The organism is Streptomyces sp. NPDC051020, from assembly GCF_040683105.1.
Lineage (GTDB): Bacteria > Actinomycetota > Actinomycetes > Streptomycetales > Streptomycetaceae > Streptomyces.
Genome location: NZ_JBFBCG010000006.1, coordinates 1 through 57,671 on the forward strand (window position 1 = coordinate 1; position 57,671 = coordinate 57,671).

Consider the following 57,671-nt stretch of genomic DNA (forward strand, 5'->3'; position numbering starts at 1 on the left):
GCGGCCGCGCGCCCCCGCCCCCCCCGCGCGCGGGGCGCCCGCCCCCCCCGCCCCCCCCCCCGGCGGCGGGGCGCCCGCCCCCCCAGCCGCCGCGGCCGCCGCTTCCAGCTCGGCCGGCCGACGCCACCCGTGCTCGCCGCGCGCCCTCAGCCAGGCCGTCGTCTCCTGCGGCGGCATCGCGGCAGCCACCAGCCATCCCTGCACCGCGTCGCAGCGCAGGTCCCGCAGCCGCTCCCACGTCTCGTCGTCCTCGACGCCCTCGGCGACGACCAGCAGGCCCAGCGAGTGGGCCAGATCGATCGTGCAGCGGACGATCTCCGCGTCCTCGTGGTCGACGGCCAGCCGGGCCACGAACGACCGGTCGATCTTCAGCTCGCTGACCGGCAGCCGGCGCAGGTGGACCAACGAGGAGTACCCCGTACCGAAGTCGTCGAGCGACATCTTCACGCCGTGCCCGGTCAGCCCGGCCAGCGTGTCCGCGGCGCGCTGCGGGTCCTCGAGCAGTACGTGTTCCGTGATTTCCAGCTGCAGGGAGCCGGGAGGAACGCCGTGCCGGGCGAGCCGGGCCGCGACGCCGCCCGCGAAGCCGGGGGTGTGGACGTCGCGCGGGGAGACGTTGACCGCGACGGGGACGAACAGCCCCTGTGCCCGCCACCGGGCGACCTGTGCCAGCGCCGTCTCCAGCACGTACTCGGTGAGATGCGGCATCAGACCCGACGACTCGGCGATGGCGATGAACTCGTCCGGAGGGACCCGCCCGCGCTCCGGATGCACCCAGCGCACCAGTGCCTCGAGTCCGGCCACCTGCCCGTCGAAGCGGACCTTCGGCTGGTAGTGGAGCTCCACCTCTCCGGCGTCCAGGGCACGCCGCAGGTCACCGAGGAGACCGAGCCGGTCCGGGGTGTTGCTGTCCCGCTTCGACTCGTACACCTCGACGCCCGTACGGTCCCGCTTGGCCTGGTACATCGCCACATCGGCGCGCCTGAGCAGCCCATCCGCGTCCAGTGCGTGCTCGGGGTAGACGGCGACACCGGCACTGGCCTCCAGCACCAGGGTGAGTCCGTCGAGGTCCAGCGGTGAGGAGAGCTCGGCGACCAGATGGCGGGCGACGCGCTGGGCGCTGGTGGTGGAGTCCGCGGTCGGGAGCAGTACGGCGAACTCGTCGCCGCCGAGCCGCGCGGCCTCCGCTCCGCGCGGCAGGGCCAGCCGGAGCCGTTCCGCTATCTGCAGCAGCAGCCGGTCCCCCGCCAGATGACCGAGGGTGTCGTTGACGGCCCGGAACCGGTCGAGGTCGATCAGGACGAGGGCGGATCTGGCGCCGGTGCTCTCGGCGTCCTCCAGAGCCGTCCAGGTGCGCTCCAGCATCCACTGCCGGTTGGGCAGTCCGGTCAGCGGGTCCCGCAGCTGCTCCTCGGCTCTGGCCCGGGCGATCCAGAGGGTGGAGTCCAGGGCGATCAGCGGGACTGCGAAGAGCGGCAGCAGAACGGGGGTGGTCATCGCGACGACACAGATCAGCGGGGCGATGCCGAACAGGGCGACCACGACGAGTCCCTGCCGCAGCAGGGCCGTGCGCGCGATGGTCGGCAGCCCGCCGCCCTGAGTTGCCCGCGCGTACCACAGGAGGACCCGGGTGACGAGGAGATAGGTGGCGGCGGAGAGGAGGACTTCCGGGACTGCGTGAATGCCCCAGTCGAGTGGCTGCCAGGGCGACTCGACGGTCTGCACCTCACCGAACGCGGCGAGGACCAGCGCCGCCGCCCCTATCCCCAGGATGTCCACCGCCCCGTGCAGCAGCCCCTGCGACCAGCGGTGTCTTCGTGCGACGCCGACGAGGACGACGACGACCATGCTGACGAGTCCGGCGGACACCCAGCCGTAGAGCAGCAGGACGGCCAGGGTGAGGGCGGCGCCTGATCCGGTCCCGCCCCACCAGCGGTCGCGCCCGAGGGCCACCAGATGGCCGACGATGATTCCGGTGAGGACGGCGAGCGACCAGCCGGCCTCGCCGTCCGGGAAGAGCGCGTGCCCGTCGCTCACGCTCTGGTAGAAACCGGTCCCGAGCTGGACAGTGGCGATCGCCATGACGACGGCACCCACTTTGGGGGCGAGGCCGACGAAACCTTGCAGCCGCGACACCGGTGCGGCGCTCTCGGTCGGTTTCATTCCGTCCCTCTCACAGCCGGCGGTGCCGATGTCACCTGTTGTCCCGCTCCCATGCCACCACGGCCCCACGACGGTCATGCAGCCGGGGCACGGCAGGCGCACCTCTCAACAGTAGGCCGCGAAACCCCCTACGGGCAGCGCTCTACAGCTCTTGCCCGAATGCGATCCGACCATCCGTCAGCGCCGGTTATGCGCCGAACGGGTGAACCCTGACGTCCCGACCGCGCCTCTTGCCCGGACGGGCCCGTTCCATATCACGTCCGGGCCCGTCCCGAACACCGTCCGGCGCCACCGCGGCCCGCTACTCCTCAACCGGTTCGGCGACAGGTACAGCCGCCGCGCGCGCCGCTTCCGGCCCCTCTTCGAGCAGCACGGCGAAGCCCGCCCCGTCCAGAACCGGAACCTTCAGCTGCATGGCCTTGTCGTATTTCGAGCCCGGGTTGTCGCCGACCACAACGAAGGAGGTCTTCTTGGAAACCGAACCGGTGACCTTGGCTCCTCGGCTCTGCAGGGCGTCTTTCGCACCGTCCCTGGTGTGGTCGGCCAACGTGCCGGTGACGACGACGGTGAGGCCTTCGAGCGGCCGGGGCCCCTCGTCCCCGCCCGCGGCCTCATCCGCCATCCGGACCCCGGCCTCCCGCCACTTGCGCAGGATCTCCCGGTGCCAGTCCTCCGCGAACCACTGGGTGACCGAGGCGGCGATGATGGGTCCGACCCCGTCGGCGTCGGCCAGTTCCTGCTCGGTGGCCGCCTCGATGCGCTCCATCGAACGGAACTGACGGGCCAGCTCCGCGGCCGCGACCGGGCCCACATGACGGATCGACAGACCGGTGAGAATCCGGGCCAGGGGAGCCTCCTTGGCGGCAGCGACGGATTCCAGCATCGCCACGGCGTTCTTCTTCGGCTCGCCGTGCTGATTGGCGAAGACCAGGGCGGTCTTCTCCTCGCCGGTCCTCGGGTCGCGCTTGGGCAGTCCGCTGTCCATGTCGAGCACATAGGCCCGGATCGGCAGCAGCTGCTCGATGGTCAGTCCGAAAAGATCGCCCTCGTCGCTCATCGGCGGTTCCACAGGCTCCAGCGGCCTGGTCAGAGCGGCCGCGGCAACGTAGCCGAAGTGATCGATGTCCAGGCACTTGCGGCTCGCGAGGTAGGCGACGCGCTCCCGCAACTGGGCCGGGCAGGAGCGCGCGTTGGGACAGCGGACGTCGATGTCGGCCTCCTTCATGGGCCGCAGCTCCGTCCCGCACTCGGGGCAGTGGGTCGGCATCACGAACGCCCGCTCGGTGCCATTGCGCAGATCGACGACCGGGCCGAGGATCTCCGGGATCACATCGCCCGCTTTGCGGATCACCACCGTGTCGCCGATGAGGACGCCCTTTTCCTTCACCACGTTCTGGTTGTGCAGCGTGGCGAACTCGACCTCGGAGCCCGCCACCTCGACCGGCTCGACCTGCGCATACGGAGTGACCCGGCCGGTGCGTCCGACGCCGACCCGGATGTTCACCAGCTTGGTGTTCACCTCCTCCGGCGGGTACTTCCAGGCGATCGCCCAGCGCGGGGCGCGCGAGGTGGAGCCCAGCCGGCCCTGGAGCGCGATCTCGTCGACCTTGACGACGACGCCGTCGATCTCGTGCTCCACGGAGTGCCGGTTCTCGCCGAAGTGCGCGATGAACTCCCGTACACCGTCGAGGGAGTCGACGACCTTGTTGTGTCCGGCAGTGGGCAGGCCCCACTCGTGCAACAGCTCGTAGGCGTGTGAGAGACGGTCGATCCCGAAGCCCTCACGGGCACCGATGCCGTGCACCACCATGTGCAGCGGGCGGCCCGCGGTCACCTTCGGGTCCTTCTGGCGCAGCGAACCCGCCGCCGCGTTGCGCGGGTTGGCGAACGGCTTGTCGTCGGCCGCCACCAGCCGGGCGTTCAGCGCCTCGAATGCCTCCATCGGGAAGAAGACCTCGCCGCGGATCTCGACCAGCTCCGGGATCCGGTCGCCCTTCAGCCGGTGCGGGATCTCGGCGATCGTGCGGACGTTGGGGGTGATGTCCTCTCCGGTGCGGCCGTCCCCACGGGTCGCCGCGCGGGTCAGCACCCCTCGTTCGTAGGTGAGGTTGACCGCGAGGCCGTCCACCTTGAGCTCGCACAGGAAGTGGTAGCCGGTCGTGCCGATGTCCTTGGCGACGCGCTCGGCCCAGACCGCCAGCCCCTCGTCGTCGAAGGCGTTGTCCAGGGAGAGCATCCGCTCGCGGTGCTCGACCGAGGTGAACTCCGTCCGGTACGGCCCCGCGACCTTCTGGGTCGGCGACTCGGGCGTACGCAGCTGCGGATACTCGTCCTCCAGCTCCTGCAGCGAGCGCATCAGCCGGTCGAACCCGGCGTCGCTGACGACCGGCTGGTCATTCACGTAGTAGCGGAAGCGGTGCTCCTCGATCTGCTCGGCGAGGAGCGCATGCCGCCCCTGTACCTCCGCGGGCACTTCCGAATGCTGTCCGCCGGCCATCGTCTCGTCCTCCCGTTACCCGATACCCGTTACTCAGGGTTGTCTGCGAGCGATCTCGCGGCCCGGGCGCAATGGGCGAGCGCGGCGCGCGCGTACGCGGGCGACGCACCCGCGAGGCCGCACGACGGGGTGATCACCAACGACTCGGCGAGAGTCCCCGGATTCAGTCCCAGCCTGCGCCACAGCGTCCTGACACCCATGACGCTACCGCCCGGGTCCGACAATGCGTCCGAAGCCGGGTCGGCGCCGGGCACCACACCGAGGAAGAGCTGGGTCCCGCCCTCGACCGCTTCCCCGATCGCCTCCTCCTCACGCTCGGTGAGCAAGGAGAAGTCGAACGAGATGCCGTCGGCCCCGGCGCGCCGGAGCAGCGCGAACGGTACGTCGGGCGCGCAGGTATGGACGACCGTGGCGCCGTCCCCGTTCGCCGCCAGCACCTCGCGGAGCGTGCCCTCCACCACCTGCCGGTCCACGGTCCGGTAGGTGCGGTATCCGCTCGCCGTCCGGATCTGTCCGCGGAGCACACCGGTCAGGGACGGCTCGTCGAGCTGCAGGATCACCTGCGCGCCGGGCACCCTGCGCCGTACGTCGGCGAGGTGGTTCCGCAGCCCCTCCGTCAGGGAGCCCGCCAGATCGCGGCAGGCGCCCGGGTCGCCGAGCGCTGCCTCGCCGCCCCGGCGCTCCAGCGCGGCGGCCAGCGTCCAGGGGCCGACGGCCTGGACCTTGAGCGGTCCTTCGTACCCCTGGGTGAACTCCTCCAGGGCGTCGAGGTCCTCGCCGAGCCAGGAGCGGGCCCGGCGGGTGTCGCGGCCCGGCCGGTCACTGATCCGCCAGCCACTCGGCTCGACGTGGCCGTACATGTCGACGAGCAGCCCGATGGTCCGCCCGATCATGTCCGCGCCGGGCCCGCGTGCGGGCAGTTCCGGCAGATACGGCAGCCCCTCGCCGTCCCCGAAGGACCCGGTGACGGTCTTCGCCGCCTCCCGCGCGTCTCCCCCGGGCATCGACCCGATCCCGGTGGCGCGGCATCCGCTGAACTTGCTTTTCTCGCTCACGCGGGAAGCCTACGGTCCCGGTCGCCGGGCCCGTCGCGGGGCGGGCCCGGCAGAGCGCTTGCCCGGCCCCTGCCCGGGTCCCGGTCCGGCCGCGATCCTGGTCCCGGTCAGCGCCCAGGGCGGACTGTCAGGTCATTGACCTCGGCGTCCCGCGGCAGATCGAGTGCCATAAGCAGCGTGGTGGCCACGGACTCCGGGTCGATGAACCGGGAGGCGTCGTACTCCTTGCCCTCCTGCCGGTGGACCTTGGCCTGCATGGGGCTGGCGGTGCGCCCGGGGTAGACGGAGGTCACCCGTACCCCGTTCTCGTGCTCCTCGTGGCGCAGCGAGTCGGCGAGCGCCTTCAGGCCGTGCTTGCTCGCGGCGTACGCACCCCACTCCGCGTGCGCGCTGAGCCCGGCGCCCGAGTTCACGAAGACGACATGGCCCTGGGCGACCCGCAGCTGCGGCAGGAAGAGCCGGGTCAGCTCGGCGGGGGCGACCAGGTTGGCGTTGAGCTGGAAGTGCCATGCCTTGGGCGTGAGATCGCCGACCCGGCCGAGCTCCACGACGCCGGCGATGTGCAGCAGCGAGTCGAGCCGCTCCGGCAGCGACTGCTGGGCGAACGCCCAGGAGAGCCGGTCCGGGTTGCCGAGGTCGCCGACGAGCGTGCGGGCGCCGGGGTGCAGCGCGGCAAGCTCCTTGGCGCGACCGGCGTCCCGGGCCAGCAGCACGAGCTCGTCGCCCCGCTCCAGAAGACGGCGTGCGACGGCCGCGCCGATGCCGGAGCCTGCGCCGGTGATGAGATGAGTGGACATGGCCCCATGGTCGCATCCGCCGATGGGCCTACCGCAGGCCGGACCACTCCTCCAGGTACGCCAGGGCCCCGACCCCGTCCTTCGCGAAGAACACCAGATCGGCGAGCGGAATCGGCAGGAAGCCCTCGTCCTCCATGCGCTGGAACTGCTGGCGCAGCCCGTCGTAGAAGCCCGCCGTGTTGAGCAGGACCACCGGCTTGTCGTGCTTTCCGTGCTTCTTCAGCTCCAGGATCTCGGTCGCCTCGTCGAGCGTCCCGGTACCTCCCACCATGATCACAATCGCGTCTGCCTTCTCCAGAAGCAGCGCCTTGCGCTCGGCGAGATCGCGCGCGATCACCATCTCGTCGGCGTTGGTACGCGCCTTCGCGGCCAGGAAGTCGACCGACACCCCGACCAGCCGTCCGCCCGATTCCTGCACGCCGTCGGCGACGACCTTCATCAGCCCGCTCTCCGACCCTCCCCAGACCAGTGTGTGCCCGCCCTTGCCGAGCAGTTCGGCGAATTCGCGGGCGGGCTGGGTGTAGCGGTCGTCGAGGTCGGCGGCGGAGAGGAAGACGCAGATGTTCATGGATGCACCGTATGCGACGCCACTGACACTCCACGGAGCCGGGGAAGAAAACGGCGGACGGAGCGGCTGCACCTGACATGACTTCCACTCCAGGACACCGCATCACCGTCGAGCCAGGCACCGAGCACGTGCGCGTGGTGCGCGACGGACAGCTGCTCGCCGAGAGCCGCCGTCCGCTCGTACTGCGCGAGACGGGCTGTCCGGTGCGCTACTACCTGCCGCCGGCCGACGTCCGTACGGAACTGCTGACGGCGTCGGACACCCACACCCACTGTCCGTTCAAGGGAGATGCCTCCTACTGGTCACTGCCGGACGCGGCCGATCTCGTCTGGGCCTATCCGGACCCGAAGCCCGAAGTCGCCGCGATCAAGGACCACTTCTGCTTCTACGACACCGAGACGGTATCCGACTGACCGTCAGGCGCTGCTCTCACGTGCCGAATTGAAAATTCCCACACGTTCCCGGCCGGAGAGATGAGTTCGGCGATGCTGCGGAGTCACTCCCGCGCGTGTTCGCCAGGGGTCAGCCCTGGCCGACCGCTGCTTCGGTGCGCCGCACCGTCGTCGCGATCGTCGCCGAGCCGACCACCCGCGTCCCGTCGTACAGCACCACCGCCTGGCCCGGGGCCACGCCCCGTACCGCCTCGGCGAAGGTGACGTTCAGTGTGCCGTCCACGAGCTCGGCGGTCACCTCGGTCTCACCTCCGTGGGCGCGGAGCTGGGCGGTGTAGGTGCCGGGGCCGACCGGGGCGGTGCCGCACCAGCGGGGCTTGATGGCGGTCAGCGCGGTGACGTCGAGCGCCTCGACCGGGCCGACCGTCACCGTGTTGTTCACCGGGGAGATGTCCAGGACGTAGCGCGGCTTGCCGTCGGGGGCCGGGTGGCCGATGCGCAGGCCCTTGCGCTGGCCGATGGTGAAGCCGAAGGCGCCCTCGTGGGTGCCGACCTTCGTACCCGACTCGTCGACGATGTCGCCCTCGGCCGTGCCGAGCCGGCTCGCCAGGAAGCCCTGGGTGTCGCCGTCGGCGATGAAGCAGATGTCGTGACTGTCGGGCTTCTTCGCGACGGCCAGGCCGCGGGCCTCCGCCTCGGCGCGGATCTCCTCCTTGGTGGTGAGGGTGTCGCCGAGCGGGAACATGGCGTGGGCGAGCTGCTTCTCGTCCAGGACGCCGAGGACGTACGACTGGTCCTTGGCCATGTCCGAGGCGCGGTGGAGCTCACGGCTGCCGTCCGCGTTCAGCACGACCGTGGCGTAGTGGCCGGTGCAGACGGCGTCGAAGCCGAGGGCGAGCGCCTTGTCGAGCAGCGCCGCGAACTTGATCTTCTCGTTGCAGCGCAGGCACGGGTTGGGGGTGCGGCCCGCCTCGTACTCGGCGATGAAGTCCTCGACCACGTCCTCGCGGAAGCGTTCCGCCAGGTCCCAGACGTAGAACGGGATGCCGATGACGTCCGCGGCGCGGCGGGCATCGCGGGAGTCCTCGATGGTGCAACAGCCGCGCGCTCCGGTACGGAACGACTGCGGGTTCGCGGAGAGGGCGAGGTGCACACCGGTCACGTCGTGGCCCGCCTCGGCGGCGCGGGCCGCTGCGACGGCGGAGTCGACACCGCCCGACATGGCGGCGAGCACCCGGAGGGGGCGCGGGGAAGTCTGATTCATAGCTCCTCCAGGGTACGGGTCGCCGGGAACCGAACGCTCGCGGATATGCGTTGTCGATCACATGGGGACCAAGGGGACGGCGGGTGCCAAGGGCTCCGCAGGGGCGACGTCGGGGCACGGCATCAGCCGGCGCGGGCTGCTGATCGGCGCTGCCGTCACGGCCGTGGGCACGGCGGCGCTGGCGCGGACGAAGCTGGAGCACGCCTGGTGGCGACTGCCGGGAGTCGACAAACCCCGGAAGCCGGGTGAGCTGGATTACGCCCGGGCGGAGTGGATAGCGGCCTCCCCGGCGAACTGGCGGCGGGCAGACCGCCCCGCCGACTACGACATCGACCGGGTCGTCATCCATGTCACTCAGGGCAGCTACCGCAGCGCGGTCAAGGTCTTCCAGAGCCCGGACCACGGGGCGGCGGCGCACTACGTGGTGCGCCGGGACGGCCATGTGGCGCAGATGATCCGCGAGCTGGATGTGGCGTTCCACGCCGGGAACAGGTCGTACAACGAGCGCAGTGTCGGCATCGAGCACGAGGGGTTCGTGGACCGGCCGCAGGACTTCACGGCGGCGATGTACGCGTCGTCGGCGCGGCTGACGGCCGCGATATGCGGGCGGTACGGGATTCCGGTGGACCGCGAGCACATCATCGGGCATGTGGAGGTGCCGGGCACGGACCACACCGATCCCGGTCCGCACTGGGACTGGGACCGGTATCTCAAGCTGGTACGGGCAGCGGCTGCCGGCCCGACGAGGGGCCCCGGGGGCCCGAGACCCCAGAAGGTGTCCGGCGGATGAGGGCCCGACAGCCCTTACGGCCTCCCCCACGACAGGGAGTGGATCAGCGAGCGGCGTCGCGCGGCTTCGACGGCAAGGCGGAGGACGGAGCCGACGCGAAGGGGGCCCCTCCCATGCCCTTGAGGCCATGGGGGAGTCGGCGACCGACGACAACGCCGCAAGCACAGTCGCAGGGCGTCCGGGGCCCACACCTTGTCGCGGCGGAGGCCGTCAGCTGAGCCCCGCCGTCCTGGCGCGCTCGACCGCCGGCCCGATCGCCCGTGCCACGTCCTCGACGTCCTGCTTGGTCGACGTGTGACCGAGCGAGAACCGCAGCGTGCCGCGGGCCAGGTCCGGATCCGTGCCGGTGGCCAGCAGCACATGGCTGGGCTGGGCGATGCCCGCCGTGCAGGCGGAGCCGGTGGAGCATTCGATGCCCTGGGCGTCCAGCAGCAGCAGGAGGGAGTCGCCCTCGCAGCCGGGGAAGGTGAAGTGGGCGTTGGCCGGGAGCCGGCCGCCGGGGGCGGGGTCGCCGCCGAGGATGGCGTCGGGGACTGCGGCCAGCACGGCCGCGACCAGTTCGTCACGGAGCCCGCCGATCTCGCGGGCGAACTCCTCGCGCCGTTCGGCGGCGAGCCGTCCGGCCACCGCGAACGCGGCGACGGCGGGCACGTCGAGGGTCCCGGAGCGCACATGCCGCTCCTGGCCGCCGCCGTGCAGCACGGGTACGGGGGTGTGTTCGCGGCCGAGCAGCAGCGCGCCGATGCCGAACGGGCCGCCGATCTTGTGCGCACTGACGGTCATCGCGGCCAGCCCCGAGCCGGCGAAGTCGACGTCCAGCTGGCCGAAGGCCTGGACCGCGTCGGCATGCATCGGCACGTCGAACTCGTCGGCCACGGCCGCCAGTTCACGTACCGGCATGATGGTGCCGATCTCGTTGTTGGCCCACATCACGGTGACCAGCGCGACATCGTCGGGATTGCGCACGATCGCCTCGCGCAGTGCGTCCGGGTGGACGCGCCCGTACGTGTCGACGGGGAGGTATTCGACGGTCGCGCCCTCGTGTTCGGCGAGCCAGTCGACGGCGTCCAGCACCGCGTGGTGCTCGACCGGGCTGGCCAGCACCCGGGTGCGGCGGGGGTCGGCGTCGCGGCGGGCCCAGTACAGGCCCTTCACGGCGAGGTTGTCGGCCTCGGTGCCTCCGGAGGTGAAGACCACCTCGCTGGGGCGTGCGCCGAGGGCATCGGCGAGGGTCTCTCTCGACTCCTCGACGGTACGGCGGGCCCGGCGCCCGGCGGCGTGCAGTGAGGACGCGTTGCCGGTGACGGCGAGCTGGGCGGTCATCGCCTCGATCGCTTCCGGAAGCATCGGCGTGGTCGCGGCGTGGTCGAGGTAAGCCATGGTGGGCTCGATTCTACGAGCCCGCGGCGGGGCGTACGGCGGGCGCATCGTGCCCCGGCACCCGCGCACGGCCGGGTGCGATCTTCCTCGCCCCGTTCCCGGGCCCGTCCGGGCAGGGAGGGCGTCGGGCTCCGCGCCCGGTTCAGCCGGCGAAGTCCCGGGCGACGAGGCCGTTGCCGGTGCCGAGGAGGGGCCGCTCGGCCCCGGTGACTCCGCCGGTACGCGCGGTGGGGCGCGCCGTGTCGTTTTGGCGACATGTCGCAAGCACGGCACGGAAAAGGCTGGTGCGGCCGATCAGTGGGGCCCCAGTCTTGGGCCGCACCGCGTGTCCATTTCCTTGCCTCCTGGAAAGGTTCCGATGCACAGACGGTATCGCTCTGCCGCCGTACTGGCGGCAGGAGTCCTCATCGCCACCCTGGCCCCCACCTCCTCCGGCGCGAGCGCCGCCCCGGCGCCCGCCTCCGTCGGCGCGAACTCCGCCGGCCGCCCCCAGGTCAGCTCCGTCACGCTCGTGACCGGTGACCGGGTGCGGCTGGAGACCTTCCCCGGCGGCCGGAAGGCCATCTCCGTCGAGCCGGCCTCGGGCGCTTCGCAGGCCGACTTCACCCAGCTGGAGATCGACAAGCAGCTGTACGTGCTGCCCCGCGCCGCGCTCCCGTACATCGCCTCCGGCAAACTGGACCGGCAGCTGTTCAACATCACCTCCCTGGTCAAGCAGGGGTACGACGACGCCCACACTTCCGCCATCCCGCTGATCGCCCGCTACACCGGCGGCACGAACCCCACGTCCAAGGGGGCGCCCACCGGTTCGCGCAAGGGCCTGGTCATCAAGAGCCTGCGCGGCTCGGCGCTGAAGGCGGACAAGAGGCAGGCCGGGCGCTTCTGGAAGGCCATCGACGACGACGCGCTCGCCAAGAGCGGCGCCGAGGGCGGCGCGAAGAACGCTTCCGAGAACTCTTCTTTCAAGAACGCGGCCTTCGAGGGCGGCGTCGAGAAGCTGTGGCTGGACGCGAAGGTCCACGCCTCCCTCGATCGCAGCACCGCGCAGATCGGTGCGCCCGAGGCGTGGAAGGCCGGCTACGACGGACACGGCGCGACCGTCGCCGTCCTGGACACCGGCGTCGACGCCACCCACCCCGACCTGGCCGGGAAACTCGGCGAAGTACGCAACTTCACCGACGAACCCACCGCGAACGACGGCCACGGCCACGGCACCCACGTCGCCTCCACCATCGCCGGCAGCGGCACCGCCTCGGGCGGCTCGCGCAAGGGCGTGGCACCGGGGGCACGGCTGCTGATCGGCAAGGTGCTCGACGACAACGGCTCCGGCTCGTACTCCGCCATCATGGGCGGCATGGACTGGGCCGCCCACTCAGGCGCCGACATCGTCAGCATGAGCCTGGGCGGCCAGCCCACCGACGGCACGGACGTACTCAGCCTCGTCCTCGACGGCCTCAGCGAGGAGACCGGCACCCTCTTCGTCGTCGCGGCGGGCAACGCGGGCTCCGACTACTCGGTGGGCTCCCCGGGCGCCGCGGCGAGCGCGCTGACCGTGGGCGCCGTCGACCGCGACGACAAGCTGGCCCCCTTCTCCAGCCGCGGCCCGCGCGTCGGGGACAACGGCGTCAAGCCCGACCTCACCGCCCCCGGCGTCGGCATCGTCGCCGCCCGCGCGGCCGGCACGTCCATGGGCAACCCGGTGGACGCGGCCTACACCGCCGCATCGGGTACGTCCATGGCGACCCCGCACGTGGCGGGCGCGGCAGCGATCCTGGCCGGGCGTCACCCCGACTGGAGCGCCCAGCAGCTCAAGGACGCGTTGATGAGCACGACGCGTACCGCCCCCGACCAGACGGTCTACGAGCAGGGCACCGGCCGGGTGGACGTGGCCCGCTCGGTGCGCCAGCAGGTGCGCGCCACCGGCACCACCACCTTCGGCGCCCTGGCACCGGACTCGGGCCCGCGGCAGGTGAGCGTCACCTACACCAACGACGGCGACGCGCCCGTGTCGCTCACCCTGGGAACCACCTTCGACAAGCTCTACGGCTCCCCGGCCCCGGCAGGCGCCATAGGCACCCCCGCGCAGGTCACCGTGCCCGCCCACGGCACCACCGACGTGACCGTGACCCTCGACGCACCCGCGCTGCCGGAGGGCGTCTACAGCGGTCGCCTCACCGCCACCTCGGCCGACGGTCAGGCCGTCACGCACACCGTTCTCTCCGCGGTGAAGGACCCGGTCACGCACAAGGTCACCGTGCGCGGCATCGACCGCGCCGGGCAGCCGGCGACCATCTTCCCGCTGATCCTGCTGGGCCCCACGGGCCGCTTCGATGTCGTCGAGCAGGTGCCGGCGGGGAAGAGCCTGACGGTGGACATGCCCGAGGGCATGTACTACCTGCACGGCGTCATCTCGCAGTACTCGGAGGACAACGTCACCAACAGCCTGGTGGTCAACCCCCACCTGCGGGTGAGCGGCGCCACGGACCTGGTGCTCGACGCACGCAAGGCGGTCCCCGTGGAGATCCGGACCCCCAAGCGGGCCGAACAGCGGGGCCCGCTGGTCTTCTCCACCCACTGGAAGACCGGCGACCGGGAGTTCGCCAGCTTCTTCACCAGCGGACACAGCGGCGGACAGCTCCTCTACGTCACGCCCACCGAGGAATTCACCGAGGGATCCTTCGAGTTCTCCTCCCGCTGGCAGCTGACCGCACCGATGCTCAGCGCACGCGCGGTCTCCGCCACCGCCGCGGCCGGTGTCCCCGTCCGTCTGCTCCACAACTCCCCCGCTGTGGAAGGCGTGCGGCGCCTGCGGGTGGTGGACGCCGGTCACGGACGCCCCGAGGACTACGCGGCGCTGCGCGCACGGGGCATAGACGTCCGCGGAGCGGCGGTGCTCGTGGAACTGGAGGGGGTGGAGTACGACGAGGCGGTGACCTCGGCCGCCCGAGCCGGAGCCGCGGCCGCCGTCACCACCGCCGGCGGCAACAGGTACGCGTCCGCGACCTGGCAGCCGGTGAGCCGGCGGCTGCCCGCGATCGGGCTGTACGCCTCCCACGCTGCCGCGCAGCGGCTGCGCGCGCCGGGCACCGTGCTGGAGTTGAAGGGGACCCCGGAAAGCCCCTACCTCTATGACGTCGTGCAGCTCTCCGAACAGCGCGTCCCCGAGCACGTGGTCCACAAGGTCGGGCCGGAGAACACGGCCACCGTGGTCTCGCGCTACCCGGACAGGGGCGGGGCACGCTACGTCGCGGAGGACCGGCTGTCCTGGCGTCCGTGGGAGGGGGAAGAGGTGTTCCTCCCCTTCCGCTCCCGGTATGTCCGCACCGGGCAGGCGCGGACGGAGTACCTGAGCGGTCCCGCCGACACCCGGTGGCTGCACTGGGTCAACCCCCGCAACACCTGGGCGATCCAGGCAGCGGGGACCGGCATGTTCGGCCCCCTGCGCACCTACCGGCCCGGTGAGCACGCCACGGAAAGCTGGTACGCCCCCGTGGTGCGCCCGGCGATCCCCCGAGGTGTCGAAGGGCTCGCCCAGCGCAAGGGCGACCGGCTGACCATTGGGATCCCCGAGTTCGCCGACACCGCCTCCGACCACTACGGCTTCGCCCTGCGCCGCCAGGACGCCGACACCCCCTACCCCGACGAGACCCGGGCCGTACTGCGTCGCGACGGCGAGATCCTCGCCGAAGGCCCCCGGGCGTGGGGCGTCTTCCCCGCAGGCGGGGACGACGGCCGCTACCGGTTGGACCTGGACGTGAAGCGCACCGGCCCCGAGGGCACCCTCTCGCGGGCCACCAGCACCCGCTGGTCGTTCACGGCCCCTCGCCCGGCCGAGGGCAAGGAGTCCCTGCTTCCCCTCCTCCAGCTCGACTACGACGTGGCCACCGACCTCCAGGGCTCCGCCCCTGACTCCGGGTCCTTCGCCTTCGGAGTGAGCGCCCGCCACCAGGACGGTCTGACGGGCCGTTCCGTGAAGGGCATGGAGGTGTCCGTCTCGTACGACGACGGCGGGCACTGGCAGGCGGCGAGGGCTTCCGCCCGGGGCGACGGCGCCTACCGTGTCCAGGTCACCCACCCCTCGACTGCCCGCGCCGGCGGGTACGTCACGCTGCGGGTCCGCGCCTGGGACGACGCGGGCAACGAGGTGACGCAGGAGATCGAGCGGGCGTACGCGCTGAGGTAGTACGCGAGATCCGGAAGCCGCGACCGGCCCCGGTCGCGGCTTCCGTGCGTCCTACAACAGCCAGTCGCGCCGCGCCGCCTGCCACACCAGCTGCGTACGCGTCGTCGCGCCCGCCCGCTGCATCAGCGCGGTGATCCGGCGCTGCACCGTGCGGTGGCTGACACCCAGCTGGGTGGCGATCGCCTTGTCCGCGACGCCCGCGACAACCAGGGAGAGCAGATAGCGCTCGTCGTCGGCGAGACTGCCGCCCGGTCCCATTCCGCCGACGAAGTCGGCCAGCTCACCCGCCTCCGTGACGTGCAGCGGGGTCCCCGCCGCCCACTGGATGTCGAACAGGGCGACGAGCGCGTCCAGGAGACTGCTGCTGCGGATGATCGCGGCGGTCGGCTCGCCGCGGGCGCTGGTCGCGTTGCCCGGCACCAGCGGGCAGACGGCGACAGAGCTGTCGACGATGACCATGCGCACGGGGAGTGTGCTGGTGGCACGGGCCACTTCACCGGCGCGGATGCCCTGGGCGACGTTGTCGACCATGCCGGGCTGCTCCAGGCAGGCCCGTTCGTAGATCGCCTCGTAGCGGATGCCCTGAGCGAGCAGCTCGAACTCCTCGTCGTTGTCCTGGGCGCGCAGCGCCACGGGATCGGCCTTGCAGAACCACCGCAGGTCACTGCGGGCCCCGTAGGCGAGTTGGCGCAGCTGCTGACGGATGGCGCCGGCCCCGGTGATCACCTCGACCAGTTGCCCGGCGTCATGGCGCCGGCCGCCCGCCCGGTACTCCTCGGCCAGCTGCTCCACTCCACGCCGCGCCCACTCCAGCGCTTCTTGGCCGCGCGCCAGCAGAGGCTGCAGCGCCACGTCCGGCGGGACGGGTACGTACCGCATGCCGCCACCGCCCGGCAGCCGCCCGACCAGGCCTTTGTCATGCAGGGAGGACAGAAGCGACGCCGCCTCGCGTTCCCGGATGTGGAGCCGTTGGACGATCTCGTCCACGTCCGCACCTCGTACCTCCACCAGGTGGCGGTAGACCCGCTCCTCCGCCGCCCCGATCCCCGCTATCTCCAGCACGCGCCCTCTCCCTCGCCGCAGCCCACCCCGGACGGACGCCCACTGTGCCATCCATGATCGAAATCGAACAGGATGCGGGCGGCCCTGCCGAACGATCAGAAGAGACCGCAGTTTCCGCAAGCCCGAGGCGGGGCGTACGGCGGGCGCGTGGTGTCCCGGGGCCCGGGCACCGCGGCGGCGGGGTCCGCTCCGCCCGGTTCAGCCGCCGAAGTTCCAGGCGACGACGCCGTTTCCGGTGACGAGGAAGGCGAGGACCACGAGGTCGGCGATGGGACGGCCTCGTGCAGTTCGGCCACATCGACGGTCGGCCGCGGGCCGCTCATCCAGCGCACCGGGTCGACCAGGATCCGCCTGCTGGTCAGTTCGGCGGCGGGCCGGTGCGGTTCGGGCAGGGCGGCCATCACCTTGCGCAGCGCGGAGCCGAGCGCCTCGTCGAGGCCGAGCACGGCATGGGCGCCCTCGGCGGCGAGGACGAAGAGGGCGCGCGCCTCGTCGGCAATGAGCCCGGTGACATCGGTACGGAACCCGGGCAGCAGCGCGATGCCGCCGTGCCGCCCGCGCTCGGCGTAGACCGGGACGCCGGAGGCGGAGAGCGCCTCGATGTCCCGGTAGATGGTGCGTACGGAGACTTCGAGGCGCTCGGCGAGCTCGGTGGCGGTCACCAGGCCGCGGGTCTGGAGCAGCAGGAGGATCGAGAGCAGCCGGTCGGATTTCACCTCACCGGCTTCTCCCGTCCGCCACCCCTCCCCGGACGCCGCCAGCCGTCAGGAGCGCGGTGCGCGCGCCAGCTGGCGGGACTGGGCCACCAGGCGGTCGGCGCTGTCCCAGACGTCTGCGTCCTCCTCCAGGAAGCCGCCCGCGAGGTTGCGGGTGGTGATGGAGACGCGCAGCGGGCCGGGGGCGGGGCGGCAGCGGATGTGGGTGGTGAGCTCGATGGTCGGCGTCCAGCCCTTGAGTCCCAGCTCGAACGAGGTCGGCGGCAGCGCGTCGACGGTGAGCAGCAGGGAGTACGGGTCGGCGTCGCGGCCGTCCGCAAGGCTGAACCAGCCGCGCATCTCGCCCTTGCCGGACGGGGCGCCGACGGCCCAGCCCACGGTCGACGGGTCGAGCTTGATGCTGAGCCGCTCGGTGATCGCGGAGCTTCCGGGGATGGGCGCCGGGCCGTCGTCCGGGCCGAAGCACTGCTCGATCGGCGCCATGGCCGGCGGCTTCGCCGACGTACGGATGTCGTCGGAGAGGGAGTCCAGGTCGCCATAAGTGCCGAGGACCCGGATGCGCTCGACCTCGGTGCCGTCCTCCGCGTACTGGAAGAGGGACGCCTGGCCGGTGGAGAGGGTCCGGCCGGTGCGGACAACCTGCGTACGGATCACCGCGGGGCCGGGGACGGACGCGGTGAGGTAGTGCGCGGAGACCGAGAAGGGATCGGAGTGGGGCAGGGCCTCGCCGAGCGCGCGGCCGAGCATGGCCAGCAGATACCCGCCATTGACGGCGCGGATGATCGTCCAGCCCGCGGAGAGCTCGGCGTCGTAGACGCCTTCTTCGCGAAGGGTGACGGCGGTGTCCCTGTCGAACTCGCTGTCACCGATGAGTGCCTGAGCTGCCTGTGCCATGAGATGCACCGTACACCGAACGCATTACTGAGCGGTAGCTTTCCTTGAGTCGCTGATGTGCCGGCCCATCGCGACCAGGGGATGTCCGGTCAGGTGGCCGCGGAGCTCTCCTCCGCCGTGGCCGAGGAACGGTTGTAGGCGCGGGGCGCCCGCCAGTGGAAGCGCATCGCCAGCAGCCGCAGAACAAAAGTGACGATCGCGGCGGTGCCGCTGGTGAAGGCGTTCAGCGCGTCGAAGCGGATACACAGCACGATCATGGTGGCGCCGACGATCGCGGGCACGGCATACAGATCGCGGTCCCAGCGCAGCAACGACGGCGTCTCGTTGGCGAGTACGTCACGCAGCACACCGCCGCCGACCGCGGTGGCCAGGCCCAGGGCAGCCGATGCGGTGAGACCGAGGCCGTAGTCGTATGCCTTGACGGTGCCGGCGACACAGAACAGCCCGAGGCCCGCCGCGTCGAAGACGTTGACGGCGACCTGGATCCGCTCGACGTGCGGATGCAGGAAGAAGACCAGGCCGGCGGCGAGCAGTGGGGTGAGGAAGTAGCCGAGATCGGTGAAGGCGGCGGGCGGGACCGCTCCGATGATCACGTCACGGAACAGCCCCCCGCCCAGCGCTGTCACCTCGGCGAGTACCGCGATGCCGAAGACATCGAAGTTCTTGCGTACGGCGAGCAGTGCGCCGGAGATCGCGAAGACAAAGATTCCGACGATGTCGAGCGCATGCTGGACAGAGGGCGTGAACAGTTCGTTGAGCACCGGGCAATTGTGCCGGTCCTACCCCTTCGGGGTGTCCCCCGCATCCCCGGAGTCCGCCGCGTCCTCCGAATCCGCCGCCTCTTCGGGCTCCTGGGAGACCTTGGTGATCTTGGCCGGGGTCTCCGGTGCAGCAGGCTCCGGCTCCTTCTTCAGCGCCACGATCTCCACCGCGTCCCGCGCCGATTCCAGCACGGTGTCGCCCGGCATCTGGTCCGGCGCGTTCTCCGGGTGATGGCAGGCCACCTGGTGACCGGTCTTCAGGGTCAGCAGCGGAGGGTCCTGCGTCTTGCAGATCTCCGTCGCCTTCCAGCACCGGGTGTGGAAGCGGCAGCCACTCGGCGGTGAGATCGGCGACGGGACGTCGCCCTTGAGCAGGATGCGCTCGCTCTTCGCGCCGCGCCGCCGCGGGTCCGGGACCGGCACCGCCGACAGCAGTGCCCTGGTGTACGGGTGCATCGGCGACTCGTACAGCGAGCTGCGGTCCGCCAGTTCGACGATCTTGCCGAGGTACATCACCGCGATCCGGTCCGAGACATGCCGGATGACCGACAGGTCGTGCGCGATGATCACGTAGGTGAGGCCGAGCTCCTTCTGGAGGTCGTCCATCAGGTTGACCACCTGGGCCTGGACCGAGACGTCCAGCGCGGAGACCGGCTCGTCCGCGACGACCAGCTTCGGCTTGAGCGCGAGCGCACGCGCGATGCCGATGCGCTGGCGCTGGCCGCCGGAGAACTCGTGCGGGTAGCGGTTGTAGTGCTCGGGGTTGAGGCCGACCAACCCCAGCAGCCGCTGGACCTCCTTCTTCACTCCGCCCTCGGGCGCCACGCCCTGGAGCTTGAAGGGGGCGGAGACGATCGAGCCGACCGTGTGCCGTGGGTTCAGCGAGCCGTACGGGTCCTGGAAGATCATCTGCACATCGCGTCGCAGCGGGCGCATGCCCGAGACACCGAGGTGCGTGATGTCCTTGCCCTCGAACTCGACCTTGCCACCGGTCGGTTCGAGCAGCCGGGTGATCAGCCGGCCCATGGTCGACTTGCCGCAGCCGGACTCGCCGACGACGCCGAGAGTCTCCCCGGGCAGTACCTCGAAGTCGATGCCGTCGACGGCCTTGACGGCGCCGGTCTGCCGCTGCAGCAGCCCCTTCTTGATGGGGAAATGCTTGACCAGGCCGGTGACCTTGAGCAGCGGTTCGGGCGAAGAGGTGGCCTGCTCCGGGATCGTCCCCTCTTTATCGAGCACAGTGGGATCCTTCGTCTCGCTCACAGCTTCGGCGCAATCTCTTCGGTCCAGATCCGGGTCCGCTCCTCCTGCGACATGTGGCAGGCCGAGTAGTGGCGGCCGGGTCCGTCCCCGCTCAGCAGCTTCAGTTCCGGACGCTGCGTGCGGGTGATGTTGCCCTTGGGCACATCCGCGTACGAGCAGCGCGGGTGGAAGGCACAGCCGCTGGGGACGTTGATGAGGCTGGGCGGGGAGCCCTTGACCGGGATCAGGCGGTCGGTCTGCTCACGGTCGATGCGGGGCATGGAGCCCAACAGACCCCAGGTGTACGGGTGCTGGGGCTCATAGAAGACCTGCTCGGCGGGACCGCGCTCGATGCAGCGGCCGCCGTACATCACCAGGATGTCGTCGGCCAGCTCGGCGACCACACCCAGGTCGTGGGTGATGATGATGACCGCGGAGCCGAACTCCTTCTGCAGATCCCGGATCAGGTCGAGGATCTGCGCCTGGACGGTCACGTCCAGTGCGGTCGTCGGCTCGTCCGCGATGAGCAGCTCGGGGTTGTTGACCAGCGCCATCGCGATCATCGCGCGCTGGCGCATACCGCCGGAGAACTCGTGCGGGTAGTTGTCGACGCGCTTGCCCGGCTCGGGGATGCCGACCCGGTCGAGGAGCTCGACCGCGCGCTTGCGGGCGGTCTTCTTGTCCACGTCGTTGTGGACCCGGTAGGCCTCCACGATCTGGTGGCCGACCGTGTAGTACGGATGCATCGCGGACAGCGGATCCTGGAAGATCATCGCCATGTCGCGGCCGCGCAGCTTGCGCACGGTGTCCGGGTCGGCGGACAGCAGCTCCTGGCCGTTCAGCCAGATCTCGCCGGATATCCGCGCCTTCTGCCGACCGTACTGACCGACCGTGTGCAGACCCATGATGCCCAGCGAGGTGACCGACTTGCCGGAACCGGACTCGCCCACGATACCGAGGGTTTTGCCCTTCTCCAGCTGGAAGGTCAGGCCGTCGACGGACTTGACCAGACCGTCGTCCGTCGGAAAGTGGATCTTCAGGTCGCGTACGTCGAGGAAGACGTCCGAGTCCGAAGCGCCGGAGACGACGGGTTCGTTGACCGCCCCGGTCTGCTTGATGTCCGTCATGCCAGCCTCACTCGGGGGTCGATCACGGCGTACAGGAGGTCAACGACGAGGTTGGCGAGCACGACAGCGGCCGCGGTGATGAGGGTGACGGAGAGGATCTCCGGGAGGTCGCGGGTGCTGATGGCCTGGAAGGCGAGGTTGCCGAGGCCGGGCAGGTTGAACGCGGTCTCGGTGAGAACGGCGCCGCCCACAAGGGCACCGAGGTCCATGCCGAAGATGGTGAGGATCGGCGTCATGGTGGAGCGCATGGCGTGCTTGCTGAGCACGACCGGCTCCGTCAGGCCCTTGGCCCGGGCGGTACGGATGTAGTCCTCGCCCAGGACCTCCAGCATGGTGGCGCGGGTGAGCCGCGCGTACATCGCCGCGTAGAGGAAGGCCAGGGTGACCCAGGGCAGCACCAACCCGGAGAACCAGTCGCCGAAGCTGTCCGAGATGGGGACGTACTCCCCGTGGATCCAGCCGAGCTGGGTACGGAACACCAGTAGCGCCAGCATGGCGGTGAAGTAGATCGGGAGGGACACACCCGCGAGCGCGGTCATCATCGCGGCGCGGTCGACGACCGTACCCCGCCTCAGAGCCGAGACCACACCGGTGCTCACACCCATGATCAGCCAGAGCGCGGCGGCACCGATGACCATGGAGAGCGTCACGGGCAGCCGGTCGAGCAGGATCGGCCAGATCTCCTGCTCGTTGCGGAAGGAGTAGCCGAAGCAAGGCGCGTTGCAGTGAATGGTGTCGCCACCGCCCACATAGTCGCGGCCGACGAAGATGCCCGAGACGAAGTGCCAGAACTGCACCAGGATCGGGTCACCCAGGCCCAGCTTCTGCCGGATGCCCTCGATCGAGGCCGGGTCCGCCTGCTTGCCGACGAACATCGCGGCAGGGTCACTGCCGGTCAGCTTGGGGATGAGGAAGAAGATGCCGAACGTCACCAGAGTGACGACGAGCAGCATCACGACGACGGCGGTCAGCCGCCTGATGAGATATGCAAGCATGCAGTCGGCCCGGCGGTGGCCGGGGAACCTCGGAAGGTTCCCCGGCCAGCGCGCACGGCCATCACCTGCCCTTCGAGCCTAGCGGCGGGTGCGCCGGTGTAGCTGACAGACGGTCACTTGACTACGCCGAGGGAGGCGTAGTCGTAGCGGCCGTTGTAGGCGTCGGCCGTGTACACGTTCGTCAGGCGCGAGCCGCGCCAGACGATGTTCTTCTCGTGGGTGAAGGGCAGGTAGACCGCGGCCTCCGTGACCTTCGTGTTGATCTGCTTGTAGAGCTCGCCGGCCTTGACCGGGTCGGTTTCCAGCAGCGCCTGGTCGAACAGACCGTTGATGGCCTTGTCGTTCAGCTGCGAGAAGTTGTTGTTACCGCTCTGCAGGATGAAGCGGCCGTCGACCAGCGGCTGCAGGAAGCCCTGACCGGACGGGAAGTCGGCACCCCAGCCCATGATGATGATGCCGTAGCCCTTGTCCTTGACGACCTTGGGCGAGCCGATGATGCCGGAGGACTGCGCACCGTCGTACTGGTCGATCTGCGCGGTGATGCCGACCTTGGCGAGCGACTGCTGGAGCGACTCGGCCGTGGCGATCTCGATCGGCTTGTTGTTGCGGACCGCGATGGTGGTCTTGAAGCCGTTCGGCTGGCCACACTTCTTCAGCGCTTCCTTGGCCTTGACCTCGTCCGGCTTGCCGGAGAGCTTGCCGTACGGGTCGGCCTTCGGGTCAGAGCCCTTGATGGCCGGCGGCAGCATGTTGGTGGCGATGTCACCACCGGCCTGCGGGCCGCCACGGGCGGTCTGCAGGGACTTGGAGTCGGCCGCATAGATGAGGGCCTTGCGGCACTCGATATTGTCGAGCGGCTTGACCGTCTGCGGGAACACCGCGTAGCGGATGAAGCCCGTCTGCGGGTTGTCCGCGTTCTCCTTGTGCTGCTGGAGCACCTTGGCGCGGGCGGCCTGGCCGATACCGGTGGCGTTGAGGTCGAGGTCGTACTCGCCCTCGATCAGCCGGTTGTCCATGTCGTCGGAGTTGGTGGACAGCTTGACCGTGATCTTGTCCGGCAGGGCCTTGCGGATGGTGTCCGTCGCCGTGTCCCAGTTCTCGTTGCGGACGAGGGTGATGGACTTGTTCGGCGTGTACTCCTGCCACTTGTACGGGCCCATGGAGGCGGGCTTCAGACCGTACTTGGCCTTGGTGTCCAGGTCCGCGCGGACCGGAGTGGCCGAGGGCATGGCCAGCATCTGCAGGAAGTCACTGTTGGGCTTCGGCAGCTTGAAGATGATGGTCTGGTCGTCGGGCGTCTCGATGGCCTTCAGACCGAGCTTGTCCGCGGACTTGTCCTTGTAGGGACCCTTGTACTCACCCTTGGGGTCGAGCACCTGCTGGAGGTAGATCGGGCCGCCGGAGATGACGTCCTGCGCCCAGATGCGCTCGATGCCGTACTTCAGGTCCTTGGAGGTGACGGGCTTGCCGTCCTCCCACTTCAGACCCTGCTTCAGCTTGAAGGTGTAGGTCTTGCCGTCGGGCGAGACCTGACCGGCGTCGGTGGCCATGTCCGGCACCAGCTCGGTGCTGGCGGCGCCCGGCTCGGCCTTGAAGGAGATCAGCTGGCGGGTGTAGTAGCGGGCGAAGTCCCACATGAAGCCGTAGTAACCGCGCTGCGGGTCCCACGAGTCGGCGTCCTGGGTGCCGATGAACTTCAGCTCGCCACCCTTCTTGTTGGACGCGTTGGCGACCTTGTTGACCGCGGCGTTGAAGCCCGCGGCCCCGGCCTTGCCTCCGCCGCCGTTGTCGTCCTTGCCTCCGCCACCGCAGGCCGCAGTGCCGAGCAGAGCCGCGACGACGAGGGCCGAGCCCGCGACGAGCCTGCGCCTCGATGAACTGATGGGTGTCACGATCTCGCAACCTCCGTGATTGTGGCGGTCCTTGACGAGGAGTCGCCGGCTTTCGATGGTTTCCTGGCTGATCGGCAGGGGAGGGGTCTTGCAGGTCTTACGGGCGGCCCAAGGCCGGATCAGCGGGCCCCCTTCGGATCGAGCGCGTCCCGCACGCCGTCGCCGAAGAGGTTGAAGGCAAGCACGGTGATGAAGATGGCCAGACCCGGTATCACCATGAACATGGGGTCGGACTCATATGTGTTGACGGCCTTCGAGAGCATCTGGCCCCACGAGGCGGTGGGCGGCTTCACGCCGGCACCGAGGAAGCTGAGCGCGGCCTCCGTGAGGATGTTCGTCGGGATCATCAGGGTGGCGTACACGGTGATCGGCGCGACCAGGTTGGGCAGCAGTTCGCGCCACAGGATGTAGAAGCGTCCGGCGCCCAGGCTGCGGGCCGCCTCCACGTACTCGCGCTCCCTGAGCGAGAGGGCCTGGCCGCGGACGATTCGGCCGACGTACGGCCAGCCGAAGAAGCCGATCACCAGAACCAGCGCTCCGATGCGGACGCTCGAACCCTCCAGGCCGAAAAGCTCGTTGGGGAGCACGGAGACCAGGGCGATGGTGAAGAGCAGCTGCGGGAAGGCGAGCATCACGTCCATGACCCGGCTGATCGCCGCGTCGACCCAGCCGCCGAAGTAGCCCGCGACGATGCCGATGACCGTGCCGAGAGCGACGGCGACCATGGCGGAGAGGAAGGCCACGAGCAGCGAGATGCGTGCGCCGTAGACGATGCGGCTGAACACGTCACGGCCGTTGACGGGCTCGACTCCCAGCAGGAAGTCGGAGCTGATGCCGCCCCAGGAGCCGATCGGGGTGCCGAAGAGCGCGTCGATCTTGTCCTCATGGAACTCGTTCGGCGGATGCCCGAAAGCGCTCACGATCACCGGCGCGAGGAGTGCGACGGCAATGAGGAAGAGCACCACGAATCCACCGGTCAGCGCGAGCTTGTCACGCTTGAGCCGGGTCCAGGCGATCTTCCACGGGGACCGGCCCTCGATTGCCTTCTCGGGGACATCCGCGGCAACATCAACGGCCGCGGTCTCAGCGGCCGTCGTGTCATGCAGTGGTGCCGTCATCGTTGTGGGGACCCCTCTCGGCTCGACCGACTGTGGCCGGCCCGCGCCTGCCGCTGTAGCGGCTTGTTCACATCACAGGTGCAAGTCGCACGAATTGGTGCTGGTGGTACGGAAGTTTGCAGGTGGTGCGAGTGGAACAGTTCAACTGGTCCAAGCAGAAGCTGCAGGTCGCACAGGGCGCCGAACGCTTCTTGTTCCGGGGAGTCTTCAACGCGTCGCGGATCACCCGCCAGCCCTGGTGGGGAATGGATGCGCAACCGTGATGTGACCAGCTAGCTTCCGTTATCCGGACGCCGTGATCGTCCCAGCGAACCAAGTCGGCACTCTTCGCCCAGATCGGACAGGTGCCGCAACAGGGTTCATCCCGGCGCCAATTGGCAGGCGCCCGGGCCGGTCAGCCGTGGACCGGGGGGTAGCCGTAACCAACGGCGGGAGCGGGCGCGACGTGCGCCTCGCGGTCGTAGAACGGGCGGGAGTTGGCGCGGAGCCACATCGCGACCGGGTCGTACTCGTCGGACATCGCGACGGTGGAAACGGGCAGCCCGTCCGGGACCGCGCCGATCGACTGCTGCATCATCGCGCGCACCGCGTCGACGGAGGTCTGGCCCGTGTCGTAGAGATCGAGACCGATGGCGAGGTACGGCACCCCGAGCGCGGGCTGCACCCAGGCCCGGCGCAGCGAGCGGATCGCGGGGGTGTGATGGGCGTTCCGCGAGAGCAGGGCGTAGAACTGCGGGATCTCGATGGCCGGCTCCGTGAGCCGAAGCGGTCCCGCGGGCATCCGGTCGAGGCCGGTGGCGATACGGCGCAGATCCAGCCACGGGATGCCGACGCCGCCACCAGGGGCGTGTGGGTTGAGCCAGATGCCCCAGCGGTCCGGGAAGAGAGCGCGGGCGATGTCGAGTCCGGTGACCACTTCATGGTCCCGGTTCCAGCCGCTGGCCGAGAGCTCCTGGGCAGAGGTCACACAGGGCGCGTAGCCCAGCCCGTCCACCTCGATGTTCCCGTACTGGGCGTCGGGCGAGCCCGCCCGGCCGTGCCAGAGCAGCATCCAGATCCGGTCGCCGGCGAGCGCCCGGAGCAGTGCCTCGTACGCGTCGTAGCGCCCGGGCGTCACTTGGCGCAGCATGTGCTCGACCTGCCCGGCCGCCGCGGTGCCTGACGCACTCACCCTGGGTCCCGCCCCTCTTCGATCCACTGTGTCGGCCTGCCGCTCCCGGGGCACACGGGTGCGGCCAGGTGGCCGAGGCACTAGCCATCAAACCAGCTTATGCGGCGCCCCTGACACCGACTTGACGCCACAGGCCGACGGTGTCGCGCCCGCAATCCCCGGAGTCGGGGACTCCGCGCTCAGTGCCCCTCCCGGCAGGCTCAGCCCCGTCGCGCCGCCCGGCACGGCCGCTCGCTGTGCGTCGGCCACATGCCCTGGCAGCCCCTTCCCCGAGCTCTCAGCTTCGTTCGAGCAGGGAAGACCCCACCCCAGGACCTCCGGCCGCCTTGCGATCGCACGCACCGGACGCCGCCCGGCCCGCCCTACGGGCGGACGACGCTCCTCACGGGGCAAACATCGCCGGTCACGGCACTAGTGCCCCTCGCGCTGGTAGAAGGGCCGGATCCTGGCCCGCATCCAGTCGGCGACCGGGTCCTGCGCCACATCGAGCAGGACCAGATTGACCGGCCAGGGCACCTCGACACGGCCCAGTGCGCGCCCCAGGGCGTCCATCGGGGCGTTGCGCCCCGCGCCGTCCCAGGTGGAGAACTCGACGCCTATGAAGAGAACGGGATCGCCGCCCTCGATGCTGGCCAGCGTCCGGCGGGCGGTGCGTACGACGCCGCTCTCCTCGAATTCCCCGGCCGCGGCCGCGAGGAAGTCGACGGGCTCCTCCTGCCAGTCCGGCTCGTACAGCCGGACCCGCCCGCCGGTGGCCGGCCCGTCCAGCGAGGTGCGTCCGGCGCGGCAGAGCTCGGCGACGGCGGGCGGCGGCAGCGGCATGCCGACGGCGCCGCCCGGGTTGACCGCGATGCCGAGCTGCGGGGGCAGCCCGCGGGCGAATTCGACGGCGGGGGCCACGGTGAAGGACATATGGGTGCCGACGCACTGCAGGAACTGATGTTCGGAGCTGAAGACGGGGACGTACGGAGCGCCCTCGATCTCCACCGTCGGCAGATCGAGCGACGGGGCATCGGGGCCCCCGCCGTTGGGAAGCGGCACCCAGACCTGACTGCGGCCGAGCACTTCGACGAGCCGGCCGCCCGCCTCCGGGCTGCCGAGCGAGGCAACCAGCACCTCTTCGAGCTCATTGGCCGGCCATCCGCTCTGCGGATGGCTCTGGACCGGTGCCGGAATGTCCACTGCGCTGCTTCCCCTTCTCACCCGAGCCTTGCCGCAGAACAGTAACTCCGGCGCGCCCCTCCGCGCTGACGGACGACCGGGTACCGGCGCCTCTCCTGCGCGGATCATGCCGGGCGGGCAGGTCCTGTTCGGAAAAGAAGGACCCTCAGGGCTGTCCCGTCATCCCCTGGGCGTCGGCGAACGTGATCCGCGCCAGCATCCCGGCCGCCTCCCGGTCCAGCAGCACCGCCGAGGAGCAGCCGAGCGGCAGGTCGCCCGCCTCGGTGTCCCGCAGCAGCCGGCCGACCGCCCTGCGGTGCCGGGCGAAGGCGTATCCGGAGACTCCGCGCCCACGCTCGCGCTGGCCCTCCCTGGCCTCCTGAGGGGTGACGTCGAGCAGCACGAGATGCAGCGTGCGGCCGCGGCGTCGTGCGTGCCGGGCCAGCCAGCCCCGCACCCATGTCTGGGTCCCGCAATCGTGGACGACGACGGACTCACCGGAGCACAGCGCCCGCCACAGCCCGCAGTAATGGGCCATGCGGACCAGCGGGCGGTAGAGGGCGTACGGGAGTAAGCGGGGCACCCGCTTACTCCAGCGGTCCCGGGTGTCCTGGGAGTCGATGGCCCTTACGGCCACCGCCCGCCGGATCAGTGTCGACTTTCCGCCTCCGGGCAGCCCGGAGACCACCACCACATCGCCTGCCAGGAAATGGAGCCCGCGCGGGCTGCGCCCGGAGCGCTCACGCAGGTCCCGCACGACGGGCGCATGCGTGCCCGGCAATTCCCGGGCGCGTGCTCCCGGCTGCGCGGGCATCGCGCCGTGCGCGACCCCCGCGGTCGTCGCGTACCGCTGCAACGTCATCGCCCTCCCCCTGTCGGTTCACCCACACCTGCCCAAGAAGTGTAAAGAAAAGGTAATGCGAGACAACGGTCCCACTACTCGTTGCGTGCATCGGGTACCGACGCCCCACTCTTCCGCAATGCGTGCGATGATGACCCGGCCAACTGCATAAAGGCCGCTTGAATCCGCGCGGGAGAGTTCCGGCCACAGTGTGTGCCGGGCGCCGAAGGAGCAAGATCCTCCCTTGAATCTCTCAGGCCCCGTACCGCGTGGATGAGGCAGATCTGAAAAGCGAGTCGCCCCGCGGCTCCACCCAAGGTGCAAGCCGAACCCTCCCCGGGGGCCTCTCGGCGAACCTCTCAGGTTCCGATGACAGATGGGGAGGGGATCGTCCTCGTCGTCATGCCCTGGGAGCCACACCTATGAGCAACGCCCCCCGTCTCACCGCCCTCGACGCCCTGCATCGCTCGCTGGGCGCGACCATGACCGACTTCGCCGGCTGGGACATGCCGCTGCGCTACGCCAGTGAGCGCGACGAGCACAACGCGGTGCGCACCAAGGCGGGTCTCTTCGACCTGTCGCACATGGGTGAGATCACCGTCACCGGCCCGCAGGCCGCGGCGTTCCTGAACTTCGCACTGGTCGGCAACATCGGCACCGTAGCCGTCGGCCGCGCCCGCTACACGATGATCTGCGCCGAGGACGGTGGCATCCTGGACGACCTGATCGTCTACCGGCTGGGCGAGACCGAGTACATGGTCGTCGCCAACGCCGGGAACGCCCAGATCGTGCTGGACGCGCTGACCGCCCGCGCCGACGGGTTCGACGCCGAGGTGCGCGACGACCGCGACGCGTACGCGCTGCTCGCCGTCCAGGGCCCCGAGTCCCCCGCCATCCTGGCCTCGGTCACCGACGCCGACCTGGACGGTCTGAAGTACTACGCGGGCCTCCCCGGCACCGTCGCCGGTGTGCCCGCGCTGATCGCCCGTACCGGTTACACCGGCGAGGACGGCTTCGAGCTGTTCGTCGCCCCCGAGCACGCAGAGCAGCTCTGGCAGGCCCTCACGGCGGCGGGCGCCTCCCGTGGCCTGATCCCGTGCGGTCTGTCCTGCCGCGACACGCTCCGCCTGGAGGCGGGCATGCCGCTGTACGGGCACGAGCTGACCACCGAGCTGACCCCGTTCGACGCCGGTCTCGGCCGGGTCGTGAAGTTCGAGAAGGAGGGCGACTTCGTCGGCCGCAAGGCCCTGGAGGCCGCCGCCGAGCGCGCCGAGACCGCCCCGCCGCGCAAGCTCGTCGGTCTGATCGCCGAGGGCCGCCGGGTGCCGCGCGCCGGCTACCCCGTTGTCGCCGAGGGCCAGGTCATCGGCGAGGTCACCTCCGGCGCCCCGTCGCCGACGCTCGGCAAGCCGATCGCCATCGCCTACGTGGACGCCGCGCACGCCGCGCCCGGGACCACGGGCGTCGGAGTGGACATCCGTGGCAGCCACGAACCGTACGAGGTCGTCGCCCTGCCGTTCTACAAGCGCCAGAAGTGACGCAGTCGCGTCTCACACCGTAAGACCGTCGTTCATCAGCACTCCCCCGCGTACAGGAGAATTCAGGTCATGAGCAACCCCCAGCAGCTGCGTTACAGCAAGGAGCACGAGTGGCTGTCGGCCCTCGAGGACGGTGTGGCCACGGTCGGCATCACCGAGTTCGCGGCCAACGCGCTCGGTGACGTCGTCTACGCCCAGCTCCCGGAGGTCGGTGACACGGTGACCGCGGGCGAGACCTGCGGCGAGCTCGAGTCGACCAAGTCCGTCAGTGACCTGTACTCGCCGGTGACCGGCGAGGTCACCGCCTCCAACCAGGACGTCGTGGACGACCCGTCGCTGGTGAACTCCGCTCCCTTCGAGGGCGGCTGGCTGTTCAAGGTACGCGTCGCCGAGGAGCCGAAGGACCTGCTCTCCGCCGACGAGTACACCGAGTTCTCCGGCAACTAAAGACCCCAAGGGACCACCTGATGTCGCTTCTCAACTCCTCCCTCCACGAGCTGGACCCGGACGTCGCCGCCGCCGTCGACGCCGAGCTCCACCGTCAGCAGTCCACCCTCGAAATGATCGCCTCGGAGAACTTCGCTCCGGTCGCGGTCATGGAAGCTCAGGGCTCCGTCCTCACCAACAAGTACGCCGAGGGCTACCCGGGCCGCCGCTACTACGGCGGCTGCGAGCACGTCGACGTGGTCGAGCAGATCGCCATCGACCGGATCAAGGCGCTGTTCGGCGCCGAGGCCGCCAACGTCCAGCCCCACTCGGGTGCGCAGGCCAACGCCGCCGCGATGTTCGCGCTGCTGAAGCCGGGCGACACGATCATGGGTCTGAACCTGGCCCACGGCGGTCACCTGACCCACGGCATGAAGATCAACTTCTCCGGCAAGCTCTACAACGTGGTCCCCTACCACGTCGACGACACCGGCATCGTGGACATGGCCGAGGTCGAGCGCCTGGCCAAGGAGTCCAAGCCGAAGCTCATCGTCGCCGGCTGGTCCGCCTACCCCCGTCAGCTGGACTTCGCCGCCTTCCGCCGCATCGCGGACGAGGTCGGCGCGTACCTGATGGTCGACATGGCGCACTTCGCGGGCCTGGTGGCCGCGGGTCTGCACCCGAACCCGGTGCCGCACGCCCACGTCGTCACGACGACCACGCACAAGACCCTCGGCGGTCCGCGCGGTGGCGTCATCCTGTCGACGCAGGAGCTCGCCAAGAAGATCAACTCTGCCGTCTTCCCCGGTCAGCAGGGTGGTCCGCTGGAGCACGTGATCGCGGCCAAGGCGGTCTCGTTCAAGGTCGCGGCGACCGACGAGTTCAAGGAGCGCCAGCAGCGCACCCTGGACGGCGCCCGCATCCTCGCCGAGCGTCTGGTGCAGCCGGACGTCACCGAGGTCGGCGTCTCCGTCCTCTCCGGCGGTACGGACGTGCACCTGGTCCTCGTCGACCTGCGCAACTCGGAGCTGGACGGCCAGCAGGCCGAGGACCGGCTCCACGAGCTCGGCATCACGGTCAACCGGAACGCCATCCCGAACGACCCGCGGCCGCCGATGGTCACCTCGGGTCTGCGGATCGGCACGCCGGCCCTGGCCACCCGCGGCTTCCAGGCCGAGGACTTCACCGAGGTCGCCGAGATCATCGCGTCGGCACTCAAGCCGACGTACGACGCCGACGACCTCAAGGCCCGCGTGATCGCGCTGGCCGAGAAGTTCCCGCTGTACCCCGGTCTGAAGTAGTCCGGGTCACTTTTCGTACGTTTGGGGCGGGGCACCACGCACACTGGACAGTGAGCGCGGTGCCCCCACCCTTGTCCCGCCGCTCTTCGGACCGACCGGTCCGTACCGCACCGCCCGGCAGACAACGGCGTCTACCAACCCCTTAGGAGTCACACCGTGGCCATCTCGGTCTTCGACCTGTTCTCGATCGGCATCGGCCCGTCCAGCTCCCATACGGTCGGCCCGATGCGCGCGGCCCACATGTTCGCGCGCCGCCTGAAGAACGAGGGCCTGCTCGCCCACACCGTTTCCATAAGCGCCGAGCTGTTCGGCTCGCTCGGCGCCACCGGCCACGGCCACGGCACGCCCAAGGCCGTCCTGCTCGGCCTGGAGGGCGAGTCCCCCCGTACCGTCGACGTGGAGTCCGCCGACGACCGGGTGGACGCGATCCGCTCGTCGGGCCGGATCAACCTGCTGGGCATGCACGAGATCGACTTCGACGCAGACGAGCAGCTGGTCCTGCACCGCCGCAAGGCGCTCCCTTACCACGCCAACGGCATGACGATCTTCGCGTTCGACCGCGACGGCGCCCCGCTGCTGGAGAAGACCTACTACTCCGTCGGCGGCGGCTTCGTCGTCGACGAGGACGCCGTGGGCGAGGACCGGATCGTCCTCGACGACACCGTCCTGAAGTACCCCTTCCGCACCGGCGACGAACTGCTGCGGCTCTCCCGCGACACCGGCCTGTCGATCTCCTCCCTCATGCTGGAGAACGAGCGGGCCTGGCGGACGGAGGAGGAGATCCGCTCCGGTCTGCTGGACATCTGGCGGGTCATGCAGGCATGCGTATCGCGCGGCATGGCCCGCGAAGGCATCCTCCCCGGTGGCCTGAAGGTCCGCCGCCGCGCCGCGAACACCGCACGCCAGCTGCGCGCCGAGGGCGACCCGCAGGCCCACGCGATGGAGTGGATCACCCTCTACGCGATGGCGGTCAACGAGGAGAACGCCGCGGGCGGCCGCGTCGTCACCGCCCCGACCAACGGCGCAGCCGGCATCATCCCGGCCGTGCTGCACTACTACATGAACTTCGCCGCGGGTGGCGCCACCGAGGCCGAGAAGGAGGACAGCGTCGTCCGCTTCCTCCTCGCGGCCGGTGCCATCGGCATGCTGTTCAAGGAGAACGCCTCGATCTCCGGCGCCGAGGTCGGCTGCCAGGGCGAGGTCGGTTCCGCCTGCTCGATGGCCGCGGGAGCGCTCGCCGAGGTCCTCGGCGGCTCCGCCGAACAGGTGGAGAACGCCGCCGAGATCGGCATGGAGCACAACCTGGGCCTGACCTGCGACCCGGTCGGCGGTCTTGTCCAGATCCCCTGCATCGAGCGCAACGGCATGGCAGCGGTCAAGGCGGTCACGGCGGCGAAGATGGCGCTGCGCGGTGACGGCAACCACAAGGTCTCTCTCGACAAGGTCATCAAGACCATGAAGGAGACGGGCGCGGACATGAGCGTCAAGTACAAGGAGACGGCGCGGGGCGGGCTCGCGGTGAACATCATCGAGTGCTGAGCGGATGGGCCCTGATCAGCGCGTTCGCATCCTTCGGCGCCGATCAGGGCCTTCCCCTCCTGCGCAACCGGCGCCGGGAGGATCCGGGCCGAACGTCCCACCGGCGGCGGGACGTTCCCTCACAACCGTGTCGTGGCGCCCGACTCCTTCACCGAGGACATCAGGGTCCCGCACCGCGCCGACCGGTTGCTGATCCACTGCGCCCACATGGTTCACAGCGCCACCGGCTACTGGGGCCGGACTCTCGAAGAGAAGCGAATGACGGCGGTCTTCTTCTGGATGGCCGGCTGAACCCGCCCCACGCCGTCCGCCCCCCTCGCGGCGCCGGCCGGTGGCGCGGGACAAGGCGGCTGTCACCTGGACAGCTTGGTGACTCCAGGCAGGGAGGCGGCAAGGGCACACCGAGCGTCGGGCGGACGAGCCGGTTCTCGCTCGGCAGCCGGTGACGCTTGCGCACACGGGGGGAAGGGCAGGGCTGTTTCAAAGTCGCATGATCTTGTGGCGGTGCTGGTCCCAGGCATGACCGGAGAGGAACGTGTCCCCACCTGCCCCGGCAGGCTCGCCGACCTGTTGGGAGCGGAACCGGCTGGGGCAGACGCACTGGCCGTGGATGGCAAGAGCGCCCGCGGCTCGCGTACCGGCGACAGCCCGGCCGCGCATCTGCTGGCCGCGATGACCGCAGACGGAATGGCCGTCACTCAGCTGCGGGTGCCGGACAAGACCAACGAAATCACCTGCTTCGCCGCCCTGTTGACCCTGACGACCTGACCGGCAAGCCCGCACCGCCCTCCGCTTCACCACCCCGCGCGAACCAGCCATCCGCTACACCGGCCTGGGCGCCCCGGCCCTGCTGGCCGAGATACCTCAGGACGCCTCACGCGACAACGCCGACGTGGCCGCCATCGCCCGAATCGCAGGCAACCCAGAAGACATGGAGGTTCTGGACGCCTACTGCGCCACCCGCTCCCCACGCCGAGCCGCCGACCTTCTCCACCTGCACCACAACAGCGTCGCTCGCCGACTCGAACCGATCGCAAAGACCCTGGGCATCGAACTGACCGAGCCCACCGGGCTGATGCGGGCCAGACACGCCCTCACCCCGTGGCGACTGCTCAACGACTGAGGCAGATGAGTCCGGGCTCCGGCCTCACGCATGTCCGGAAATCACTCTACTCAACCGACCTTACAATCTCTTTACTGTTGTGCACACGTCACCAAGTCGGCCCGGACGACAAATACGAACCCCTGTAGCCCAAACCCCCCACGTGGTCTGAGACGTCCTTAGTTTGCCTCGGCAAGGAGGAAGTGTCCCATGCAACGTGTACGACGAAGAACGCTACGAGCGGGACTGGTGGCAGTCCTGGCCATGTTGACCCTGCTCGTCGGTGGCCTGCCAGCCACGGCGAAGCCCACCGACACGGCGCCCGCCGCACCCGAAGCCCGGCCGGCCGCGAAGGCGAAGGTACGCGACGCGGTGCAGCACGACCTCTCCCCAAAGCTGCGTGACATCTCCGCGAAGCCTGGCGGCACCAAGCGCAGCAGCGCCAAGCCCTCCGTGCAGCCGTCCCATTCGCTGGAGCGCGCCGCCGTCAACCCCTCCGCGAAGGAGGGCAGCAGCCAGGTCCAGCGTGGCTTCACCGCCAGCCAAGTACCTGAGTTCAAGGCCAACTTCGAGGGCGTCGGCAACGTCGACGGGGTGCTTCCGCCGGACACCAACGGCGATGTCGGCCCCAACCACTACGTCCAGATGGTCAACCTCCACTACGCCGTGTTCGACAAGAGCGGCAACAAGCTGCTCGGGCCGCTGCCGGGCAATGCGGTCTTCGCCGGCTTCGGCGGACCGTGCGAGACCAGGAACGACGGCGACCCGGTGGTCCTCTACGACGAGACCGCCGATCGTTGGATGATCACCCAGTTCGCCCTGCCGGGCGGATCCGCCGGCAACCACCAGTGCATGGCGATCTCGCAGACCCCGGACCCGACCGGGGCCTTCTACCGGTACGACTTCCTCTACCACCAGACCCGGATGAACGACTACCCGAAGTACGGGATCTGGCCGGACGCCTACTACATGACCACCAACGAGTTCGCGCCGTCCTTCGTCGGCGCCGGAGCGGTGGCCTTCGAGCGGGAGAAGATGCTCGCCGGCGAGCCGGCCCGGATGGTGTACTTCCACCTCGGTCCGGACTTCGGCGGCCTGCTGCCCGCCGACGCGGAGGGTCAGGCGCCGCCGGCCGGGGCACCCAACCCGTTCTCCATGTTCGACGACGACGCGTGGGGCACCTCGCCCACCGACCGGCTGCTGATGTGGGACTTCCACGTCGACTGGACCAACCCGGCGAACTCCACCTTCGGCAACAACCTGGCGCCGAACCGGTCCCTGGAGACCGCACCGTTCGACTCGAACATGTGCAATGGCGCCCGGTCCTGCATCCCGCAGCAGGGCACCTCGGCGCGACTGGACGCGATCGCCGACCGGTTGATGTACCGGGCGGCCTACCACAACTTCGGCGACCACGCCTCCATGGTGCTCAACCACACCGTGGATGTCGGCGGCGACCACGCCGGCGTGCGGTGGTACGAACTGCGCAGCAACTCGCCCACCGATTGGGCTATCCATCAGCAGGGCACCTATGCGCCGGACGGCGACAGCCGGTGGATGGCCAGCGCGGCCATGGACGTCACCGGCAACATCGCCATCGGCTACTCGTCATCGGGCAGCACATCCTTCCCGTCGATCCGGGTGGCCGGGCGACTCTCCGGTGACCCGGTGGGCGAACTGGGGCAGAGCGAGCGGACCCTGATCGCCGGGACCGGCGCACAGACCCACTCGGCGGCCCGCTGGGGCGACTACAGCTCGATGTCGGTGGACCCGACGGACGGCTGTACGTTCTGGTTCACCTCCGAGTACATGGCCCAGACCAGCTCCGCCAACTGGCAGACCCGCATCGGTTCGATGAAGTTCCCCAACTGCGTGAACGGGCCGCGGGGAGAGGTGACCGGCAAGGTCACCAAGGCCGGCGGCGGAGCGATCGCCGGTGCGACGGTACGCGTCGGCGGTAGCGGCACCGTCACCGACGACCAGGGCGAGTACAAGCTGACCCTGCCGACCGGTCAGCACGAGGCGACCGCTTCGGCATTCGGCTACGCGTCGAAGTCCGCGACGGTGACCGTGCCCGACAGTGGCACGGTGACGGCGAACTTCGCGCTCGACCCGGTTCCGCTGCGCAAGGTCAGCGGCGTGGTGAAGGACGATTCCGGGCACGGCTGGCCGCTCTACGCGCGCATCGACGTGGCCGGCAAGCCGGGCGGCCCGGTCTTCACCGACCCGGCGACCGGCGCGTACAGCGTCGATTTGCCGCAGGGGGCCGAGTACGGCCTGACGGTCAAGGCGATGTACCCGTCTTACCGGCAAGGCAACGCGCAAGTCACCGTCAGTGACAGCGACCTGGTGCGGAACTTCGACCTGGCGATCGAGACCTCCTGCGACGCCACCGGGTACAAGATCGGCTACGGCGAACCGGTCGTCACCGAGCAGTTCGAGTCCGGGGACACGCCGGCCGGCTGGAGCGTGGTGAACACCACGCCCAACGGCGGCTGGAACTTCACCGACCCGAAGAGCCGGGGCAACCTCACCGGCGGCAGCGGCACGTACGCCATTGCGGACAGCGACAGCGCCGGTTCCGGCAAGCCGATGGACACCGCGCTGATCACCCCGGCGATGGACCTGTCCGCCGTACCGGCACCGGTGCTGCGGTTCAACAGCGACTACCGGGCGCTCGGCGGGTTCGCCGACATCGACGTGAGCGTTGACGACGGCACGACCTGGAAGAACGTGTCGCACTGGACCAGCACCAGCCGGCGTGGTCCGGTGCTGGAGGAGATCCCGGTGCCGCAGGCGGCCGGGAAGTCCGACGTGCGGATCCGGTTCCACTACCAGGCCACCTACGCATGGTGGTGGGAGCTGGACAACGTGTCGATCGTCAACCGGACCTGCGACCCGATCCCGGGTGGTCTGGTGGTCGGCCGGGTGCTGGACGGCAACACCGGCGCCGGGCTCAACGATGCAACAGTGACCAGCGAGGACAAGCCGGCGGAGAAGGCGGTGACCGGGCCGACTCCGGACGACGCCAAACTCGGCGACGGCTTCTACTGGATGTTCTCGACCCTGACCGGAAAGCACCCGTTCGCCGGGGCGAAACAACAGTACAAATCGGTCACGTCCACGGTGGATGTGGCGGCTGACCGGGCCACGCGGGAGGACTTCGCACTCAAGTCGGGCCGGCTGACCGTCACCCCGCCGTCGGTGGGGAGCACTCTGACGCTGGGCCAGTCCAAGACGGCGACGACCACCATCCGCAACGACGGCACCGCACCGGCCACGTTTGAGCTGTCCGAGCGGGCCGGTAGCTTCGACCAGCTCGGTACGCGTGGCGCGCGCCTGCAGAACCTCCGGGTCAAGGGGGGCGGCGTATCGCCCGCCTGGCGGGGCGACAGCAAGCCCGGCGACGTCCTGGAGCCGACCCCGTACGCGCCGCCGTGGACCAACACGGCCAACTACCCGATCAAGGTCATGGACAACGCCGCGGCCGCGTACGACGGAAAGGTGTACTCGGTTGGCGGCACCGACGGCGCCGCCAACCTCGCCAACGGCTACGTGTACGACCCGGCGGCGAACACCTGGACGAGGATCGCCGACATGCCGGCGGGCCTGGAGAAGCCGGCAGCGACGTTCGTCGACGGCAAGCTCTACGTCTTCGGTGGCTGGAACTCGGCGGGCAACACGTCGGCAAAGGTCTACGCCTACGACCCCGGTACCAACGCGTGGGAGACCCGGGCCGGCACCAACCCGGCCCCGCGGGCCGCACCCGGCATCGGGGTGGTCGACGGCCAGATCTATCTGGTCGGTGGCTGCGTGGACGGAAACTGCAGCAAGTCCAATGTGACCGTCCGGTACAACCCCGGGGCCGACACGTTCACCACGGTCGCCGCGTACCCGGTCGCGGTGGCGTGGCAGGGCTGCGGCGGGATCGACGGCACGCTCTACTGCGCCGGCGGCAACGGGCCGACGACGCTGAAGAGCACGTACGCCTACAACCCGGGCGCGAACGCCTGGACCCAGATGGCCGACCTGCCGGTCGACGTCTGGGGGGCAACCGCGGACACCGCGAACGGCCTGCTGTTGGTCTCCACCGGTGTCATCAACAACTCCACAACGGTCACCAACCAGGGCTGGGCGTACGACCCGGCGGCCAACTCCTGGTCGGCGCTGCCCAACGCCAACTTCGCCCGCTACCGGGCGGGTGCGGCGTGCGGGTTCGTCAAGGTCGGTGGCTCGACCGGCGGCTTCACCCCGACGCCGGACAGCGAACTGCTGCCCGGTTTCGACCAGTGCGCCACTGTCACCGACGTACCGTGGCTGTCCGCGTCCCCGACCTCGGCGACGCTGCAGCCCGGGCAGAGCATCACGGTGAACGTCAAGTTTGAGGCCTCCACGGCGGCGGGCGTGCAGCAGCCCGGCAAGTACACCGCCCAGCTCGGCATCAAGTCGGACACCCCGCCCGTGGCACCGATCGACGTGACGATGACCGTGCAGCCGCCCAAGGACTGGGGCAAGTCGACGGGCGTCGTCACCGGCGTCGACTGCCGCGGCAACAGCACCGCGCTGCGCGGGGCGACCGTCCAGATCAACGGCAAGAGGGGCTGGACCCACACCCTGAAGACCGATGCGGATGGCCGGTACGTCATCTGGGCTCCGAGGGACAACCCAGTCGAGATCATCGCGGCTCAGGATGGCTGGAAGCCGCAGTCCAGGCTGGTGAACCTCAAGGCGGGCGAGGCGGTGACCACCGACTTCGCCCTCCGCCCCACCACTTGCTGAGAGGAGTCTGATCCACCGGGCCCGCGCCGTTCACCGGCGCGGGCCCTTCCCGTCTGCGGCTCGCGTACCGGCGACAGTGCAGGAGTGAGTCCTGCCGGCAGGTTCGCGCGGGTAGGAACGGGGGTTCTGGGGTCGAATGGGTGACCTTGGCGGCTGTTGCTCGTTGGGCTGGGTGACGGGTGTCCGGCCCTTGCGGGAGGGGGTGGTGTGGTGGGTGGTGTGCGGGAGTTGGCGGCGTCCTTCGTGGTGCCGGGGCCTTGCGGGGTGGCGATCCGGGACCGTCTCAAGTACCTCACGCCCCGGGACGAGAAGGTGCTGCGTGCGGTCGGTGAGCATCAGGGTGCGCTCGCTTCGCGTGATCTCAAGGCGCGCTGTGCGGACGGTTCACTGGACGTGACGAGCGGTGACGCGATCGCCATCAAGGCGCGTTCCGTCGCCGAGGGCCCACCGGCCCGGCTCGGACGCCCGGCCCCGGCCGAGGAAAGAGGACAGCCACGAGCTCTCCGAGAATCGGTCCCCCGCCACCTGCATTGTTTCGCGAATTCGACTCACTCCCATTCCCTGTTCGTAACGTTCAGACGAGGGGCACCATGAGCAAAATTGCGCTTCCAGAGTTCCATATGCCGTTCGACAGCACGGGCTGCAATCCAGGCATTCAGAAGACGAAACAAGCCGCCTGGGAGTGGGCGGACGACAACGATCTCGTGCTGACACCGGCGGCTCGGAAGAAAATGATCCGGACGCGTCCCGAACTCTGGATATCACTCATATTTCCCGCCGCGTCGCAGGAACACCTCGACCTCTTCTGCCAGTGGCTGTTCTGGGCCTTCCTGGTCGACGACGAATTCGACGACGGGCCCGCCGGGCGTGACCCGCACCTGTGCGAGGAGGCGATCGCGCGGCTGGTGGACGTGCTCGACGGCACCGGCGCACCGAACGGCCCCATGGAGCACGCGCTCGACGACCTCATGGCGCGGACCCGCGGCGGCCGGTCGCCGCGCTGGGTCCGGCAGTTCCGCCGGGACACGGTCGCCTGGCTGTGGACGTACTACGCGGAGGCCGTCGACCGGGCCGCGGGGCATGTGCCGAGCATGGCCGACTTCGTGAAGCACCGCCGCGATTCGGTGGCCATGCAGCCGTTCCTCGATCTGCACGAGATCACTGCCGGAATAGACCTCCCGGAATCCGCCCGATCCCTTCCCGCGTATATCGCGCTGCGCAACTCGGTGACCGATCACTCGGGGCTCTGCAACGACATCTGCTCGTTCGAGAAGGAAGCCGTCCTCGGATACGAGCACAATATGGTCAGGCTCATTCAGCGGGACCGCTGCTGCTCGGTCCAGGAGGCCGTCAATGAGGCCGGGACATGGCTGGCGGGGATTGCCGACCGGGTGCAGCGATCGGAGAAGGAACTCGTCGAGGAGATAGCGGCGGCTCATATCGACGGCCCTGCGCGCGCCGCGCTGGAGCGCTGTATCCAGGACTACCGGGGGCTCGTCCGCGGGGACTTCGATTACCACGCACGGGCGGAGCGGTACACCCGCCCCGACCTGATGGAAATCGACGAGCAGCCCGCCCTGTCCCGGAACTTCGCCGTCTGACCGCACGGGCCCGGAGGGCTGGATCCGTCACCGGCGCCCCTCAGCGGCAGGGCGCGCAGGGTCGGCGCCCAGCCGAGCCGGACCTCGCCCGACCCGGTGGAACGACCAGTGAGTTCGGCGATCAGGCCGATCCGGTTGAGGACCGTGTTGCGCCGCGGCTGTCCGGGGGTGCTGCGGCTGCCGCGGGCCGGGCAGGTGCGTGAACAGATCTGCCGCGTCGACGCTCCGGGCGGACGCCGTCCGCCCGGAGGGTTGAGCGGCCGGTGGTCCGGCGCACCCCGGCCGGGCAGGGCCGGGGGTCCCTCCGGCGATCAGCCCTTGTTCTGGGCAGCCCAGAACTCGTCGAAGGTGAGGAGACCGTCACCGTTCGTGTCGTGGGAGTTGATGACGGCCTGGGCCACCGGCTCGGTGACGTAGGGGTCACCCAGCTGAGCCATCACGCTCTTGTACTCGGCGGCCGAAATCAGACCGTCGCCGTTGAGGTCGTACCGCTCGAACGCCTTGCGCGCCGACTCGATGTCCGCCACTGTTCAGCCCCTTCGTCATACCTAACTGATAGGGGTCAGATTAACGGGCGCGAGGGAAACCGATTGCGGCGGCCGGTCGTCGATCATGGGTGGGGTGTCCGCGGACGGCGGACCGGACCGGGAACCCAGGAGGGGAACACTTCATGACCGACGCACTGGCGCGGATCCTGACGGCTGCCGCAGACGGGCGGTTCCCGCCGCCGGACGGGTCCACCACCGTGGTGGCACAGCCGAACGCACGGGACGCCGGGGTACTGGCATTCACCGCGCACTCGGTGGTGTTCACCGACGAGAACCCGGACTGGGTACGGGCCACGCTGGCCGGCGCCCCGGGCGATGCGCTCGCCGCGACGATGAATCCGCACTTCCTGGGCGCGCTGCTGGCCCGTACCGGACGCCACATGAACACCATCGATCTGCTGACGGTCGCGGGTGCGCTGCCCGGCGAGCCGGAGATCGGGCTCCGCGAGATCGAGGACCCGGAACACCCGCGGGTGGCGCGCGCGATGAAGTTCCGCGACGAGGTCCGGGTCTGGGCTGCCGACGGCGGGGTGCTGATCCTCGGCCGTGGGGTCGCCGGGCGCTGGGAGACGGCGATCGAGGTGGCGGAGGAAGCGCGCGGCCGCCGGCTCGGGGAGCGCCTGGCACGGGCGGCCCGGCACCTGGTGCCGGACGAGGTGGTGTGGGCGCAGCAGTCGCCGGGGAACGCACGCAGTGTGCGGACGTTCCAGGCGGCGGGCTATCGGCCGGTGGGCTCGGAGGCGCTGCTGGTCGCGGGCTGAGTCACGGACTCGGCGGGTCAGCGGAAGACGCCGGTGTGGCCGAGCGAGTAGCGGCCCGGCTGCGGATAGACGGCGAGACCGTGCGGTCCGCTGCCCACCGGGATCCGGGCGAGCTGCTTTCCGGTGGACGTGTCGATCGCGTACACCTCGGCGTTGTAACGCCCCGACAGCCAGAGGACCTTGCCGTCCGGCGAGACACCGCCCATGTCCGGGCTGCCGCCGTTCGGCAGGCGCCACTTCTTCGTCAGCTTGTTCCGTGCGAAGTCGAAGACGGAGATGGTTCCTTCGCCGCGGTTGGAGATGTACATCACCTTGGAGTCCCGGCTGACGTACAGCCCGTGGGCCCCCTTGCCGGTGGAGAGCAGCTTCGGGGTGGTGAACTTCTTCCCGTCCAGCACCCACATGCCGTTCGCGATCATGTCCGCGATGTAGAACCTGCTGCCGTCCGGCGACAGCTTCACGTCCTGTGGCATGGCGCCCTTGAACGGCAGCTTCTGCTGGCCGACGATCTTCATCTTCGCCGTGTCGACCTTGAGGAGTTCGCCGGAGAACTCGCAGGAGACGACGAAGTACCGGCCGTCCATGGAGAAGTCGGCGTGATTGACGCCTGCGCAGTCGACCGGCACGGTCTTGGCCGTCTTCATGGTGTGGGCGTCGCGGAAGACCAGCTCACGGTCCATCGAGGCCATCACGATGGCGTACTTGCCGTCCGGTGTGAAGTACAGGTTGTACGGGTCGGAGACGGGAACCGTCTTGCCGGGCTTCCCGGTGGCCGGGTCGATGGGCGTGAGACTGTCGCCGAGGTCGTTGTTGACCCAGAGCGTCTTCAGGTCCCAGGACGGGACGACGTGCTGCGGCTGGTGTCCGACCGGGATGGTCTTGATGACCTTGTACGTCTTCGGGTCGATCACCGACACCGTGTTGGAGTTGGTGTTGGGTACGTAGATCCGGGCCGGGAAGTCCTTGACGGCCGGCGACATCTTTCCGGGCCGGTCGGCCGCGTACACGTCCTTGGGATCGAGCACCGGCGGCATCCCGGCGAGTCCGGGCGAGGTGGCGCGTCCGGGGGCGGCTTGCTCCGGGGTGGCGCTCTGGTCCGGCCGGGGTGTGGCGGCCTCGGTCGTCCCCTTCTCGGCGGAGGTGCCACAGCCCGTGAGGGCGGCGATGAGGATGCCGCCGAGCAGGGCCGCGGTGCGCGTGGTGGTGAGCATCAGGTCAGCAGCTCCGTGGTCGTCACCGCGCGCAGTCCGCGGCGGTCGATTTCGGCGAGGAGGACCGGCAGTGCGGCGACCGTGTCCGCGTAGCCGAAATGCAGGCTCACCACCGATCCGTTGCGGATCTCCCCGGCAACCTTGCGGGTGACGGCCGCGGCGCCGGGAGAGGTGAAGTCGAGGGAGTCCACGTCGTACGAGAGGACGTGCGGGTAGCCCGCCCGTCGGGCGAGGCGCTGGACGAGCGGGGTGGCGTCCTGGGTGCGCGAGGGCCGGAACCAGGTGCCGATGGAACCGGTGAGCCGGCGCAGCCGTTGGGCGCAGCCGGTGATCTCCGCGTATGCCTGGACCTCGCCCATCGCCGAGATGTCGGCATGGTGCTGGGTGTGGTTGCCGAGGTCATGGCCGCCGTCGAGGATCCGGCGGGCCATCTCGGGGTGCTCGTCGAGCCAGCTCCCGACGGCGAGGACGGTGATCCGGGCGTGGGCCCGTTCCGCCTCGGCGAGCACGGTCCGGGCGATGGCGGGGTCGCCCTGGCCGTGGAAGGTGAGGGCGACGCGGGCGCGATGACGAGGACCGTGGTCGATCTGGACCGGCTGCCCGGGGAAGCGGTGCGGGGCGGGGGCGGTGCGCGGGGCCGGGGGCTTCGCACCCCCCGGGGTCGTCGCGGGGGTGGTGGCCGGGGTCTTCGCCGAGGTGGTGACGGCGCCGCGTTCATCCGTACATCCCGCCGCAAGGACGCCGGCCAGGGCTGCTCCTGCGCCCGCGCGCAGTGTGCTGCGACGGTGCACCGGCGTCTCGGAGGCCTTCATGGGCAGAACAGTAGGTGCGAATGACCGGAAAGGTAGCAATCACCCGCCTTCACACCCCCTTGCCGGGACGCGAAGGAAGTGCCGCCAATGGCTCAACTAATCGAGGATTCACTCGCCGAACCACATAATCATTCACGCATTGCCAGGCCAGTGACCCATCACACCTGCGATTCGACGCCGAAGAGTCACGATGTGACCAGATTTATCCGATTAGCCCCTTTGGACCCCGGGTCCCCCATCTGCCATAGTCGGTTCCACGACCCCCATTGACCCGGGCCAGGTCGTCTCCAGCGGCCGTGAACACACCCCCTATTTCACGGCCCCACGCAGAAGCCCCCGCAGCGCCGCACCACGGCCGACCGGGGGCTTCTGTGCGTCGCGCCGGGTGCCATCACAGAGGACGCAGGGGCGGGGGCCGGATCGGCTCAGCGGTCGGAGATCCACATCTCGAACCAGGTGGTCTTGCCGCGCGGCAGCAGATCCACCCCCCAGCGGTCGGAGAGCTTGTCGACGAGAAAGAGCCCGCGGCCGCTGATGTCCATCTCCTGAACCGGCATGAGGCACGGCAGCCCGCGCGAGGGGTCGCGCACCTCGATCCGGATCCAGTCGCGGCGGCGCAGCATCCGCAGCCCGAAAACACGCGCGCCTGTGTGCCGTACCGCGTTGCCGACGAGCTCCGAGACGAGCAGAACGGCATGCTCGGCGGTCTGCGGGGAAAGCGCCCACTGCCGCAGCACCACGTAGGAGGTGAGCCGCCGGGCGGTGGCCGCGGACTCCGGCCGGGAGGGCAGCTGCACTTCACCCTCCGCCGGATTTTCGGACAACTCCAGCGCCTTGAACGCCTGTTCGTCCTCGCCAGTCGGCATCCGGCGTGCCGCAGTCGCGCCGCCGCGCTGCCGCGGCTGTTCCACACCCTCCAGGCCCGCCATGCCCACCATCATGGCCGCACTGCGGGCGTTCCGGGGCGGTTCCGAGGGAATCCCCACCCCGGATTGAGACGGACCGGCACATGGGGGGCGGGCGACGCCGCCTCCCATGTGCCGGTCGGACTTAAGGCTCAGCCAATCCGCTCGCACGGATGAATCCGCGGCAGTCGTTACCCAACTGGCGTTTGTTCAGAGGAACTTGGCCTTCCCCGGTCCCTCTTCGACAAAGCTGCGCATACCGCGCTCACGGTCCTCGGTAGCGAACAGGCCGGCGAACCAATTCCGCTCGATCGTGAGACCGGTGTCGATGTCCGTCTCCAGCCCGGCGTCGACCGACTCCTTCGCCGCGCGCAGCGCGAGAGCCGGCCCCTTGGCCAGCCGGGCCGCCCAGGCGTATGCCTGCTCGTACACCTCGGCCGCGGGCACCACACGGTCCACCAGGCCGATCGCCAGCGCCTCTTCGGCCTTCACATGACGGCCGGTGAAGATCAGGTCCTTGGCCTTGGACGGGCCGACCAGCCGGGCCAGCCGCTGGGTACCGCCCGCGCCGGGAATCAGGCCGAGCAGGATCTCGGGCTGGCCCAGCTTGGCGTTGTCGGCGGCGATCCGGAAGTCGGCGCAGAGCGCCAACTCGCAGCCGCCACCGAGCGCGTAACCGGTCACGGCGGCGACGACCGGCTTGGGGATGCGGGCCACCGCGGTGAAGGAGTCCTGCAACGCCTTGGACCGTACGACCATCGCCGTGTGGTCCATCGCCTGCATCTCCTTGATGTCCGCGCCCGCCGCGAACACCTTCTCACCGCCGTAGAGGACGACGGCGCGCACATCGTCGCGCCGGGTCGCCTCCTCGGCGAGTTCACGCAGCCGGTCCTGGGTGGCGACGTCCAGGGCGTTCATGGGCGGACGGTCCAGCCGGATCGTGCCGACGCCGTCGCTTGCTTCGAGGGTTACGGTCATGAGAGGCAGGTTAACCGTCACTAACGACGGCGGGCCCGGTGCTGTTGGTCACAGCACCGGGCCCGCCGTCCTGTCGTGTTCCGCGACCTACTTGGTCCACTCCGCCCAGGTCATGTTCCAGCCGTTGAGGCCGTTGTCCGGCTGGATGGTCTTGTCGCGGGAGTTCTTCACGATCACGACGTCGCCGATGAGCGAGTTGTCGAAGAACCAGGCAGCCGGGGTCTTCTTGCTCCAGGCGCCGCGCACGTCCTGCAGACCGACGCAGCCGTGGCTGGTGTTGGTCGAACCGAAAACAGAGGGCGCGCCCCAGTAGTTGCCGTGGATGAAGGTGCCCGACGTGGACAGACGCATCGCGTGCGGCACGTCCTTGATGTCGTACTCGCCGCCGAAGCCGACGGTGTCGCCGTTCATCCGGGTCACCTTGAGCTTCTCGCTGATGACCATCTGACCGTTGTACGTGGTGGTCGCAGGGGCGCCCGCGGAGATCGGGATGTTCTTGATCTGCTTGCCGTCACGGACGACCTTCATCCGGTGCGTGCTCGCGTCGACATGGCTGACCTGGCTGCGGCCGACGGTGAACGAGACCGTCTTGGCCTGCTTGCCGTAGACCCCCGGGCGTCCCTCGACGCCGTCGAGGTTGAGCTTCACGGTCACCTTGGTGCCCGCGGCCCAGTACTTCTCCGGGCGGAAGTCCAGGCGGTCGTTGCCGAACCAGTGGCCCTCGACCTGTACCGCCGGCTCCGCCGTCACCTTGATGGCCTTCTCGACCGCTTCGGGGTCGGTGATACCGCGGGTGAAGTGGATCGAGACCGGCATGCCGACGCCGACCGTGGAACCGTCCTCCGGCGTGTACTGCCCGATGAAGGTGTTTTTCGGCACCAGCGTGGTGAACGTGGTGTCCTTGGCCGACTCGCGGCCCTTGGCGTCCTTGGCGATCGCATGGACCGCGTACTTCGTCGCCGCGGCCAGGTGCTGCCCGGGCTCCCAGCTCGCGCCGTCCGCCGCGATCTTGCCCTCGACCTCGACGCCCTTGGGGTCCGCGACCTTGACCGTGGTCAGCTTGCCCTGCTCGGCGGAGATCTTCAGCGCCCCGCTGGTGGCGACCGAGTCGGCACCGTCCTTGGGCGTGACGGTCACCACCGCCTGCGAGGCGGTCGTGTCCGCGCTTCTGCCCCCGCCGCTCTTCCCGCCCTTGTCACCGGCGTCGGTGTCTCCCCCGCCGCACGCCGTCACCAGCAACAGCAGTGCACCCAGCACCAGAGCCGACAGTCCGGTGGTCCCCCGGCCACGCCGTCCGTTGTCCGCCCCGACCGATGTCCCCGATATCGGCTGCCCGTTCAATGTGGTCGTCTCCCCTCGCACGGCCTGGCCCCGCCATGGCCCTGGGAGCCTGCAGGCTCCTACCCCCGCGCGCTGCACATGCGCGCTAGCGAAAGATAATCACACGGACCTTGGAGAGATCCCCCCGTGGATGTCACCGTTCAGTCCCAAGTTGTCCCAGGACACCATCAGGTGACGCCCAGTAGGGCGGCGCAGGTGCCCGGCCGGCCCGCCCCGGTCCAGGACACCCTCGCGAGGCACCACGGAGCTTCCGCGCGGACGCGCTTCAACGGAGCGCGGAGCCCGCCTTCCACTGGGTCCGGTTCAGATTCCGGCCGACGAGCCCGTTGTCCGGCGCCACGTGCTTGTCCTCGGAGTCGACGACCGACGGCGTCCCCGATGAGCGTCCGGTCGAAGAACCATCCGGCCGGCGTGTCCCCGCTGCCGCCCACGCCCACGTCAGCGCGGTGACCATCCTCGCCCTGCCTTCTTCGCAGGGTGGTTCACGTCCCCCCACGACCAGGGCCGTCCGGGGGAAACGTGAGTGCGGGCCCCGCCGTGGGCAGAACTGAGGGGAGGACCACCTTCGGGGAGCCACGGCCGGGACGCCGTGCGCTCCTCTTCGGCGCCGGGTCCGATGAGCCGCGGGAGGCTGAGAGGTGTCGAGCGCAGCTGAGCAGGAGGCAGTGCGGGAGCCGGTCGGGAAGGTACTGGAACGGACGTCGGAGGAGGCAGGGGCCGAGGCCGGGACCGGCCCGTTGGAAAGGCGGCTGCTCGACGGCGGGCAGCGGCCGCCGGTCGTGTGGCCCGGTGCGCCGATGCCGCTCGGAGCCCGTTTCCGGGTGGGCCCGGACGGGGTGGCGGGCACCAACTTCGCGCTCTGGGCAGGCGGCGCCGAGGCCGTCGAGCTCTGCCTCTTCGACGGGGAGGGAAGCGAGACGCGCCTCCCGCTGACCGAGCTGACCCATGAGATCTGGCACGGTTTCGTGCCGGGCGTACGGCCGGGTCAGCGGTACGGCTACCGGGTGCACGGCCGCTGGGACCCGTGGACGGGTGCCCGCTGGAACCCCGCGAAACTGCTGCTGGATCCGTACGCACGTGCGGTGGACGGCTCGTTCACCCTGCCGGCCGAGGTCTACGGCCATGTGAGGGACTGGCCGCAGCAACAGGTCGCCGACACCGTCCGGGACGAACGGGACTCCGCTCCGTACGTACCGAAGGGTGTCGTCGTCCACGATGACGACGACTGGGCGGAGGACCGGCGCCCCAAGACGCCGTGGGCCGACTCCGTCATCTACGAACTGCATGTGCGTGGCTTCACCCAACGGCACCCGGAGATCCCGGAGGAGCTCCGGGGCACGTACGCCGGACTCGCCCACCCGGCGGCCGTCGGCCATCTGACCCGGCTCGGCGTGACGGCGGTGGAGCTGCTGCCGGTGCATCAGTTCGCCCACGAGGACCACCTGCTGCGGCGCGGACTGCACAACTACTGGGGATACAACTCCATCGGGTACTTCGCCCCGCACGCGGACTACTCGGCGAGCGGTACGGGCGGTCAGCAGGTCGGCGAGTTCAAGCGGATGGTGCGGGCGCTGCACGACGCCGGGATCGAGGTCATCCTCGACGTGGTCTACAACCACACGGCGGAGGCGAGTGAGCTGGGTCCGATGCTGTCACTGCGCGGCATCGACAACCGCGGCTACTACCGGCTCCAGTCCGACGCCCGGAGATACACCGACTACACCGGCTGCGGAAACACCCTGCATGTGGTGCAGCCGCATGTGCTGCGGCTGATCACGGACTCGCTGCGGTACTGGGTCACCGAGATGGGCGTCGACGGCTTCCGCTTCGATCTGGCGGCGGCGCTGGCCCGCTCGATGCACGACGTCGACATGCTGTCCCCGTTCCTCGCGGTGATCGCCCAGGACCCGGTGCTGCGCCGGGTGAAGCTCATCGCGGAGCCATGGGACGTCGGCAACGGCGGCTACCAGGTCGGCGCCTTCCCACCGCTGTGGACGGAGTGGAACGACCGCTACCGCGATGCCGTACGGGACTTCTGGCGCGGCGCCCTGCCCGATGTGCGGGATCTCGGCTACCGGCTGACCGGATCCAGCGATCTGTACGCGTGGGGCGGCCGCCGCCCGTACGCATCGGTCAACTTCATCACCGCGCACGACGGCTTCACGCTGCGCGATCTGGTCAGTTACGAGCAGAAGCACAACGAGGCGAACGGCGAGGGCAACCGGGACGGCACATCGCACAACCGGGCCTGGAACTGCGGCACCGAGGGCGAGACCGACGACCCCGGGATCAACGCGCTGCGCCGCCGCCAGCTGCGCAATCTGCTCACCACCCTGCTGCTGTCGACCGGGGTGCCGATGCTGGTCGCGGGCGACGAGATGGGCCGGACGCAGGGCGGCAACAACAACGCGTACTGCCAGGACAACGAGATCGGCTGGCTGGACTGGTCGCTGCTCGACCAGCCGGAGTGGCGGGAACTGACCGAGCTGACGGCGCGGTTGCTCACGCTGCGCCACACCCATCCGGTGCTGCGTCGCCGCGCCTTCTTCTCCGGCCGGCCGCAGGCCGCGGACGGGCTGCGGGACCTCGCGTGGTTCACCCGGCAAGGCACGGAGATGACGGAGGAGGACTGGTACGCACCGGCCGCGACCGTGGGGCTCTATCTCTCCGGGCGTGACATCCCGGGCCGGGACGCGCGCGGCGAACAGGTCACGGACGACAGTTTCCTGGCGATCCTGCACGCCGCCGACCGTCCGGGCAGCTTCCGGCTTCCCGGTCCGCCGTGGGCACGGGCGTACGAACTGGTGCTGGACACCTCGCTGGAGGACCAGTCCACCGCTCCGGGAACACTGCACCGCGGCTCCGAGATGCTCGCGGTGCCGGCGAGGGCCGTGGTGCTGCTGCGCGTCAGGGAGTGATGCGGAACAGGGCGGACGGCCGGGGTCAGCCGAGGATGCCGCGCTCGTAGGCGCTCGCGACGGCCGCGGCGCGGTCCTTGGCGCCCAGTTTCGCGAAGATGTGCGTGAGATGGGTCTTCACCGTTGCCTCGCTGATGAACAGTTCGGCGGCGATCTCCCGGTTCGAGGTGCCCTTGGCGACCAGTTCGAGCACCTCGCGCTCGCGGGCGGACAGCGCCTCGTGGCCCACGGCGCCGGGGGCACGTACGCGCGAGACGAGCCGGGAGGCGACCGCGGGCGACAGCACGGTACGTCCGTCGGCGGCCGCGCGCACGGCGGTGAACAGCTCTTCGCGGGGTGCGTCCTTGAGCAGATAGCCGGTCGCGCCCGCCTCGATCGCGGGCAGCGTGTCGGAGTCGGTGTCGTACGTGGTGAGGACGAGCACCTTGGACCGGGCGCCGCGCCCGGTCAGTTCGGCGATCGCGGCGACGCCGCCGCCGCCCGGCATCCGCAGATCCATCAGGACGACATCGGGGTCGAGCCGGGCCACGAGGTCGACGCCCTCCACCCCGTTCGACGCCTCCCCGAGGACCCGGAAGCCGGGGGCCGAGTCGAACATGCCGCGCAGACCGTCCCGTACGACGGGGTGGTCGTCGACGACGACGAGCGTGATGACGCGTGCGGGATCCTCAGCCATGGCAGGCCAACCGTACTGGTCATCGGCTGTGCTGAACCAGTGGCACCCGGGCGCAGACCGCCGTGCCGCGGCCCGGCTCCGTCTCCACCTCGACGGTGCCCGCGATGCGTTCGGCGCGGGCCCGCATGCCGCGGAGCCCGAAACCGCCCGCGCCGCTGTACGGCGGCAGGGCGGCCGGGTCGAAGCCGCAGCCGTCGTCCCGCACGTCCAGGGTCAGTTCGTCGCCCATGAAGGACAGGGTGATGCCGACCCGTGCGGCCCGGGCATGGCGGCCGGTGTTGGCGAGGGCTTCCTCGGCGATACGGAGCAGGGTGGCGGCTATCTCGTCGTGGACCGGCTCGGCGGTACCGGTGACGGTGAACTCGGCCCGGATCCCGTGACGTTCGGCCCAGCCGGCGACCGTCTTCTTCAGCGCGCCCGGAAGGTCGTCGTGCTCCAGTGCGGCGGGGACCAGATCGTGTACCGAGCGACGCGCCTCGCCCAGGCTGTGCCGGGCCAGTGCGGCGGCACGGTCGAGGTGCTGCCTGGCCAGAGCGGGATCGGTGTCGGCGACCGAGGTCACCACCTGGAGCTGGGCGATGATGCCGGTCAGTCCCTGGGCGAGCGTGTCGTGGATCTCGGCGGCGAGCCGGCGCCGCTCGTCGGCGACGCCCGCCTCGCGTGCCTGGACGAGAAGTTGGGCGTGCAGGCCCGCATTCTCCGCGAGGGCCTGTTCGAGACGGGCGTTGGCGGACTCCAGCTCGGTGATGGTGTCGACCTGGGTGCGGGCGTGCTCGGCCTCCCGGTCGCCGATCTGGGCGAACACCATCGTGAGAGTGCCGTGCAGAGCAAAGAGGATGCCGAAGGCGATCCAGTTCATGAGAGCGTCCGGCGGGAGGCCACTGCCGCACTGCGAGCCCGCCATGATGACGGCGGTGGCGAGCAGGCCGGCCCGAAAGGCCCGATCCGGGAGCAGCCGGCCCGCGTCGAAGTAGCCGAGCACCGCGAACATCGAGAAGAACGGGTTGCACCAGGTCAGTGCGAAGGCGAGCAACGTGCGGGCGACGAAGTAGAACTGCGCCGCCCGCGACTTCGGGGGAACACCCGGCCGAACCCGCCCCCACCAGAGCTGGAGGACGAGCGCCACCGGAACCAGTACCGCGACGGCGTACCCGTCCGCGCGGGACATGACGAGGCCGGCGGTCACGGCCGAGACCGCGGTGCCCAGGCCGAGCAGACCGTACGGCCCGTACCGGAAGAACCGATCCCCCAACTGCGCGGCCGTCGTCGGTCCGGTTGTGGTCGCCTCAGCCATGTCCCCCGCATTCATGGGTGAAGTCTCCCCCGGAACCGGTCACTCCCATCGGAACAGACGGGTCGCGAGCAGGGTCACCAGGGCCGCCCACAGCGCCATCACGCCCAGCTGGGCCCAGCCGGGCCAGCCTCCGGACGCCGCCCGGTCCAGGGCCTGGGAGGCCGCGCCGAACGGGGTGACCTCGACGATGCGCCGGAGCGTGTCGGGCATGGACTGCACCGGGATCCAGACCCCGGCGCTGAACATCATCACGAGGTTGACGACCGAGCTGATCGCGGCGGACGCCTTGGTGGTGCGGGAGAGCGCGCAGAGCAGTGCGCCGAGGACGAGGACGCTCGCCGTCGACAGGAGCAACGCCAGGACGTAGCCGAAGGGCTGTCCGGGCAGTGCGACACCGAAGGCGATCCGGCCGACGGCCATCACCACCGCGGTGGAGCCGAGGGCCGCGGCGCCGTGCAGGGCGATCTGCGAGGTGAGCAGGGCGGACGGCCGAACCGGAGTGGTCGACATGCGGCGCAGGATGCCGCGCTCGCGGTAGCCGGTGAGGACGGGCGGCATGGCCCCGATCCCGGCCATGATCATGGCGAGCAGCACCGACACCGGTACGTACAGATCGATGACGCGGCGGCCGCCGAGCGCGTCGTCGGGGTCCCGGAAGGACGGGATCAGGCCGAGGATCGTCAGCAGCGCGGTCGGGAAGACGAGGATCCAGAACAGGCTTCCGGGCTCGCGGAGGAAGAGCCGTGTCTCGGCCCTGAGTACCGCTGCCCATGGGGTGGTCGCGGTCTGTGCCTTGGCCGGGTTCGCCGTGGTCATCTCACGCCGCCTGTTCTGTGAGGTCGAGGAACGCGTCGTCCAGAGTGGCCTCGGAGACGCGGAGCTGGTGTGCCGATACGCGGTGGCGGGCCAGCAGCGAGATGACCGCGTTGACCGTCTCGTCGGTGCCGTTGATGACGATCCGGCCGTCGTTCTGCTCGACGGAGACCGCCCCGGGCAGCAGGCCCAGCTCGGTGTCGTCGAGCGGCTGTGACGGCGTGAAGGAGATAACCGTGGAGCTGCCTGCCTTGCTGATCAGACCGGACGGGGTGTCAAGGGCCACGACCCTCCCCTGGTCGATCACCGCGATCCGGTCGCAGAGCCGTTGCGCCTCCTCCATGAAATGGGTGACAAGGAGGACGGTCACACCACTGTCCCGTACCTCTTCGATCAGCTGCCAGGTGTCACGGCGGGCCCGCGGATCAAGTCCGGTGGTCAGCTCGTCGAGCACCACGACCCGTGGGTTGCCGACCAGGGCGAGGGCGATGGAAAGCCGCTGCTTCTGACCGCCCGACAGCTTGGCGAAGCGCGTGGTGAGCTTGGTGTGCAGACCGAGCCGTTCGGCCAGGGTCCGCCAGTCGGCGGGGTTCGGATAGAAGGCGCTGTACAGCTCCAGCGCCTCGCGGACCGTGAGCTTTGCCTGCAGCTCGCTCTCCTGGAGCTGGGCGCCCAGCAGTTGCGTCACTCGTCCGTGATCGGCGACGGGGTCGAGTCCGGTGACCCGGACCGTACCGGAGTCGGGGATCCGCAGACCCTCGATGCATTCGACGGTCGTGGTCTTGCCCGCGCCGTTGGGGCCGAGAATCCCGAAGATCTCCCCCTCGTCGACGGCGAACGTCACTCCGTCCACCGCGGTGCGCCCGGCGTAGGCCTTGTGCACCGCGTTCACTTCGATGATTGCCATGGCTACGAGGGTCCCGTCGGGCGGGGCCGCGCGGCATCGGCCATCACGCTCGAAACGACATCAGCCGATCGGTTGACTCCGCGGTACGACCGGGCGGTCACGGGCCGTTGGGGGACGAGATGTCGACAGAGCGACGAAAACCAGATGAGCGATGTCAGTGGTGAACCGTAGGCTCGCCCCTGATGCCCGAAACACATGTAGAGCCCAAGGACCGGTCCGCCGCGCGCTCCCTGCTTCGGCTGTGGCCTTACGTGAAGCCTGTACGCATCCGCCTGTCCGCGGCGGCGGCCGTGGCGATCGTCGCCTCCTGCCTCAGCCTGGTGATACCCCTCGTACTGAAATGGATCGTGGACGGCCCGGTCGCGCACCGTGATCCGGGCGGAGTCTGGCTCGGTGCGCTGTACCTCTTGTTGCTGGGCATCGCCGAGGCACTGCTCTTCGGGCTGCGACGATGGCTGGTGGCGCGGCCGCTGGCGGGCGTCGAGGCATCGATGCGGGCCGATCTGTACCGGCATCTGCAACGGCTGCCGGTGGCCTTCCACGACCGCTGGCCGTCCGGGCAGCTGCTGTCGCGCGGAACCACGGACCTGATGCTGCTGCGCATGTTCCTGGCATTCCCGCTGACGTTTCTCCTGGTCAACGCCACCACCATCCTGGTCGGTTTCATCATTTTGCTGGTGCAGCAGTGGACGCTGGGCCTGGTGCTGCTCGTACCGGTCGTGCCGCTGGTGATTCTCTGCTCCGTCTTCGAGACGAAGTTCGCGGTGGTGGCGCGCCAGGCCCAGGACCAGGTCGGCGACCTGACGACGGTCGTCGAGGAGAGCGTCCTCGGCATCCGGATCATCAAGGGCTTCGGGCGGAACCGAAGCCAGGCCCTGGCCTTCCGCGGCCTCTCGCAGCGGCTGCGCGGCACCGAACTCGACAAGGCGCGGCTGCTGGCCGGCATCTGGGCCTTCATCACCACGATCCCGGAGCTGGCGATCGGCGCGGCGCTGGTTCTCGGCACGATCCAGGTCGCCGACGGAGATCTCTCGGCGGGCACGCTGGTGGCGTTCCTGTCGACCGCGCTCGCGCTGCGGTGGCCGGTCGAGTCGATCGGTTTCCTTCTGGCGATGAGCCAGGAGTCGGCAACGGCGACCGAGCGGTTCTTCGAGGTGATGGATGTGGAGGAGGAACGCGAGACCGCCGCGGAGTCGTCCGCGGCGTCCTCGCAGCAGCACGCGGACGGCGGAATGGTCTTCGAAGGCGTCGAGTTCCGCTACCCCGACGCGGAGCCGGACTCCGTACCCGTACTGACCCGGATCGATCTGCGGATCCGCCCCGGCGAGACGATGGCTCTGGTCGGAGCCACGGGATCGGGGAAGACGACGCTCACCGCCCTCGTACCGAGGCTGCACGACGCCACCGCCGGGCGGATCACGCTGGACGGCACCGACATCACCACCCTGCGGCGCGAACAGCTGCGTGAGCTGGTGTCCGTGGCGTTCGAGGAGCCGACGCTCTTCTCGGCGAGCGTCGGGGAGAACGTCCTCATGGGCGCCGACGGCGCCGATGAGGACGAGCTGCGGCGGGCGCTCTCGATCGCCCAGGCCGACTTCGTGTACGACCTGCCGGAAGGCATCCACACCCAGGTCGGCGAGCAGGGGCTCAGTCTCTCCGGCGGTCAGCGGCAGCGCCTCGCACTGGCCCGCGCCGTCGTCGGGCAGCCGCGCTTCCTGGTGCTCGACGACCCGCTCTCCGCCCTGGACGTGCATACGGAGGCGCTGGTGGAGGCCGCCCTGCGGCGCGTGCTCGAGTCGACCACGGCCATCGTGGTCGCCCACCGGCCGTCCACCGTGATGCTCGCGGACCGGGTGGCGCTGCTGTCCGAGGGCCGGATCAGCGCCGTGGGCACCCACCAGGAACTGCTGCGCAGCAACGCCGAGTACGCGTGGCTGATGTCCGGCGCCGGGGACACGCCCGAATTCCTGTCCACCGACGGCATGCCTGCCATGGACGTCCCTGCCGAGAAGGACAGCACCCGATGACCAATGTGACGACCGGACGCCCCGCCGGAGCGGGCGGCAGCGACGAGAACGAGCCCCTGAGCGGCTCCGACGCAACCACCGGCACTGCGGACGCGGCCAGGGGCACGGACACCCTGACCCGCGACCGGCCGGCAACAAGACCGGACGGCACCACGCGGAAGGCGCCCGGGGCCGCTCCCGAACCCGGTTCCGCCTCCGGCGCCCAGGACCCCTTCGACCAGGACGACCTGCCCACTCCGCGCGGTGCGACCCGCGCCCTGCTGCTGTCCCTGCTCGGCCCGCACCGGGGCAGGGTGGTGGTGGCCGCGCTGTTCCTGCTGGTCCAGCAGGCCGCGGTCCAGGTGGGCCCGCTGCTCGTCGCGTACGCCATCGACAGCGGCGTACCCGCGTTCCGCGACGAGGACTACGGACCACTGATCGCCGTGGCCATCGGGTACGCGCTGTGCTCGGCCGGCGCGGGGAGCATGCAGTACGCGTTCATCCAGGCCTCCGCCCGGATCAACCAGGACGTGCTGCTCGATCTCCGGGGGCGGATCTTCCGTCATGCGCAGGCACTGAGCGTGGACTTCCATGAGCGCTACACCTCGGGCCGGCTCATCTCCCGGTCCACCACGGATGTGGAGTCGCTGCGGGAGCTGCTCAGCGAGGGGCTGCAGGAACTGATCGTCGTCGTGCTCTCCTTCATCTCCATCTCATTGCTGCTGCTGTGGCTGGACGTCGGTCTCGGAGCGGTCGCCGTCCTCTCGTTCGTGCCGCTGTATCTGCTGGTGCGGCTCTACCAACGGCGCGCCGGGGTGATCTACGCCGCCCGGTCGACAGCAATTGCATCGGTCATCGTGAAGTTCGCAGAGACGATCAACGGGATCCGTCCTGTCCAGGCGTTTCGTCGCGAGCGCGTCAACGACACAGAATTCGAGCGTCTCAACCAGCAGCACTGCCGGACGAACGGCGACGCGCTGCTGGAAATGGCGCGCTACGTGGTCGGCTCCCGGCTGGTCGCCAACACGGCGGTCGCCGGCATCGTGCTGTGGGGTGCGTACCGAGTCGCCTCCGGGACGCTCGCGCTCGGCGTGCTGGCCGCGGCCGTGCTCTACCTGCGACGGCTGTACGACCCGATTGACCGGCTCGGCATGTTCCTCAACTCCTATCAGTCGGCTGCTGCTTCGCTGGGGAAGATCGCGGGACTGCTGGCCCAGACCCCCTCCGTCCCCGAGGCGGCGAACCCGCGGGAGCTGCCTGCCCGCGCGGGTGAGCACCCAGGGCGTGGCGTCGTCTTCGACTCGGTGAGATTCGCCTACCGCACGGGCGGCGAAGTGCTGCCCCGCTTCGATCTGACGATTCCGGCCGGGCAGACCGTGGCCGTGGTCGGCTCGACGGGTGCCGGGAAGTCGACGCTCGCCAAGCTGCTGGCCCGGTTCTATGATCCGACCGACGGCCGGGTGCTGCTGGACGGGACCGATCTCCGCGATCTGGCCACGCCCGAACTGCGGCGCGGTGTCGTGATGGTGACCCAGGAGGCGTTTCTCTTCTCGGGGACGGTCGCCGAGAACATTGCCATCGGCCGCCCGGAGGCCTCCCGCGAGGAGATCGAGCGGGCCGCGAAGGCGATCGGCGCGCACGACTTCATCAGCGGACTGCCCGACGGGTACGACACGGATGTACGCAAGAGGGGCGGGCGGATCTCGGCGGGCCAGCGCCAACTGGTCGCCTTCGCCCGCGCCCTGCTCGCGGACCCAGCGGTCCTGATCCTCGACGAAGCGACGAGCTCCCTCGACATCCCCGGCGAACGCGCCGTGCAACGGGCCATGGACACGGTGTTGCACGGCCGCACCGCGGTCGTGATCGCCCACCGGCTGTCGACCGTGGAGATCGCGGACCGGGTACTGGTCATGGAGCACGGCCGGATCGTGGAGGATGGCTCCCCGTCCGAACTCATCGGCGGTACCGGCCGGTTCGCCGGGCTCCACCGCGCCTGGCGGGAAAGCCTGGCCTGAACCGCTGCCCCGGCAGGGGCCATCGGCGCGACCGCACCGGACGGGCGACCGGCCGGTGCGGCGGTGCCGCGTCGATCTTCGTGGATCGGCCCGGGGCGTCCGGTGTGGTGCATCGCAACGCGGAGGATCAT

Annotated in this window: 45 protein-coding genes, 2 pseudogenes and 1 riboswitch; of the genes and pseudogenes, 17 read left to right on the plus strand and 30 right to left on the minus strand. The window is 69.9% G+C overall.

What is annotated here, in order from left to right; genetic code table 11:
* The 5 genes from AB0N06_RS05140 to AB0N06_RS05160 form a co-directional block, all read right to left on the minus strand.
* Positions 1–2,163 (minus strand): bifunctional diguanylate cyclase/phosphodiesterase (locus AB0N06_RS05140; protein ID WP_366133333.1); only part of this gene is annotated, 2,163 nt, incomplete at its 3' end.
* A gap of 301 nt (positions 2,164–2,464) precedes the next feature.
* Positions 2,465–4,660 (minus strand): NAD-dependent DNA ligase LigA, encoded by a 2,196-nt coding sequence (ligA, locus tag AB0N06_RS05145; RefSeq protein WP_366133334.1) that lies wholly within the window; start codon positions 4,658–4,660, stop codon positions 2,465–2,467.
* Between the two features lie 29 nt (positions 4,661–4,689).
* Positions 4,690–5,715, minus strand: a complete 1,026-nt coding sequence (locus AB0N06_RS05150; RefSeq protein ID WP_366133335.1) for a methionine synthase — start codon at positions 5,713–5,715, stop codon at positions 4,690–4,692.
* A 107-nt stretch (positions 5,716–5,822) separates the two neighbouring features.
* Positions 5,823–6,512, minus strand: a complete 690-nt coding sequence (locus AB0N06_RS05155) for an SDR family oxidoreductase (protein ID WP_366133336.1) — start codon at positions 6,510–6,512, stop codon at positions 5,823–5,825.
* 28 nt (positions 6,513–6,540) lie between these two features.
* On the minus strand, positions 6,541–7,080 hold the full coding sequence (locus AB0N06_RS05160; RefSeq protein ID WP_366133337.1) for a TIGR00730 family Rossman fold protein: 540 nt from the start codon (positions 7,078–7,080) through the stop codon (positions 6,541–6,543).
* Between the two features lie 77 nt (positions 7,081–7,157).
* Here AB0N06_RS05160 and AB0N06_RS05165 point away from each other — a divergent pair, with 77 nt between their 5' ends.
* Complete coding sequence (locus AB0N06_RS05165; RefSeq protein ID WP_366133338.1) at positions 7,158–7,493, plus strand: DUF427 domain-containing protein; 336 nt, start codon at positions 7,158–7,160, stop codon at positions 7,491–7,493.
* A gap of 109 nt (positions 7,494–7,602) precedes the next feature.
* Here AB0N06_RS05165 and mnmA read toward each other — a convergent pair whose 3' ends face one another.
* Positions 7,603–8,736, minus strand: a complete 1,134-nt coding sequence (gene mnmA, locus AB0N06_RS05170) for a tRNA 2-thiouridine(34) synthase MnmA (protein ID WP_366133339.1) — start codon at positions 8,734–8,736, stop codon at positions 7,603–7,605.
* Between the two features lie 61 nt (positions 8,737–8,797).
* Between mnmA and AB0N06_RS05175 the strand changes: the two genes are divergently transcribed.
* Complete coding sequence (locus AB0N06_RS05175; protein ID WP_366133340.1) at positions 8,798–9,526, plus strand: N-acetylmuramoyl-L-alanine amidase; 729 nt, start codon at positions 8,798–8,800, stop codon at positions 9,524–9,526.
* A gap of 210 nt (positions 9,527–9,736) precedes the next feature.
* On the opposite strand, the gene AB0N06_RS05180 is transcribed toward AB0N06_RS05175, so the two are convergent.
* Both AB0N06_RS05180 and AB0N06_RS05185 read right to left on the minus strand, forming a co-directional pair.
* The gene (locus AB0N06_RS05180) at positions 9,737–10,906 is read right to left on the minus strand and encodes a cysteine desulfurase family protein (protein ID WP_366133341.1); all 1,170 of its coding nucleotides are present in this window, start codon (positions 10,904–10,906) and stop codon (positions 9,737–9,739) included.
* Between the two features lie 142 nt (positions 10,907–11,048).
* Positions 11,049–11,228, minus strand: coding sequence for a hypothetical protein (locus tag AB0N06_RS05185; protein ID WP_366133342.1), 180 nt, complete (start codon positions 11,226–11,228; stop codon positions 11,049–11,051).
* Positions 11,229–11,264: 36 nt separating this feature from the next.
* Here AB0N06_RS05185 and AB0N06_RS05190 point away from each other — a divergent pair, with 36 nt between their 5' ends.
* Positions 11,265–15,089: a S8 family serine peptidase gene (locus tag AB0N06_RS05190; RefSeq protein WP_366133343.1), complete on the plus strand. Its 3,825-nt coding sequence runs from the start codon at positions 11,265–11,267 to the stop codon at positions 15,087–15,089.
* Between the two features lie 51 nt (positions 15,090–15,140).
* On the opposite strand, the gene AB0N06_RS05195 is transcribed toward AB0N06_RS05190, so the two are convergent.
* The 9 genes and pseudogenes from AB0N06_RS05195 to AB0N06_RS05235 form a co-directional block, all read right to left on the minus strand.
* Entirely contained in the window at positions 15,141–16,151 is a 1,011-nt protein-coding gene (locus AB0N06_RS05195) for a helix-turn-helix transcriptional regulator (RefSeq protein WP_366133344.1), read from the minus strand.
* 272 nt (positions 16,152–16,423) lie between these two features.
* Positions 16,424–16,867 (minus strand): annotated as a pseudogene (locus tag AB0N06_RS05200) (HTH domain-containing protein); the annotation flags it as partial.
* Positions 16,868–16,915: 48 nt separating this feature from the next.
* The gene (locus AB0N06_RS05205) at positions 16,916–17,761 is read right to left on the minus strand and encodes a thioesterase family protein (RefSeq protein ID WP_366133345.1); all 846 of its coding nucleotides are present in this window, start codon (positions 17,759–17,761) and stop codon (positions 16,916–16,918) included.
* A gap of 89 nt (positions 17,762–17,850) precedes the next feature.
* A complete protein-coding gene (locus AB0N06_RS05210) occupies positions 17,851–18,522 on the minus strand; it encodes a trimeric intracellular cation channel family protein (protein ID WP_366133346.1) in 672 nt (223 codons plus the stop codon).
* An 18-nt stretch (positions 18,523–18,540) separates the two neighbouring features.
* Positions 18,541–19,761 carry a dipeptide ABC transporter ATP-binding protein gene (locus AB0N06_RS05215; RefSeq protein WP_366133347.1) on the minus strand — a complete coding sequence of 407 codons (1,221 nt, stop codon included), beginning with the start codon at positions 19,759–19,761 and terminating at the stop codon, positions 18,541–18,543.
* Positions 19,762–19,781: 20 nt separating this feature from the next.
* Complete coding sequence (locus tag AB0N06_RS05220; protein ID WP_366133348.1) at positions 19,782–20,891, minus strand: ABC transporter ATP-binding protein; 1,110 nt, start codon at positions 20,889–20,891, stop codon at positions 19,782–19,784.
* Positions 20,888–21,886, minus strand: a complete 999-nt coding sequence (locus AB0N06_RS05225; RefSeq protein WP_366133349.1) for an ABC transporter permease — start codon at positions 21,884–21,886, stop codon at positions 20,888–20,890. The genes AB0N06_RS05220 and AB0N06_RS05225 overlap by 4 nt, the downstream gene beginning before the upstream one ends.
* Positions 21,887–21,999: 113 nt before the next feature.
* Positions 22,000–23,781, minus strand: coding sequence for an ABC transporter substrate-binding protein (locus tag AB0N06_RS05230; protein WP_366133460.1), 1,782 nt, complete (start codon positions 23,779–23,781; stop codon positions 22,000–22,002).
* 116 nt (positions 23,782–23,897) lie between these two features.
* Positions 23,898–24,896 (minus strand): ABC transporter permease, encoded by a 999-nt coding sequence (locus AB0N06_RS05235; RefSeq protein WP_366133350.1) that lies wholly within the window; start codon positions 24,894–24,896, stop codon positions 23,898–23,900.
* 131 nt (positions 24,897–25,027) lie between these two features.
* On the opposite strand from AB0N06_RS05235, the gene AB0N06_RS05240 reads away from it, so the two are divergent.
* Entirely contained in the window at positions 25,028–25,159 is a 132-nt protein-coding gene (locus tag AB0N06_RS05240) for a hypothetical protein (protein ID WP_366133351.1), read from the plus strand.
* Between the two features lie 131 nt (positions 25,160–25,290).
* Here the strand turns inward: AB0N06_RS05240 and AB0N06_RS05245 are convergent, their stop codons facing one another.
* The 3 genes from AB0N06_RS05245 to AB0N06_RS05255 all read right to left on the minus strand — a co-directional run bounded on the left by AB0N06_RS05245 (position 25,291) and on the right by AB0N06_RS05255 (position 28,090).
* Entirely contained in the window at positions 25,291–26,067 is a 777-nt protein-coding gene (locus AB0N06_RS05245) for an enhanced serine sensitivity protein SseB C-terminal domain-containing protein (RefSeq protein WP_366133352.1), read from the minus strand.
* 411 nt (positions 26,068–26,478) lie between these two features.
* Positions 26,479–27,249 carry an enhanced serine sensitivity protein SseB gene (locus AB0N06_RS05250; RefSeq protein ID WP_366133353.1) on the minus strand — a complete coding sequence of 257 codons (771 nt, stop codon included), beginning with the start codon at positions 27,247–27,249 and terminating at the stop codon, positions 26,479–26,481.
* Positions 27,250–27,394: 145 nt separating this feature from the next.
* Positions 27,395–28,090, minus strand: coding sequence for an AAA family ATPase (locus AB0N06_RS05255; protein WP_366133354.1), 696 nt, complete (start codon positions 28,088–28,090; stop codon positions 27,395–27,397).
* A gap of 159 nt (positions 28,091–28,249) precedes the next feature.
* Positions 28,250–28,347, plus strand: a riboswitch (glycine riboswitch).
* Positions 28,348–28,491: 144 nt separating this feature from the next.
* Between AB0N06_RS05255 and gcvT the strand changes: the two genes are divergently transcribed.
* From gcvT to AB0N06_RS05300, 9 genes and pseudogenes are all read left to right on the plus strand, one after another.
* Positions 28,492–29,607, plus strand: a complete 1,116-nt coding sequence (gene gcvT, locus AB0N06_RS05260) for a glycine cleavage system aminomethyltransferase GcvT (RefSeq protein WP_366133355.1) — start codon at positions 28,492–28,494, stop codon at positions 29,605–29,607.
* Between the two features lie 69 nt (positions 29,608–29,676).
* Entirely contained in the window at positions 29,677–30,054 is a 378-nt protein-coding gene (gcvH, locus tag AB0N06_RS05265) for a glycine cleavage system protein GcvH (protein WP_037690095.1), read from the plus strand.
* A gap of 20 nt (positions 30,055–30,074) precedes the next feature.
* Positions 30,075–31,334, plus strand: coding sequence for a serine hydroxymethyltransferase (gene glyA / locus AB0N06_RS05270; RefSeq protein ID WP_366133356.1), 1,260 nt, complete (start codon positions 30,075–30,077; stop codon positions 31,332–31,334).
* Between the two features lie 156 nt (positions 31,335–31,490).
* Complete coding sequence (locus tag AB0N06_RS05275) at positions 31,491–32,873, plus strand: L-serine ammonia-lyase (RefSeq protein WP_366133357.1); 1,383 nt, start codon at positions 31,491–31,493, stop codon at positions 32,871–32,873.
* 132 nt (positions 32,874–33,005) lie between these two features.
* Positions 33,006–33,164 (plus strand): annotated as a pseudogene (locus AB0N06_RS05280) (hypothetical protein); the annotation flags it as partial.
* 228 nt (positions 33,165–33,392) lie between these two features.
* A complete protein-coding gene (locus AB0N06_RS05285) occupies positions 33,393–33,641 on the plus strand; it encodes a hypothetical protein (protein ID WP_366133358.1) in 249 nt (82 codons plus the stop codon).
* A gap of 163 nt (positions 33,642–33,804) precedes the next feature.
* Entirely contained in the window at positions 33,805–33,996 is a 192-nt protein-coding gene (locus AB0N06_RS05290) for a helix-turn-helix domain-containing protein (RefSeq protein ID WP_366133359.1), read from the plus strand.
* A gap of 189 nt (positions 33,997–34,185) precedes the next feature.
* Positions 34,186–38,754, plus strand: coding sequence for a carboxypeptidase regulatory-like domain-containing protein (locus tag AB0N06_RS05295; protein ID WP_366133360.1), 4,569 nt, complete (start codon positions 34,186–34,188; stop codon positions 38,752–38,754).
* Between the two features lie 590 nt (positions 38,755–39,344).
* Positions 39,345–40,355, plus strand: coding sequence for a terpene synthase family protein (locus AB0N06_RS05300; protein WP_366133361.1), 1,011 nt, complete (start codon positions 39,345–39,347; stop codon positions 40,353–40,355).
* 311 nt (positions 40,356–40,666) lie between these two features.
* On the opposite strand, the gene AB0N06_RS05305 is transcribed toward AB0N06_RS05300, so the two are convergent.
* A complete protein-coding gene (locus tag AB0N06_RS05305; protein ID WP_037690105.1) occupies positions 40,667–40,882 on the minus strand; it encodes an EF-hand domain-containing protein in 216 nt (71 codons plus the stop codon).
* Positions 40,883–41,025: 143 nt separating this feature from the next.
* Here AB0N06_RS05305 and AB0N06_RS05310 point away from each other — a divergent pair, with 143 nt between their 5' ends.
* Positions 41,026–41,664, plus strand: coding sequence for a GNAT family N-acetyltransferase (locus tag AB0N06_RS05310; protein WP_366133362.1), 639 nt, complete (start codon positions 41,026–41,028; stop codon positions 41,662–41,664).
* A gap of 17 nt (positions 41,665–41,681) precedes the next feature.
* Here AB0N06_RS05310 and AB0N06_RS05315 read toward each other — a convergent pair whose 3' ends face one another.
* The 5 genes from AB0N06_RS05315 to AB0N06_RS05335 form a co-directional block, all read right to left on the minus strand.
* The gene (locus AB0N06_RS05315) at positions 41,682–42,875 is read right to left on the minus strand and encodes a beta-propeller fold lactonase family protein (RefSeq protein ID WP_366133363.1); all 1,194 of its coding nucleotides are present in this window, start codon (positions 42,873–42,875) and stop codon (positions 41,682–41,684) included.
* Positions 42,875–43,687: a polysaccharide deacetylase family protein gene (locus tag AB0N06_RS05320; protein WP_366133364.1), complete on the minus strand. Its 813-nt coding sequence runs from the start codon at positions 43,685–43,687 to the stop codon at positions 42,875–42,877. The genes AB0N06_RS05315 and AB0N06_RS05320 overlap by 1 nt, the downstream gene beginning before the upstream one ends.
* Positions 43,688–44,112: 425 nt before the next feature.
* Positions 44,113–44,628, minus strand: a complete 516-nt coding sequence (locus tag AB0N06_RS05325) for an ATP-binding protein (protein ID WP_366133365.1) — start codon at positions 44,626–44,628, stop codon at positions 44,113–44,115.
* Between the two features lie 174 nt (positions 44,629–44,802).
* Positions 44,803–45,570, minus strand: coding sequence for an enoyl-CoA hydratase-related protein (locus AB0N06_RS05330; RefSeq protein ID WP_366133366.1), 768 nt, complete (start codon positions 45,568–45,570; stop codon positions 44,803–44,805).
* A gap of 87 nt (positions 45,571–45,657) precedes the next feature.
* Complete coding sequence (locus AB0N06_RS05335; RefSeq protein ID WP_366133367.1) at positions 45,658–46,911, minus strand: Ig-like domain-containing protein; 1,254 nt, start codon at positions 46,909–46,911, stop codon at positions 45,658–45,660.
* A gap of 638 nt (positions 46,912–47,549) precedes the next feature.
* Here AB0N06_RS05335 and glgX point away from each other — a divergent pair.
* Positions 47,550–49,829: a glycogen debranching protein GlgX gene (gene glgX / locus AB0N06_RS05340; protein WP_366133368.1), complete on the plus strand. Its 2,280-nt coding sequence runs from the start codon at positions 47,550–47,552 to the stop codon at positions 49,827–49,829.
* Between the two features lie 25 nt (positions 49,830–49,854).
* Here glgX and AB0N06_RS05345 read toward each other — a convergent pair whose 3' ends face one another.
* Genes AB0N06_RS05345 through AB0N06_RS05360 form a run of 4 tightly spaced genes read right to left on the minus strand, consistent with a single transcriptional unit; the run spans position 49,855 to position 53,519 of the window.
* On the minus strand, positions 49,855–50,505 hold the full coding sequence (locus AB0N06_RS05345) for a response regulator transcription factor (protein WP_366133369.1): 651 nt from the start codon (positions 50,503–50,505) through the stop codon (positions 49,855–49,857).
* 19 nt (positions 50,506–50,524) lie between these two features.
* Positions 50,525–51,799, minus strand: coding sequence for a sensor histidine kinase (locus tag AB0N06_RS05350; protein ID WP_366133370.1), 1,275 nt, complete (start codon positions 51,797–51,799; stop codon positions 50,525–50,527).
* 39 nt (positions 51,800–51,838) lie between these two features.
* Positions 51,839–52,615, minus strand: a complete 777-nt coding sequence (locus tag AB0N06_RS05355; protein WP_366133371.1) for an ABC transporter permease — start codon at positions 52,613–52,615, stop codon at positions 51,839–51,841.
* A 1-nt stretch (position 52,616) separates the two neighbouring features.
* Positions 52,617–53,519, minus strand: a complete 903-nt coding sequence (locus tag AB0N06_RS05360; protein ID WP_366133372.1) for an ABC transporter ATP-binding protein — start codon at positions 53,517–53,519, stop codon at positions 52,617–52,619.
* A gap of 182 nt (positions 53,520–53,701) precedes the next feature.
* Here AB0N06_RS05360 and AB0N06_RS05365 point away from each other — a divergent pair, with 182 nt between their 5' ends.
* The gene (locus tag AB0N06_RS05365) at positions 53,702–55,546 is read left to right on the plus strand and encodes an ABC transporter ATP-binding protein (protein ID WP_366133373.1); all 1,845 of its coding nucleotides are present in this window, start codon (positions 53,702–53,704) and stop codon (positions 55,544–55,546) included.
* On the plus strand, positions 55,543–57,540 hold the full coding sequence (locus AB0N06_RS05370; RefSeq protein ID WP_366133374.1) for an ABC transporter ATP-binding protein: 1,998 nt from the start codon (positions 55,543–55,545) through the stop codon (positions 57,538–57,540). The genes AB0N06_RS05365 and AB0N06_RS05370 overlap by 4 nt, the downstream gene beginning before the upstream one ends.
* Positions 57,541–57,671: the final 131 nt, after the last annotated feature.

Excerpts from the sequence above, each read along its gene's own strand:
- ligA (WP_366133334.1), bottom strand. The coding sequence starts at position 4,660 with ATGGCCGGCGGACAGCATTCGGAAGTGCCCGCGGAGGTACAGGGGCGG.
- AB0N06_RS05155 (WP_366133336.1), bottom strand. The coding sequence starts at position 6,512 with ATGTCCACTCATCTCATCACCGGCGCAGGCTCCGGCATCGGCGCGGCC.
- AB0N06_RS05160 (WP_366133337.1), bottom strand. The coding sequence starts at position 7,080 with ATGAACATCTGCGTCTTCCTCTCCGCCGCCGACCTCGACGACCGCTAC.
- AB0N06_RS05165 (WP_366133338.1), top strand. The coding sequence starts at position 7,158 with ATGACTTCCACTCCAGGACACCGCATCACCGTCGAGCCAGGCACCGAG.
- mnmA (WP_366133339.1), bottom strand. The coding sequence starts at position 8,736 with ATGAATCAGACTTCCCCGCGCCCCCTCCGGGTGCTCGCCGCCATGTCG.
- AB0N06_RS05175 (WP_366133340.1), top strand. The coding sequence starts at position 8,798 with ATGGGGACCAAGGGGACGGCGGGTGCCAAGGGCTCCGCAGGGGCGACG.
- AB0N06_RS05180 (WP_366133341.1), bottom strand. The coding sequence starts at position 10,906 with ATGGCTTACCTCGACCACGCCGCGACCACGCCGATGCTTCCGGAAGCG.
- AB0N06_RS05190 (WP_366133343.1), top strand. The coding sequence starts at position 11,265 with ATGCACAGACGGTATCGCTCTGCCGCCGTACTGGCGGCAGGAGTCCTC.
- AB0N06_RS05205 (WP_366133345.1), bottom strand. The coding sequence starts at position 17,761 with ATGGCACAGGCAGCTCAGGCACTCATCGGTGACAGCGAGTTCGACAGG.
- AB0N06_RS05220 (WP_366133348.1), bottom strand. The coding sequence starts at position 20,891 with ATGACGGACATCAAGCAGACCGGGGCGGTCAACGAACCCGTCGTCTCC.
- AB0N06_RS05225 (WP_366133349.1), bottom strand. The coding sequence starts at position 21,886 with ATGCTTGCATATCTCATCAGGCGGCTGACCGCCGTCGTCGTGATGCTG.
- AB0N06_RS05235 (WP_366133350.1), bottom strand. The coding sequence starts at position 24,896 with ATGACGGCACCACTGCATGACACGACGGCCGCTGAGACCGCGGCCGTT.
- AB0N06_RS05255 (WP_366133354.1), bottom strand. The coding sequence starts at position 28,090 with ATGACGTTGCAGCGGTACGCGACGACCGCGGGGGTCGCGCACGGCGCG.
- gcvT (WP_366133355.1), top strand. The coding sequence starts at position 28,492 with ATGAGCAACGCCCCCCGTCTCACCGCCCTCGACGCCCTGCATCGCTCG.
- gcvH (WP_037690095.1), top strand. The coding sequence starts at position 29,677 with ATGAGCAACCCCCAGCAGCTGCGTTACAGCAAGGAGCACGAGTGGCTG.
- glyA (WP_366133356.1), top strand. The coding sequence starts at position 30,075 with ATGTCGCTTCTCAACTCCTCCCTCCACGAGCTGGACCCGGACGTCGCC.
- AB0N06_RS05285 (WP_366133358.1), top strand. The coding sequence starts at position 33,393 with ATGACCGGAGAGGAACGTGTCCCCACCTGCCCCGGCAGGCTCGCCGAC.
- AB0N06_RS05290 (WP_366133359.1), top strand. The coding sequence starts at position 33,805 with ATGGAGGTTCTGGACGCCTACTGCGCCACCCGCTCCCCACGCCGAGCC.
- AB0N06_RS05295 (WP_366133360.1), top strand. The coding sequence starts at position 34,186 with ATGCAACGTGTACGACGAAGAACGCTACGAGCGGGACTGGTGGCAGTC.
- AB0N06_RS05300 (WP_366133361.1), top strand. The coding sequence starts at position 39,345 with ATGAGCAAAATTGCGCTTCCAGAGTTCCATATGCCGTTCGACAGCACG.
- AB0N06_RS05310 (WP_366133362.1), top strand. The coding sequence starts at position 41,026 with ATGACCGACGCACTGGCGCGGATCCTGACGGCTGCCGCAGACGGGCGG.
- AB0N06_RS05315 (WP_366133363.1), bottom strand. The coding sequence starts at position 42,875 with ATGCTCACCACCACGCGCACCGCGGCCCTGCTCGGCGGCATCCTCATC.
- AB0N06_RS05320 (WP_366133364.1), bottom strand. The coding sequence starts at position 43,687 with ATGAAGGCCTCCGAGACGCCGGTGCACCGTCGCAGCACACTGCGCGCG.
- AB0N06_RS05325 (WP_366133365.1), bottom strand. The coding sequence starts at position 44,628 with ATGATGGTGGGCATGGCGGGCCTGGAGGGTGTGGAACAGCCGCGGCAG.
- AB0N06_RS05330 (WP_366133366.1), bottom strand. The coding sequence starts at position 45,570 with ATGACCGTAACCCTCGAAGCAAGCGACGGCGTCGGCACGATCCGGCTG.
- AB0N06_RS05345 (WP_366133369.1), bottom strand. The coding sequence starts at position 50,505 with ATGGCTGAGGATCCCGCACGCGTCATCACGCTCGTCGTCGTCGACGAC.
- AB0N06_RS05350 (WP_366133370.1), bottom strand. The coding sequence starts at position 51,799 with ATGGCTGAGGCGACCACAACCGGACCGACGACGGCCGCGCAGTTGGGG.
- AB0N06_RS05355 (WP_366133371.1), bottom strand. The coding sequence starts at position 52,615 with ATGACCACGGCGAACCCGGCCAAGGCACAGACCGCGACCACCCCATGG.
- AB0N06_RS05360 (WP_366133372.1), bottom strand. The coding sequence starts at position 53,519 with ATGGCAATCATCGAAGTGAACGCGGTGCACAAGGCCTACGCCGGGCGC.
- AB0N06_RS05365 (WP_366133373.1), top strand. The coding sequence starts at position 53,702 with ATGCCCGAAACACATGTAGAGCCCAAGGACCGGTCCGCCGCGCGCTCC.
- AB0N06_RS05370 (WP_366133374.1), top strand. The coding sequence starts at position 55,543 with ATGACCAATGTGACGACCGGACGCCCCGCCGGAGCGGGCGGCAGCGAC.